The 52,789-nt window shown below is 50.4% G+C and carries 35 protein-coding genes and 1 rRNA gene; 22 read left to right on the forward strand and 14 right to left on the reverse strand.

Going from position 1 to position 52,789, the window contains the following annotated elements:
• Positions 1–450 precede the first annotated feature (450 nt).
• The gene (locus tag ACO6UY_RS16090) at positions 451–1,620 is read left to right on the forward strand and encodes a pentapeptide repeat-containing protein (protein WP_422447705.1); all 1,170 of its coding nucleotides are present in this window, start codon (positions 451–453) and stop codon (positions 1,618–1,620) included.
• Positions 1,621–1,679: 59 nt separating this feature from the next.
• Here the strand turns inward: ACO6UY_RS16090 and ACO6UY_RS16095 are convergent, their stop codons facing one another.
• The 6 genes from ACO6UY_RS16095 to ACO6UY_RS16120 all read right to left on the reverse strand — a co-directional run bounded on the left by ACO6UY_RS16095 (position 1,680) and on the right by ACO6UY_RS16120 (position 11,648).
• Entirely contained in the window at positions 1,680–3,371 is a 1,692-nt protein-coding gene (locus ACO6UY_RS16095; protein ID WP_422447707.1) for an HlyD family type I secretion periplasmic adaptor subunit, read from the reverse strand.
• Between the two features lie 6 nt (positions 3,372–3,377).
• Positions 3,378–5,546, reverse strand: a complete 2,169-nt coding sequence (locus tag ACO6UY_RS16100; RefSeq protein WP_422447709.1) for a type I secretion system permease/ATPase — start codon at positions 5,544–5,546, stop codon at positions 3,378–3,380.
• Positions 5,547–5,811: 265 nt separating this feature from the next.
• On the reverse strand, positions 5,812–6,546 hold the full coding sequence (gene phoU, locus ACO6UY_RS16105; RefSeq protein ID WP_422447711.1) for a phosphate signaling complex protein PhoU: 735 nt from the start codon (positions 6,544–6,546) through the stop codon (positions 5,812–5,814).
• Between the two features lie 49 nt (positions 6,547–6,595).
• Complete coding sequence (pstB, locus tag ACO6UY_RS16110; protein WP_422447713.1) at positions 6,596–7,615, reverse strand: phosphate ABC transporter ATP-binding protein PstB; 1,020 nt, start codon at positions 7,613–7,615, stop codon at positions 6,596–6,598.
• Between the two features lie 5 nt (positions 7,616–7,620).
• Positions 7,621–9,309, reverse strand: a complete 1,689-nt coding sequence (gene pstA / locus ACO6UY_RS16115) for a phosphate ABC transporter permease PstA (protein ID WP_422462277.1) — start codon at positions 9,307–9,309, stop codon at positions 7,621–7,623.
• A 26-nt stretch (positions 9,310–9,335) separates the two neighbouring features.
• The gene (locus ACO6UY_RS16120) at positions 9,336–11,648 is read right to left on the reverse strand and encodes an ABC transporter permease subunit (RefSeq protein WP_422490582.1); all 2,313 of its coding nucleotides are present in this window, start codon (positions 11,646–11,648) and stop codon (positions 9,336–9,338) included.
• Between the two features lie 555 nt (positions 11,649–12,203).
• Between ACO6UY_RS16120 and ACO6UY_RS16125 the strand changes: the two genes are divergently transcribed.
• Positions 12,204–13,523 carry a Na+/H+ antiporter family protein gene (locus ACO6UY_RS16125; RefSeq protein ID WP_422490584.1) on the forward strand — a complete coding sequence of 440 codons (1,320 nt, stop codon included), beginning with the start codon at positions 12,204–12,206 and terminating at the stop codon, positions 13,521–13,523.
• Positions 13,524–13,602: 79 nt separating this feature from the next.
• Here the strand turns inward: ACO6UY_RS16125 and ACO6UY_RS16130 are convergent, their stop codons facing one another.
• The 3 genes from ACO6UY_RS16130 to ACO6UY_RS16140 all read right to left on the reverse strand — a co-directional run bounded on the left by ACO6UY_RS16130 (position 13,603) and on the right by ACO6UY_RS16140 (position 15,556).
• Entirely contained in the window at positions 13,603–14,622 is a 1,020-nt protein-coding gene (locus ACO6UY_RS16130; protein WP_422447948.1) for a PstS family phosphate ABC transporter substrate-binding protein, read from the reverse strand.
• Positions 14,623–14,879: 257 nt separating this feature from the next.
• Complete coding sequence (locus ACO6UY_RS16135) at positions 14,880–15,311, reverse strand: PIN domain-containing protein (protein ID WP_422490586.1); 432 nt, start codon at positions 15,309–15,311, stop codon at positions 14,880–14,882.
• Positions 15,308–15,556, reverse strand: a complete 249-nt coding sequence (locus ACO6UY_RS16140) for an AbrB/MazE/SpoVT family DNA-binding domain-containing protein (RefSeq protein WP_269671759.1) — start codon at positions 15,554–15,556, stop codon at positions 15,308–15,310. The genes ACO6UY_RS16135 and ACO6UY_RS16140 overlap by 4 nt, the downstream gene beginning before the upstream one ends.
• Before the next feature lie 369 nt (positions 15,557–15,925).
• Here ACO6UY_RS16140 and ACO6UY_RS16145 point away from each other — a divergent pair, with 369 nt between their 5' ends.
• The 4 genes from ACO6UY_RS16145 (at position 15,926) to ACO6UY_RS16160 (ending at position 24,991) form a co-directional block, all read left to right on the forward strand.
• Positions 15,926–18,094, forward strand: coding sequence for an F-box/WD repeat-containing protein (locus ACO6UY_RS16145; protein ID WP_422490588.1), 2,169 nt, complete (start codon positions 15,926–15,928; stop codon positions 18,092–18,094).
• Positions 18,095–18,235: 141 nt separating this feature from the next.
• Positions 18,236–20,338 (forward strand): F-box protein, encoded by a 2,103-nt coding sequence (locus ACO6UY_RS16150; RefSeq protein ID WP_422490590.1) that lies wholly within the window; start codon positions 18,236–18,238, stop codon positions 20,336–20,338.
• A 296-nt stretch (positions 20,339–20,634) separates the two neighbouring features.
• On the forward strand, positions 20,635–22,746 hold the full coding sequence (locus ACO6UY_RS16155) for a WD40 repeat domain-containing protein (RefSeq protein WP_422447728.1): 2,112 nt from the start codon (positions 20,635–20,637) through the stop codon (positions 22,744–22,746).
• 118 nt (positions 22,747–22,864) lie between these two features.
• Entirely contained in the window at positions 22,865–24,991 is a 2,127-nt protein-coding gene (locus ACO6UY_RS16160; protein WP_422490592.1) for a hypothetical protein, read from the forward strand.
• Between the two features lie 118 nt (positions 24,992–25,109).
• On the opposite strand, the gene ACO6UY_RS16165 is transcribed toward ACO6UY_RS16160, so the two are convergent.
• Both ACO6UY_RS16165 and ACO6UY_RS16170 read right to left on the reverse strand, forming a co-directional pair.
• Positions 25,110–25,478, reverse strand: a complete 369-nt coding sequence (locus ACO6UY_RS16165; RefSeq protein WP_422490593.1) for a helix-turn-helix domain-containing protein — start codon at positions 25,476–25,478, stop codon at positions 25,110–25,112.
• A 430-nt stretch (positions 25,479–25,908) separates the two neighbouring features.
• Positions 25,909–26,310, reverse strand: coding sequence for a hypothetical protein (locus tag ACO6UY_RS16170; RefSeq protein ID WP_422447733.1), 402 nt, complete (start codon positions 26,308–26,310; stop codon positions 25,909–25,911).
• 344 nt (positions 26,311–26,654) lie between these two features.
• Here ACO6UY_RS16170 and ACO6UY_RS16175 point away from each other — a divergent pair, with 344 nt between their 5' ends.
• The 5 genes from ACO6UY_RS16175 (at position 26,655) to ACO6UY_RS16195 (ending at position 31,560) form a co-directional block, all read left to right on the forward strand.
• Entirely contained in the window at positions 26,655–27,194 is a 540-nt protein-coding gene (locus tag ACO6UY_RS16175; protein ID WP_422490594.1) for a TRAP transporter small permease subunit, read from the forward strand.
• Positions 27,191–28,567, forward strand: coding sequence for a TRAP transporter large permease (locus tag ACO6UY_RS16180; RefSeq protein WP_422490596.1), 1,377 nt, complete (start codon positions 27,191–27,193; stop codon positions 28,565–28,567). The genes ACO6UY_RS16175 and ACO6UY_RS16180 overlap by 4 nt, the downstream gene beginning before the upstream one ends.
• 308 nt (positions 28,568–28,875) lie before the next feature.
• Positions 28,876–29,244, forward strand: coding sequence for a glutaredoxin family protein (locus tag ACO6UY_RS16185; protein WP_422490598.1), 369 nt, complete (start codon positions 28,876–28,878; stop codon positions 29,242–29,244).
• A 7-nt stretch (positions 29,245–29,251) separates the two neighbouring features.
• A complete protein-coding gene (locus ACO6UY_RS16190; RefSeq protein ID WP_422490618.1) occupies positions 29,252–31,048 on the forward strand; it encodes a DEAD/DEAH box helicase family protein in 1,797 nt (598 codons plus the stop codon).
• Positions 31,048–31,560 (forward strand): hypothetical protein, encoded by a 513-nt coding sequence (locus tag ACO6UY_RS16195; RefSeq protein WP_422490600.1) that lies wholly within the window; start codon positions 31,048–31,050, stop codon positions 31,558–31,560. Before ACO6UY_RS16190 ends, ACO6UY_RS16195 begins: the two co-directional genes overlap by 1 nt.
• 353 nt (positions 31,561–31,913) lie before the next feature.
• Here ACO6UY_RS16195 and ACO6UY_RS16200 read toward each other — a convergent pair whose 3' ends face one another.
• Complete coding sequence (locus tag ACO6UY_RS16200) at positions 31,914–32,657, reverse strand: type 1 glutamine amidotransferase (RefSeq protein ID WP_422490601.1); 744 nt, start codon at positions 32,655–32,657, stop codon at positions 31,914–31,916.
• A gap of 390 nt (positions 32,658–33,047) precedes the next feature.
• Between ACO6UY_RS16200 and ACO6UY_RS16205 the strand changes: the two genes are divergently transcribed.
• The 3 genes from ACO6UY_RS16205 to ACO6UY_RS16215 are packed head-to-tail and all read left to right on the forward strand — an operon-like array spanning position 33,048 to position 34,882.
• Positions 33,048–33,296, forward strand: a complete 249-nt coding sequence (locus tag ACO6UY_RS16205) for a hypothetical protein (RefSeq protein WP_422490603.1) — start codon at positions 33,048–33,050, stop codon at positions 33,294–33,296.
• Positions 33,238–33,723, forward strand: coding sequence for a glutathione peroxidase (locus ACO6UY_RS16210; protein WP_422490604.1), 486 nt, complete (start codon positions 33,238–33,240; stop codon positions 33,721–33,723). Before ACO6UY_RS16205 ends, ACO6UY_RS16210 begins: the two co-directional genes overlap by 59 nt.
• 46 nt (positions 33,724–33,769) lie before the next feature.
• Complete coding sequence (locus ACO6UY_RS16215) at positions 33,770–34,882, forward strand: PilT/PilU family type 4a pilus ATPase (protein WP_422490606.1); 1,113 nt, start codon at positions 33,770–33,772, stop codon at positions 34,880–34,882.
• Between the two features lie 52 nt (positions 34,883–34,934).
• Here ACO6UY_RS16215 and ACO6UY_RS16220 read toward each other — a convergent pair whose 3' ends face one another.
• Complete coding sequence (locus tag ACO6UY_RS16220) at positions 34,935–35,423, reverse strand: GNAT family N-acetyltransferase (protein WP_422447747.1); 489 nt, start codon at positions 35,421–35,423, stop codon at positions 34,935–34,937.
• Between the two features lie 78 nt (positions 35,424–35,501).
• On the opposite strand from ACO6UY_RS16220, the gene ACO6UY_RS16225 reads away from it, so the two are divergent.
• From ACO6UY_RS16225 to ACO6UY_RS16260, 8 genes are all read left to right on the forward strand, one after another.
• Positions 35,502–36,047 (forward strand): hypothetical protein, encoded by a 546-nt coding sequence (locus ACO6UY_RS16225; RefSeq protein WP_422490607.1) that lies wholly within the window; start codon positions 35,502–35,504, stop codon positions 36,045–36,047.
• Positions 36,048–36,661: 614 nt separating this feature from the next.
• Entirely contained in the window at positions 36,662–37,150 is a 489-nt protein-coding gene (locus ACO6UY_RS16230; RefSeq protein ID WP_422447751.1) for a hypothetical protein, read from the forward strand.
• 242 nt (positions 37,151–37,392) lie between these two features.
• Entirely contained in the window at positions 37,393–38,025 is a 633-nt protein-coding gene (locus tag ACO6UY_RS16235) for a hypothetical protein (protein WP_422490609.1), read from the forward strand.
• On the forward strand, positions 38,000–40,108 hold the full coding sequence (locus ACO6UY_RS16240) for a hypothetical protein (RefSeq protein ID WP_422490611.1): 2,109 nt from the start codon (positions 38,000–38,002) through the stop codon (positions 40,106–40,108). Before ACO6UY_RS16235 ends, ACO6UY_RS16240 begins: the two co-directional genes overlap by 26 nt.
• Positions 40,109–40,221: 113 nt before the next feature.
• Positions 40,222–46,221 (forward strand): hypothetical protein, encoded by a 6,000-nt coding sequence (locus ACO6UY_RS16245; RefSeq protein WP_422490613.1) that lies wholly within the window; start codon positions 40,222–40,224, stop codon positions 46,219–46,221.
• A complete protein-coding gene (locus tag ACO6UY_RS16250; protein WP_422490614.1) occupies positions 46,218–48,788 on the forward strand; it encodes a hypothetical protein in 2,571 nt (856 codons plus the stop codon). The genes ACO6UY_RS16245 and ACO6UY_RS16250 overlap by 4 nt, the downstream gene beginning before the upstream one ends.
• 77 nt (positions 48,789–48,865) lie before the next feature.
• Positions 48,866–50,866, forward strand: a complete 2,001-nt coding sequence (locus tag ACO6UY_RS16255) for a choice-of-anchor L domain-containing protein (protein ID WP_422490620.1) — start codon at positions 48,866–48,868, stop codon at positions 50,864–50,866.
• Entirely contained in the window at positions 50,863–52,359 is a 1,497-nt protein-coding gene (locus tag ACO6UY_RS16260) for an SdrD B-like domain-containing protein (RefSeq protein ID WP_422490616.1), read from the forward strand. Before ACO6UY_RS16255 ends, ACO6UY_RS16260 begins: the two co-directional genes overlap by 4 nt.
• Positions 52,360–52,701: 342 nt before the next feature.
• Here ACO6UY_RS16260 and rrf read toward each other — a convergent pair.
• Positions 52,702–52,789, reverse strand: a 5S ribosomal RNA gene (gene rrf, locus ACO6UY_RS16265); the annotation flags it as partial.

Raw genomic sequence — 52,789 nt, forward strand, 5'->3', positions numbered from 1 at the left:
CACGATCAGCCAGAATCCATGTTCACGCCTGGCCAGAATTCGTGTTCACGCTTTGCCAGAATGAGCGTTCACGATTAGCCAGAATATGCAACCTTCAGGTAAAGCAAGAATCCAAGCCGAAGAAACGGTATTTCTGAGAAGCAGTGGATAGCTGCCAATTTGCGTGGGTACACAAACTATCCTCTGCTTCAAGGAATGCCAAGAAATTCTTTGAAAGAGCATGACTCCTGACGCTTTTAGCGTGGACAGGTGTCGAAAAAAACTGCCTACAACCATTAATAACCATCAATGGTTGAACGAAAGTGCATTTATAACCACTTGATAAATATATAACTTATTGAAAATAAAGGAGGTAATTTATACCTCCTGTTAATATGAAATATCCGGGCTAAACCTTTAACCTATCCGGGCGACTCAGAATGAAACGAGTTTGTCCGGAGATTTCCACCTGTGCCACAGAAACAACGCCCATCATCGAAGTCTTCAGAACAGAAGTCTTCACCAAAAAAGAAAGTTTCAACAACGTCGGGTAACCACAACATTCTGGATACCGATGGGCTCAAAACCTCTGGCTTAAGAGCCAATAACAGCATTCTGGTCAACAAAGAGGTTGGCAAGTATCAGGTCCAACAGACATCAGGGCTGGCTTCTCAATTTGAGCAGGAAAAAGAGAAAGCTGCGCGGCAACGGGCATTGCTGGAAAGTCTCCACCCCGGATGGACCGCCCCGGATCAATCCGACTTTACCGGGCTATCTCTGAACCATCGGGATCTGGAGCGCATGCGTTTTAAAAACAGCCTGATGCAGCGCTGTAAATTCCGGTCCGGCAAACTGCGAGGCGTTTATTGGAAAAACTGTGACCTGCGTGGTGCCGATTTTCGCCATACCGATCTGCGGGACTGCATTCTGGATGGCTGTAATTTGAATGGAGCCGACCTTCGTCACGCCAACCTGGCCAATGCCAGGGTTATTGATTCCGACCTCTCAGCAGCGAATTTTGATCATGCCGTGCTGGATAAGGCGGTGATTGAAAACTGTGATATGACCGCACAAACCTTCCACAACAGCTCCTGCCGGAAAATACGTTTATACAACAGTCATATCATCCACGGATTCTTTGATAATACCGATTTTTCACAGGCAGAGATTCAGGATATGGAGTTTCGTCACTGTACCCTGACCAAAACGTCATTCAACAATGCGGCGATCCAAAACGCATCATTCAAAGGGTGTGAAAGTTTTGATGAAGGCCCCTCTTTTTCCGGGGCAACAATGAGTGAAGTGACCATGGCTGACTGTGAACTGCAGTCTGTCAGTCTGGCCAATACCGAAATATCTCAGTGTGTCTGGGAACGTGTCAGCTTAACCAGCGCCCAATTGGATAATGCCGTATTCAACAAGGTCAGCTTCAATGAAGGCGTGTTCACCGACTGCTTCAGTGTGGAAAAAGCGCCATCCTTTACCCACTGCCATCTGAATCATTTATTGATCGAGCATACCGACCTGACCGATGCACACTTCAGCCAGAGTTGTTTTGTCGGAACCATTATCAAAGACTCAGATATTGATCAGTGGCAACTGCACAATACCCGAATCGCACCGGATACAATGATTGAGTAAGGCTGGAAATACTGCTGCTTCAGTGGCTATGATCACACCGGAAACCAGCCTCATCCTGTTTATCTTTCTGTCAACGCATTCTGTTTGGCCCTGAGAATAGGCTTAAGCAGGTAGGCCATCAATGTCTTATCTCCGGTGATAATGTCCACATTGGTTCTCATACCGGGAATAATCATAAGCGGTTTATCTTCTGAGCCGACGAAGTTATTTTTGGTCCGGATTCGGACAATATAAAAGCTCTCGCCTTTCTCATCCTTGATGGTATCAGCACTGATGTGCTCAACCTCGCCTTCAAGCCCACCATAAATCGCAAAGTCATAGGCCGTCAGCTTAACCACTGCTTTCATCCCCAGGCGCAGAAAACCGATGTCTTTGGGCTGAATTTGTGCCTCAATCATCAGGTTATCTTCCAGTGGCACAATCTCCAGCAGACTCATGCCGGGCTGAACGACCCCACCCAGCGTAGTGACATGGATTTTCTTAACAATGCCATCCATGGGTGATTTGATCAGAGTCCGGTCTACCTGGTCTTCAAGGGCATGATTAGACTCACCTAACTGATCCAGATGAACTTCCGTTTCCTTGAGTTCCTGAACAATATCAGCACGGTAGTCCTGAAAAACCTCTTCTTTACGGGACAGCGCCTCCTGATAGGCCGCCTGTAACTTTGGAATACTCAGCTCAGTTCTTCGCATTTGTGACTCAAGGTCATTCACCCGCTGTCTTAACTGAATCAGCTCAACCCTGGAGACAACACCCTGCTCTGCCAGAGGAACGGTCAATTCAAGTTCATCCTGTCCCAGTTCAAAGCTGGTGGTCAAAAATATCAGCTGATCCTCTGTGGTGGCTAACTCATGCTCAGCCTGGACCGCCTGCTCCCGGGCAACATTGAGCTCTGCAATGAAGCGGTCGGCACGCTGATAAAAAATTTCCCGCTCTCGCTCCATATAAGCCGGATAGTCGTCCAACTCAGCCGGGAAGTTCAATGTTTCACCCGACAACTCGGCTCTCAGTCTGGCCGCTTTGGCAAGCTCGCTGTAATACTCAATGGCACTTTCCCGAAAGGTGGAAGAGAAACGGGTGTCATCCAGCTGCATCAACGGTTGCCCTGAGTGCACCTGTTGCCCTTCTGCAACAAAAATCTGCTCCAGAATCCCACCTTCCAGATTTTGCACCACCTGCAACCGCGAGGATGGAATGACGATCCCCAGGCCCCTGGTAATTTCATCCAGCCGGGCAACACTGGCCCAGACGATGGAGGAGAACAGCGCCAGCAGCATAGTGTATATCAGTAAACGGCCACCTTTTGGCGTTCTTATCAGCATGGCGACATTGGTATCAGAGATATATTCCATATCATCTGGTAGCACTGTGTCTTCTATCTTTTCTAAAGAGTTCTCTGAAGAAGTCTCTAAGGAGTTCTCCGAAGAATCCTCTCCTTTGCCCTCCTCAGAAGTACTCTGCTCCTGGCCATCAGCAACATTAATTGCCTGGCCTGATACTTCCTGTTCTGACTCAGCCGACTCTGAAGCGTTCTCTGAAGAAGTCTCTAAAGAGTTCTCCGAAGAACCCTCTCCTTTGCCATCCTCAGAAGCACTCTGCTCTTGGCCATCAGCAACACTAAATGCCAGGCTTGGCATCAACTGTTCTGACTCAGCCGACTTGGTAATGTGGCCTTCTGACGGTTCAGTCTGATTCACAGGTGCCTCTGTCGAGCCCTTTATTACGTCCTTATCATCGCTGCTACTCATTCCAGCCTATCCTATTTTGAGTTTGCCCTGCCTTAACGCCGCATGTACCTGATCCTTGGGTCCATCCGCAACAATACGTCCACTGTCCATTACGATCAGTCGGTCCACCAGATCCAGCATTGAGGCCTTATGGGTAACCAATATCAACGTCTTGCCGCTGCACCGGGTCTTTAGCTGTTCCTTCATTCGCAGCTCTGTGGTGTTGTCCATAGAACTGGATGGCTCATCCATCACCAGAATCGGTGGATTCATCAGCAGGGCACGGGCCAGGGCAATACTTTGTCGCTGCCCTCCGGACAGGTTTTGCCCGCGCTCACCCACGATCATATCCAGCCCGTTAGGGTGCTTATTGGCAAACTCCGTTACTCCGGCAATCTCAGCAGCCTCAAGCAACTGGCTGTCGTCAACATGGTTTGCCCCCAGGGTGATATTGTCTTTAATGGAGCCGTAAAACAGTGTGATATCCTGGCTAACGCAGCCAATACTGGAGCGCAGGTCAGTGGGATTGATCTGTCGTAAATCAACACCGTCAACCCGAACTGCGCCTTCTCCCGGTTCATAAAGTCCCAGTATCAGCTTTTCGATGGTTGTCTTGCCGGAACCAATTCGCCCGATAATCCCAACCTTTTCACCGGCTTTAATGCTCAGGCTGACATCTCTTAAGGCCTGAATTTCCTGCTCGGGATAGGAAAAGTTAACCCCATCAAAGTCAATACTGCCTTTCAGGTCCGGACGATTAACGTAATCCCTGTCTTCATGACGTTCGGTTGGCATGTCCATGATCTGATTCAGGCCATCCAGAGCCGATTTGGCCTGGTTATAGCGGGTTGCCAGCCCGGCAATCTGAGCCATGGGTGCCAGACAACGGCCAGACAGCATGACCGAGGCAATCAGTCCCCCCATGCTCAACTCACCTTCAGAGATCAGATAAACCCCAAGAATAACCATGCCTATATTGGCCATTTGTTGAACATAGGCACTGAAACTGGTGGCAGAAGAAGTGAGCAGTTTGGTTTTAATGCTCCAGGTGGCAATATGGCTAACGGCTTTTTCCCAACGGTACTGAATATCACTCTCGGCCTGGGCAATTTTCAGGGCTTCCATGCCTGAGAGGCTTTCAATCAATGTGGCATTTTTCTGCTGACTGGAACGGAGTGTTTTTTCAACGGAATTTTTGAGAGGCTCCTGAATAAAGAAACTGTAGAGGCCAATGATGAGCATGGCGACCAGAGGTACAACTGCCGTAGGCCCACCGAGCATAAATATCACGAAAAGAATGATACAGGTGAACGGCAGGTCAACCAGCGCAGTGACCGTTGAAGAGGTAATAAATTCCCGAATACTTTCGAAGTCCTGAAGGTTTTTCGCGAAGGAACCCACTGAAGCGGGCCTGGCCTTCATGCTCAACCCCAGAACCTGCTCCATGATGGCAGAAGAGAGCAGAATATCGGACTTTTTACCGGCCAGATCAATAAAATAGCTGCGCACCATTTTCAGAATAAAATCAAAACTGAAAACAATTAACGCACCAACGGCCAGAACCCAGAGTGTATCAAATGCCTGGTTGGGAACCACCCGGTCATACACATTCATCACAAACAGCGGGCTGGCAACCACAAAAATATTGATCAACAGTGATGCCAGTAAAACATCACGGTAAATTCTCCATGAACCGAGAATAGTTCCCCAGAACCAATGTCTGGATTTAACCGTTAATTTCTGCGGGGTCCGACGATCATAACGATGCTTTTCACGGACATAGATAACATAGCCACTGTAAAATTCATTTAATTCTTCAATACTGATTGTTGTCGTGCCCTCACCGGTTTCCGGCATAATAATCCGGGCAGTGCCTTTTGCATGATCAATATCCGACAAAATGCAGGCTTTGCGTTTATTCAGTAACAACACGGCAGGAACAACCAGTGAAGATATTTCGGCAATCTCCCGCTTATGAACTTTACAGGCCAGACCCGCTCTTTCAGACGATCGAATAAATACTTCTGCAGTAAATTTGCCTTTCTCAAGGGGCATTCCAGCTTTTAAAGATTCCCGTGAATACGGATTACCATAATGGCGGGTTAACAAGGCGAGGCATTCAAGAAGGTCATCGCTGCTGACGGGGTGTTCATCAGGGATATCCCAGCCGTCATGAAGGGTACTGGAGTAATTCATAGCTACCTGCTGATTGTTTCATCCGTGTTTTTTTACAAAAGATTGATTCAGAAACAAACAGCATGATTGCCTGAAAGGTATTAATAACTAAAGATTAGCGCAAAATACCAAACAGCTAATTGAAAAATAAAAAATTGAAAAATAAAAAATTGAAAAATAAAAAATTGAAAAACACATTTTTAAATGGTGTTCATATCAGAAATAAAAAACCGGGGAATTTAATTCCCCTAAAACCATTTCAATTAAATTAAAAGACAGTACTGCTTCAATCATCCAGCTGCTGATCAAACACCTCTTCCTGCATCCGTTTAAGACCAATGTGTCTGACATCCTTACCCTTGACCAGGTAAATAACGTGCTCGGCAATATTTCTGGCATGATCCCCAATCCGCTCCAGAGAGCGTAATACCCACATAATATTCAACACCCGGGTAATGGAGCGGGGATCTTCCATCATATAAGTCACCAGTTCACGGGTGGCACTTTTGTATTCCCGATCCACCGCTTTATCCTCTTTAGCCACCGCAAGGGCCTGCTCTGCATCAAACCGGGCAAAGGCATTCAGGGCATCCTGAGTCATCTGGCGGACATGACTGCCAATATGACGGGTTTCAATATAGCCTTTGGGTGCTTCCCCCTGTTCTGACAATTTTATGGCAAATCGGGCAATTTTGGCCGCTTCATCACCAATGCGCTCCAGGTCCGTGGCCACTTTGGTGCATGCCAGAACCAGGCGTAAGTCGCTGGCTGCAGGCTGGCGGCGGGCCAGAATCCTGGAACACTCCTGATCAATGGACGTTTCCATAAAGTTGATGTCGGTGTCTTTTTCACAAACAACGATGGCCAGGTCACTGTCGGCATTGATCAGTGACTCAATGGCATCACTGACCTGCTTCTCAACCGTGCCGCCCATGGACAACAGGTTATTGCGCAGCTCTTCCAGTTCATGGTTGAACTGCTGGGAAATGTGGTGGGTCAGCAAATCGCTTTGGTTAGGCATGGATAATCCTTGGAGGCTGCCAGAAACTGTTGAGATTCAGGAAAGCTCTTCAGCCATAACGGCCAGTAATGTAGTCTTCAGTCTGTTTCTTGCGGGGGTTGGTGAACAGCCTGTCGGTGTCGCCATACTCAATCATCCGCCCCATATACATAAATGCGGTGTAATCCGACACCCGGGCCGCCTGCTGCATGTTATGGGTGACAATCACAATGGTAAATCTGGACTTCAACTCATTGATCAACTCTTCAATCTTCAAAGTGGAGATAGGGTCGAGTGCAGATGCAGGCTCATCCAGAAGCAATACTTCGGGTTCCACCGCAATGGTCCGGGCAATAACCAGACGCTGCTGCTGCCCACCGGATAGGCCCAGTGCGCTTTCATGGAGGCGATCCTTCACTTCATTCCAGAGCGCAGCCCCTTTCAGCGCCCACTCCACAACGTCATCCAGTACCCGCTTTTTATTGATGCCCTGAATTCTCAGGCCATAGGCAACATTTTCATAAATACTTTTTGGGAATGGGTTGGGCTTTTGGAACACCATCCCTACCCGACGACGAAGATCAGCCACATTGACGGATTTCTCGTAGATATTTTGCTGCCCACCGGAAGCATTGGTGAGCCGTATCTGCCCATCCACACGACAGCCATCCACCAGATCATTCATCCGGTTCATACTGCGCAGCAGCGTGGACTTACCACAGCCCGAAGGTCCGATAAACGCCGTTACACGCTTTTGCGGTATCTTCATGGAGACATCAAACAACGCCTGTTTCTCGCCATAGAACAAGTTCAGGCCAGACACCTCCATACTGGTCGGTTCAAGCTCAAGGTTCAGTACAGAACGACCACGCCCAAGAGACTCAGGATTAACAGCTCCGGGAAGTGCGGAAGGTGGTTCAGCACGACCATCAGCGGTAACACTGGCGTACTTCTCAGGGCTGTTTTCAGGATACGTTATGGCGGTTTTCACAGTAAGAGCCTCACTCAAAGTCTTGTTCAGGCTTTCATCCTTTTTTTCATCCCCTTCCGGCTTTCTATCGATGACGTTATAAAGCTCTTCCGCAGACATCGTGTTCAGTCCTCAAGGCTCTTGTATTTTTCACGTAACCGGTTGCGAATCGCAACGGCGGACAGATTCAGCACGGCAATAACCATCACCAGCAGCAACGCAGTGGCATACACCAGCGGCCTGGCGGCTTCCACGTTCGGGCTCTGGAAACCCACATCAAAAATATGAAAGCCCAGATGCATGAACTTCTGATCAAGATGCAGATAGGGGTAGTTGCCATCCAGCGGCAAGCTGGGAGCCAGCTTAACAACCCCCACCAGCATCAGTGGTGCTACTTCCCCTGCCGCACGGGCAACCGCCAGAATCAAACCGGTCATCATGGCCGGGCTGGCCATGGGCAGCACAACCCGCCACAACGTTTCTGCCTTGGTGGCACCGAGGGCCAGACTCCCTTCCCGAACGGAGCGGGGAATACGGGACAGCCCCTCTTCCGTGGCGACAATCACCACCGGCAGGGTCAACAGAGCCAGAGTGATGGATGCCCACAGCAGCCCCGGAGTACCAAAGGTGGGGGATGGCAGGGCCTCAGCAAAAAACAGATTATCGATTTTTGCCCCGGCAAAGTAGATGAAAAAACCAAGACCAAACACCCCGTAAACGATGGAGGGAACCCCCGCCAGGTTATTAACTGCCACCCGGATGGCCCGGGTCATCCAGCCCTGACTGGCGTACTCTCGCAGATAGACGGCAGCGATAACACCGAAAGGGGTCACCATAATGGACATCAGAATCACCATCATCACTGTGCCAAAGATGGCGGGGAAGACACCGCCTTCGGTATTGGCCTCCCTGGGATCATCAAGAATGAACTCACTGACCTTGTCAAAATAAAAACCTATTTTATCGGTCAGTGACAGGGCATTGGGCTGATAGGCACGCACCACCTTACTGATTGGCTGTTCCAGGGTTTGACCAGCAACGGTTCTGGCCACAAAGCTGTCACGGTTGAACGCCCGGTAAAGATCGCCCAGCTGGTTTTCCAGTTGCTGATATTCCTGATTCAGCTGTTTTCGCTCAGCCTGAATCTCTGCCTGACGGACAGGGTCCCTATCACCGCTCAGCTCCAGACGACGCTCGGCCAGACGCAGCTGTTCTATTGCGGCGTTTATTGAGCCAATGTCGTGCTTTTCAATCTGGTAGATTGCCTGATAAATCTCGAGAGCCCGATCCAAACGCTTATTGAAAACGGTCCAGGCCGATTCACCACTGGCAACGGTGACACCATCTTCCTGAACAGACTCCAGGAAGCCGTAGAAATTGCCCCATTCACGACGCTCAAGCACCATGATGTCTTCAGGGTACTGGCGATTACTCAGCCACTCATCGACGATCCAGACAAAGTCAGCACCACTCAGGTCCCGATTGCCCTGCTTCAACAGAACACGGGTATATAGCTCCTGGCCGTTGACCACCTCAAGGCCGGACGACTCCAAACGGGCTGCGGGGACTTCTTCACTGTCGGTAATCTCTCCGGCAACCATTCGGACAGCCTGCCCCGGAGGCTGGTAATCGGCCACCATAATCTGGCCCGGCCAGAAGTGCCCCAGCCCGCGCACAGCGATCAACCCCAGCAGCCCGATCACCAGAACCAGACTGATGGCAACCGCACCGGCATTTAGCCAGACCCAGGGAGCACCGCTGTTAATCCATGCACCAACAGAGCGTTTTCCGGGGCTTTGAAGGGAATTATTCATAGTCATTTCTTATCCTCTTTCCCTTCTTAGAGCGAGCTGTATTTCTTACGAAGTCGATGACGCACCATCTCCGCCGCCGTGTTCACCACAAAGGTAAACAGGAACAGCACCAGTGCGGCCAGAAAGAGAATTCGGTAATGGCTACTGCCCACTTCAGACTCTGGCATTTCAACCGCAATATTGGCCGCCAGCGTCCGCATGCCCTCAAAGATATTGGCATCCATAATGGGCGTATTCCCGGTGGCCATCAGCACGATCATGGTTTCACCTACTGCCCTTCCCATACCGATCATCAGCGCAGAGAAAATACCCGGACTGGCGGTCAGCAGAACCACCCGGGTCAGGGTCTGCCAGGGTGTGGCTCCCAACGCCAGGGAACCATAGGTCAGGTGCCGGGGTACGCTGAATATCGCATCCTCCGCGATGGAAAATATGGTTGGAATAACGGCAAAACCCATGGCCAGTCCTACCACCAGGGCATTACGCTGGTCGTAGGGAATGCCCAGCTCGGTGGTCAGCCAGGTACGCATATCACCGTCAAACAGCCAGAGTTCCAGACTGGAACTGAGCGACATGGCCAGGGCACCACTGAGTAATACCACGGGCACCAGCAATCCGGCCTGCATACCGTCAGGAATCCGGTGACGTATCGTTGCAGGCAAGCCATCCCAGGCAAAAGCAAACATCAGGATGCCCGCTGGCACAAAGAGCAACAGGGCAAAAATACCCACCAGCTGATTTTCAATCAGCGGGGCCAGCCAGAGCCCGGCAAGAAAACCAAGAATGACCGTAGGCAGGGCCTCCATCAGCTCGATCACCGGCTTTACCTTTCTGCGCATGCCCGGAGCCATAAAGTAGGCGGTGTAAATAGCCGCACAAATGGCCAGTGGCGCTGCCAGCAACATGGCATAAAACGCCGCCTTGAGCGTCCCGAACGACAGTGGCATCAGGCTCAGCTTGGGCTCGAAATCATTGTTTGATGCCGAGGACTGCCAGATGTAATCCGGCTGATTGTAAGACTCATACCAGACTTTACCCCACAGGGCAGACCAGGATATTTCCGGGTGCTCATTGTCGATTTTCAGGAATTGCGTCTCACCCTGGCTGGCCAGAATCAGATAATTGCCTCTTGGCGCTACGGCCATTTGATCTATTCGACCCGCAGCCAATGGCTCCACCAGCAGAGAACGGTTTGCCGTGGTGTAATACAAACCGACCTGACCCTTCACATCCAACGCCAGAAAGCCTTTGCGCCGATGCTCCGGAACAATCTTGTCGATGGGGTCACTGCCGAGGCTGAAAGAACGAATATTGTGCAAATTCAGACGGCCATCTTCACGAACCATAAACCACTGGGCGATATTGCCTTCTGAGTCACCCACCAGCAGGGACACCCCGCCCAACAGAAACGTCATCGCGGTAACGTCCACTCCCTTAGCGGTCAGATTGAGCGTCTCATGGATATAGGGACGGTCAATATCGCTGATATTGATCACCGTCAGTTGATTGCTGCCGCTGAGGACATAAAGCCAGGTTTGTTCCGGATCAATCAGCAACTGGCGGATATCCAGGCCACCCTGCGCAGAAAGTCCGCTGATCACCGGCAGGGCGACGGACTGCTGCTCAACAGTGACGGACTCGGTTAAAAAATCCGCTTCCTTATGGACAACCTCCATCACCAGCTGGTTATTGCTGCTGGCGGCCATCAACAGCTTTTCCTCACCGTCACTGATGGCCAGTTGTGCAACCGGAGCCGAAAAGTCCTTGATGGCAAAAGGCTGCCGCTCATAGGGGTAGCTGACTTCTGGTGTGATCTTCCGGCGGTCGTCTGGCCAGGTAATCCTGTAGCCCTGATCGAACAGTATGACCTCACCGTTTGTGAGACCGGCCGCCATCAGATTGGAACCGGCAGCATCCCTGACCACCCTGACCACCTCACTGCCCGCAGGTATTGGCAGCAACTCATTCTGTAGCCATTCACCGGTTTGGGTGGAGAAAAAACGCAGATTACCGGAAGCCTCTGCTTGCATGGCCACTTCGGCCTGCTCTTCAACGGCGAGAAATATCGGTGCTTTTTTCGTAGCAACTGGCTCATCAACAAAAGTCAGGGCCGATGGGTATGAAGCAACCCGGGTAATCTCAGCGCGGTTAAATAGCGGCAGGACCTCGTAGAGGAGGTAAAAGAAAATCAGGAGAATCGCCACAATCACGCCAAGACCTCCGGAGGCAACCCCCCAGCGGGCGAGACGGTCTTTCAAGAAGCGCAGGGAACGATATTTTTTTAGTGCCGGTGTATTGAAATCAATACCCGGGCTGTTATCCATCGAATTTTGATACATGGCGCAAGTCTGATTAAATCATGCCCGTAACTTACAGAATCAATATGACAGTAATGTGACACCGGGAAAAAATCATTGCCCGGGCCAACAGATCATTGTAATTTAGTTGCTGCCAATAACGGCTGTAAGCCTGAATTACCGAGCTTACAGACCTGTTGAAAGTGCATCATGATCAGAGAAAATAACGATGTTACCCAGAAATCTGCTAACAATACCCGGTACTGACACCCAATCAGAACAGTGTAGCTCTGCCCTTCCCATGATCCCTTCCCTGCATGCCCACCGACACCATCATCACCATTGAACGGCTGATTCGCCCCTGATCGAATACATTTACTTTTATCGCCTGAGCTTCTAGCCTCAATGTGTAATATATTAATTTACAACTAGAAAATAGAGCTCAAGGCACAACCAATCAAGGAATGCGACAGCTCCTGACGAGCTCTACACTGATCTGCTATAGACTGATCTGTTATAGATCGTGCTTTGGATAATGCTGTGGATTGAAGTATCGCAAACCGCTTATAACTCAAAAGAACACAAAACTGGATTACTATGAACGCTGTCATTTTGGCTGTTGCCATCATGCTGACCTTGAGTGTCTTGCGTGTAAACGTTGTACTTGCCCTTTTTTTCGGGGCTATTGGTGGAGGTCTTGCTGGTGGACTGGGGTTTGATGCCACACTGTCCGCTTTTGCCGAAGGGTTGGGGGGTGGTGCCAGCATCGCCATCAGCTACGGTATGCTGGGTGCCTTTGCCATGGCTATATCCGCATCCGGGATTCCCCAGTGGCTGGCCGATCGAATTATTCAGAGGGTAGCCAAGACCCACAAAACAGCTGGCCTGAGGATCTCGATCCTCGGAAGCATTCTGCTGATGGCCTTTGCCTCCCAGAATGTGGTCCCTGTGCATATCGCCTTTATTCCTATTCTGATCCCACCGCTACTGGGTGTTTTCAGCTCCTTACAGCTGGACCGCAGGGCGGTAGCAAGCACCCTGTCGTTTGGTCTGATCGCCACCTATATGCTGGTTCCCATTGGTTTCGGCAATATCTACCTGACCCAGATCCTGGCGGGCAACCTCAACGATAATGGCTTGAACATTGACCCTGACCTGATGCCATCAGCCATGGCTCTACCGGTACTCGGCATGTTTATTGGTCTGCTTGTGGCTGTGTTCTGGACTTACCGTAAACCCCGCCACTACCACATTGCAGAGAGCGCCCTGAAAACCGCTAAGGAAGAGCTGCCATCCATGGAGCCAAAGGCCGTGCTGATTACCCTGGTATCCATTGCGGCGGCACTCGGCGTGCAACTGTTCACCGACTCCATGGCCATGGGTGCAGCCACAGGCTTTATGATGATGATCCTCGGCGGCATTGTGCACTGGCGGGAAGCGGATGATGTCTTTGCCCGGGGTGTAAGAATGATGGCCCTGTGTGGATTTATCATGATCTCTGCCTCTGGCTTTGCCGAAGTACTCAGGACAACCGGGGATATTCCTGCCCTGGTGGCCATGGTTGAAGAGCTGGTTTATGGCAGCAAGGCACTGGCCGCATTGCTGATGCTGCTTGTTGGATTGATGATCACCATGGGCATTGGTTCTTCCTTCTCAACCATTCCCATTATTGCCACACTTTATGTCCCACTGGCACTGGCCCTTGGCTTTTCACCTCTGGCAACCGCTGCGCTTGTTGGTGCATCCGGCGCGCTGGGTGATGCAGGCTCTCCAGCCTCCGACTCCACTATTGGTCCAACCGCCGGGCTGGATGTGGATGGCCAGCACGACCATATCCGTGACACCGTTATTCCAACGTTTATGCACTACAACATTCCCATGATCCTGTTTGCCTGGATCGCGGCAATGATTCTGTAATTAATGCGTATCCTTTGAAGGGTTAACTAAAAAATAAAGCCACTGAAGACAGTGGCTTTATCTCCACTCAGCAATCACATTACTTGCTGGCAATCGTCGTATTATCCAGTCCGAGCTTAGCCAGGTATTTATCAACCACCTTGCCTGGCAGTGGGATATAGCCATCCTTCACAACCACTTCCTGCCCCTGTTTCGAGAGCAGCAACTTAACAAATTCGCGCTCAAGGGGAGACAGTGGCTTGTTAGGCTGCTTGTTCACATACACGTACAGAAAACGTGACAGAGGATAGCTGCCATCAACCGCATTCAGCGGCGTCGCCTCAACAAAGGACTGGCCTTCTTTCTTCGCCAGTGCAACGGTTCTCACACTGGAGGTTTTGTAACCAATACCGGAATAGCCAATACCGTTCAGCGATGCAGAAACCGACTGAACCACCGAGGCGGAACCTGGCTGCTCATTCACACTGTTTTTAAAATCCCCCTTACACAGCGCCTTCTTCTTGAAGTAGCCATAAGTGCCGGATACCGAGTTACGTCCATACAGCTGCACAGAGCGGTTCTGCCAGGATCCACTCAGGCCAATATCACCCCAGGTCTTCACTTCACTGTCTGCGCCACACTTGCGGGTTGACGAGAAAATCGCATCCACTTCGGCCATGGTCAGGCCTTTGATGGGATTATCTTTGTTAACAAAGACTGCCAGCGCATCAATCGCCACAGGAATCGCCGTTGGCTTGTAACCATGCCTTTTCTCAAATGCTTCCAGCTCCTTGTCCTTCATTTTCCGACTCATGGGGCCGAAGTTTGAGGTACTTTCGGTCAGAGCGGGAGGTGCAGTAGAAGAACCCGCCGCCTGAATCTGAACATTCACATTGGGATAAATGCGCTTGAAATCTTCGGCCCAGAGCGTCATCAGATTTGCCAGCGTGTCTGAACCCACGGAGGACAGGTTACCGGACACGCCACTGGACTTACTGTACTTTGGCAGGGATGGATCCAGCTGGCTGGCCATGGCAGCACCACTGGCCAACGCCAGCGCTGCGGTAGCAGACACAGCCAGGACTCGCTTAAATGCCGTTACGTGTGTTGTTATTTTCATCATTTGCTCTCCAGGATTTACGCGCCCTGTTCGAATAACAGCGCCTTCTCATCTTTAAGGGCTATCAAAGGTTGATCTGAGGCGTGAGCCTCCTTGCTTGACTTCCGGGAATCAAATATAGAGCTTGAATATGACAATTCTGTGAAGGCGGAGATCAACAGACAAAGGACACCCACTTTTTAAAAAGTGAAGAGAGCAAACCGTGGCCGGGTCTTTTATTTTTAAAGGGTGGCTTTACGGGGAGCAGGAGGCGTTCCTCAGTCACTCCCAACTTGCTCCTTTACCAGCGTGGTGACGATGGATAAAGCCCCCAGCTTTTTGCGGCTTTCAAAGCTGTAGAGCGTTTGGGTGCCTTTGCCGGTGGCACGTCGGGCAATCAGACAATCAGAGAAATCCACTTTGGGAGTTTCGCTGTAATCCATCAGCGCGCTCTGCAGGGCACTCCAGTCTTCAAAAATGAACCGGGTGTTACTGGCGAGCTGTTTGAGAACGGAGTGTATTTCTGCTTTGGTTAATTCAAAGACGGTTTCCAGCACCCACTCGGTTTCGGCCAGGACAATGTCTGAGAGGTAAACGGAGTCAGCAGAATTAATGGTTTCAGCCGCCACTCTCGCTTGCCAGGGCGGGTTACGGGCATCGACCGGCGCTATCAGATAACGCAAAAGCACATTTGTATCAACAGCAATCATGATTCACCCGCGAATTTTCTGGCGGTTTTATTTTTGATGGCCTTCCTGGTGTCCTCTCGCGTCAGGTGTTGATGGGTATCACCAGGTAATTTGATGGTGCCAGAAAGGTCATCGGAGGTCATCTTTACCAAATGTGCCACACCATCGCGCTCGAAAACCTGTATATAGTCGCCTGGTTTTAGCCCGAGCTTTTGGCAGATACTTTGAGGAATAGTCACTTGCCTTTTGGTCGTTAGTTTATGCACGTCACACCTCTCTCTGTATTACTATATTGAAATAGTAATACTATCGTAGGCAAAGGTTGTACACAGGGCAAGAAAGGTTGTGGCTAGGAGCCTGTCCGAGAATAGCGCCCGTAGCGAGGATTGCGAGAAATTGAGGATAAAAATTTCTGATTCTGAGGAGAATAGCGGGGCTATTTGACGAAGAAGCAGGAATTTTTAGACCAATTTATCGCAACCGCAGTAGGGCAGTCTATTCTCGGACAGGCTCCTAGACTGCCAAAGCGGTTTTCGGTCAGCCTCCCAGACGAACATTCCGATTGCTGTGAACTTTTGCCCGGCAACCCCATCCAAGATATCTGAATGGCAACCATCTGAAGATCACAATTCACAATGGAACCTCCCGTTACTGTAAACACCAGCGGCAATTATGGCGATGACCCGGACTGCGCCGGAGTAACACCTGAGGTATCCCGTTATGTGTGGAACAGCAACGGTATGTCGGTTGTGCCCTGCCAAGACCAATGTTCATTACTGTATTTGCCTGAGCCTCCCATGCTCAGGCTGTTGGGCTATTTATCTTTCCGGGAGATACTCGCCACCGCAAAAACGTGTACTTATTTAAACCAGATAATCACCGATGAACATCTGCTGGCCAGATCGTGGTTTGCAAAATTGGCAACGCACCAACAGAACCAGTTCAAAGAGATTGCCCGTGACATCAGTGATCGTGACCTGCAGCACTGGCTGGGGCAATTTACCACGGATACAACGGTAGTCGGTAAACTTTGCGGCCAATACCTTGCAGAACAAACAACAGACGACGGTCGTAAAACCGGTGAAACACAAAAAAGGAAATACTTCCCCCAGGTACTGTTTTACACGGTGAGTAAACTGATGGCTGACTGTCGACAATTCAAACCGGTTCTGGCAAAGAAAATTAATGATGCTCCTGACGCTACTATCAGCCTGAACACCCATGGCGACCATTTAATGATCTTGGGAAACCATCATAGAGGGACAATCTTTGGCTACACAGCGAACCGCCCATGGCATAAACAAGCCAGTTTTAGCTTCGATGACGAGCTCTGCACAGGTCTTCCTCTCGCCAACTTTGAGACCCACGGCCATCATGTGCTGGCCTGTAGAGGACGTACCGCAAAAATCTTCGCATATAACGCCGACAAGAGCTGTACGGAGCAGCTCGACATTTTCCATGGAGGCAGGATCAGCTCAGCTGATTTAAGTTACGATGGTCATCATGCAGTCATTATCTGTGATGATGGCAGCGCCAGAATCCACAGCTGGAACGACACTGGTCACTGGACGCTGGCAGCGGATATTACCGATTTCAGGCGGCACTTGAAGGCTCGCTTCAGCCCGGATGGCAGCCGGGTACTGACCCACTCAAACTCGTGCACAAAAATCCACAGACGGAACGAGGAGGGTGGCTGGACATTAGAGGTCACCAGTGACTTCTATGCCCGATCAGTCACCTTCAGTCCCGATGGCAGCCATGTGTTGATGTACAGTTGTTATCGGGGGATCAACGCAAAGATCGCAAAAATCCTCAGCCTGAACAAAGATGGCGGCTGGCTGGAGAGTGCACCCCTCACTCACAAGGAAGGCTCGGTCATACGGGTTATCGCCAGCCCCGATGGTCGCCATGTCATTACCATCAACCAGAAAGACCGTGAAACTAACAGCATAACCATGAAAATCCTCAGTCGTGACAGCAACAGCGACTGGACAGAGACAACTGACAATATCCCAATTATTCTCCCCAATGATACCCGACTATGGCCCAAATTCAGCCCCGATGGCTGTCATGTAATGATTAGCAAGAGTGATTCTAACCTTGAAATCCTCAGCTGTGACAAACGCGGCAACTGGATGCAGAGCCCTATTCCCTTATTTAGAAAAGGCAAAAGAGCCGTCTTCAGTCCCAATAGCAACCATGCGGCGATCATCGGCGCTGGTTATAGCATCGCCAGTATATACAGTTATAACGCCGCCAGAGGCTGGATAAAAAGCGGCATCATTCCCCATAACCGTGAGGGGCCATACATTGACGCCAGCTTCAGTGCTGATAGCAGCCATATTGTCACTTTCTGTTGGCACGCAGCTTACTGTTGGCCCCCAGGCAACGCCAGTAACGAATTTCAGGCAAAAATCTACGGTCACGATGGGAACGGCAAGTGGCTGCCAAAGGCCGTTATCAGCCATAACGGCCCGATCTATACCGCACGCTTCAACGCCGATGGTACCCATCTGGTAACCGCAAGCGAGGATGGTACTGCAGTAATCCTTGGTCGCTGTGCCGACGGCAGCTGGGTGACTAAGGTCATTCTGGAACATAACTACCGGGTCAATTCTGCCTTCTTCAGTGTCGATAGCAGACAGGTGGTGACCGTAAGTGCCTCGCAAAACGTAAAAATCTGGCGTCTTGTCGCTGCTGGCATGGTTCTGGACAATCCGCCCGGAACTCCACAGGCTGCAACTGGCCAGGGTGTTGTTCTGCATGCTGGCAACCAAAAGCCGGAAGCAAACAGTCAGAATTGAGAAACATGCCAGGTCGTTCTATCGACCCATTCACAGAACCCACGGGAAGATTAATCAGGTTTATTCGAATGCCTTGAACTTTTACCCGGCAACCCCATCCAAGACATCTGATTGGCAGTCACCTGACAATGACAATTAACAATGAAACCTCCCGTTACCGTGAACACCAGCGGCAGTTATGGCAGCAGCCAGGACTGCGTGGGAGTAACACCTGAGGCCCCCCATTGTGTGGGGAGTGCGGGGAGCAGCAACGGTATGTCGGTTGTGCCCAAAGACCAATGTTCATTACTGAACTTGCCACAGCTTCCCATACTCAAGCTGCTGGGCTACTTATCTTTCCGGGAGATACTCGCCACCGCAAAAACGTGTACGTATTTAAAACAGGTAATCACCAATGCAAATCTGCTGGCCAGAAGGTGGTTTGCAACATTGGCAGCACACCAGCAAAACCAGTTCAAAGAGATTGCCCGGGACATCAGTGATCCTGACCTGCAGTACTGGCTGGGACAATTTACCATGGATACAACGATAGCCGATAAGCTTTGTAGCCAATGCCCTGGAAAGCAAACAACAGACGACGATCTTAAAACCTGTGAAGCACAAAAAAGGAAATACTTCCCCCAGGTCCTGTTTTACACGGTGGGTCAACTGATGGCTAACTGTCGACAATTCAAACCGATTCTGACAAAGAGCATTCTTAATAACCCTGATGTCAATACCGTCAGCTTTAGCACCCATGGCGACCATTTAGTGATCTTCAGAAACAATCATACCTGGACAATATTTGGCTTCACAGCGTACTGCCAATGGAATGAACAAGCGGGTTTCAGCTATCATTCCTGGGTCAACCCTCCTTCCCCCACCGTCGAGACCAGCTTCATGACCAGCGGCCATCATGTCTTGGCCTGGGATGGATACCATGTCGCAAAAATCTTCGGCTATAACGCCGATAACAGCTGCACAGAACAACTCTCCATTGTCCATAAAGACAGGATCATATCAGCTGACTTAAGTGACGATGGTCATCAGGTAGTTATTGCCTGTTATGATGGCAGTGCCAAAATCCACAGCTGGAACGTCGCTGGTCGCTGGACGTTAGCTGCGGACATCGCTGATGGCGGGCGGGGCTTGAAGGCTTGCTTCAGTCCCGATGGCAGTCGGGTACTGACCCACTCAGACTCATGCACAAAAATCCACAGGCGGAACGGGGAAGGTGGCTGGACATTGGAGGCCACTAGTAACTTCGATGCCAAATCTGTCACCTTCAGCCCAGATGGTAACCAGGTTCTGATGTTCGGTGTCAGGGGGATGGCAAAAATCCTCAGCCTGAACAAAAATGGCTGCAGGCTCGATAGCTCTACCCTCGGTAACAACAAAAACTGGATCATACGGGCTACAATCAGCCCCGATGGTTGCCATGTCATTACCGTTAACCACCAAAACGCTAAAACTGACAGCATAACCCTAAAAATCTTCAGTCGTGACAGCAACCGCAACTGGACAGAGAAAACCGGCAATATCCCCATTATTAACCCCCTTGACCCTGACCTGCCCCCCAAGTTCAGCCCCGATGGCTGCCATGTGATGGCAGCCAAAGATCTTTCTAACCTTGAAATCCTCAGCTGTGACAAACACGGCAACTGGATGCAGAACTCTATTCCCTTGAGGGGAAAAATTAAAAGAGCCTTCTTCAGTCCCGACAGCAGCCATGCGGTGGTAATCGTCCCAGGTCATCGCTCCGCCAGCATATACGGCTTTAACGCAGCCAGAGGCTGGATTGAAAAAAACATCATTCTCCATGACCACAACAGGCCACAAATTGACGCCAGCTTCAGTGCTGATGGGCGTCATATTGTCACTTTCTGTTGTGGCTGTTCTTGCCGAGCCCATGGCAGTGCCAAATATCACGCAAAAATCTATGGTCGTACTGGGAACGGTAATTGGCGAGAAAGAGCCATTATCACCCATACTGGCCCGATCCGTTCAGCACGCTTCAACGCCGATGGTAGCCATATAGTAACCGCAAGCGCGGATGGTACTGCAGTAATCCTGGGCCGGTATGCCGACGGCAGCTGGGTGAATAAGTCCATTCTGAAGCATAGCTTTGCGGTCCGATCTGCCATCTTCAGTGTTGATAGCAGGCATGTGGTCACCGTAAGTGGCAAACACATTGTGAATATCTGGCGTCTTGTCAATGCGGGCAGGTCTTTGAACGAAACTATGCAAACCGAATTCAGTCCATAGCGATATTTCGGGCCGGAATCTGCGCCCGGTTCCATCAAGAAAGATCATGAGCGGTTGTGAGAGATAGTGAAATTGCCCAACCCTCATGGGAAACCCTATCAGGGCTTCGCTGGTACCATAGATGGAGTTGTGAAAAACGGGAAAGTACCTTCAGACATACTGCGCTTCCTGTGTCGTTTTTGCAGACAAAGCTTCCAGCTTGAGCTCTAGACGATCATTCCGATTGCTGTGAACTTTTGCCCGACAATGCTATCCAAGATGCCTGACTTGCAACCACCTGAAGATCACAATTCACAATGGAACCTCCCGTTACCGTGAACACCAGCGGCAATTATGGCGATAACCCGGACTGCGCCGGAGTAACACCTGAGATATCCCGTTATGTGTGGAACAGCAACGGTATGTCGGTTGTGCCCTGCCAGGACCAATGTTCATTACTGCATTTGCCTGAGCCTCCCTTGCTCAGGTTGTTGGGCTATTTATCTTTCCGGGAGATACTCGCCACCGCAAAAACGTGTACGTATTTAAACCAGGTAATCACCGATGAACATCTGCTGGCCAGATCGTGGTTTGCAAAATTGGCAACACACCAGCAGAACCAGTTCAAGGAGATTGCCCGTGCCATCAGTGATCGTGACCTGCAGCACTGGCTGAGGCAATTTACCACCGATACAGCGGTAGTCGGTAAACTTTACAGCCAATGCCCTGAAGAGCAGACAACAAACGATGGTCTTAAAACATGTAAAGCACAAAGAAGGAAATACTTCCCCCAGGTCCTGTTTTACACGGTGAGCAAACTGATGGCTGACTGTCGACAATTCGAACCGGTTCTGGCAACGAAAATTCTTGGTGTTGATGGTAATACCCTCAGCTTGAACACCCATGGCGACCAGTTAGTGATCTTGAAAAACTTCCGTACCGGGCTAATTTTTGGCTACACAGCGAACAGCTCATGGCATAAACAAGCCAGATTTAGCTTCGATTACGAGCGCAAAACACATCGTCCTCTCTACAACTTTGAGAGCAACAGCCGTCATGTGCTCGCCTGTAGAAAACATACCGCAAAAATCTTCGCATATAACGCCGACAAGAGCTGTACTGAGCAACTCAACATTTGCCATGGAGGCAGGATCTGCTCAGCTGATTTAAGTTACGATGGTCATCATGCCGTCATTATCTGTGATGATGGCAGCGCCAGAATTCACAGCTGGAACGACACTGGTCACTGGACGCTGGCAGCGGATATTACCGATTTCAGGCGGCCCTTGAAGGCTCGCTTCAGCCCGGATGGCAGCCGGGTACTGACCCACTCAAACTCGTGCACAAAAATCCACAGGCGGAACGAGGAGGGTGGCTGGACATTAGAGGCCACCAGTGACTTCTATGCCGAATCAGTCACCTTCAGTCCCGATGGCAGCCATGTGCTGATGTACAGTGATTATGAGGGGATCAACGCAAAGATCGCAAAAATCCTCAGCCTGAACAAAGATGGCGGCTGGCTGGAGAGTGCACCCCTCACTGACAACGGAGGCTCGGTCATACGGGTTATCGCCAGCCCCGATGGTCGCCATGTCATTACCTTCAACCGGAAAGACGGTGAAACTGACAGCATAACCATGAAAATCCTCAGTCGTGACAGCAACAGCGACTGGACAGAGAAAACCGGCAATATCCCGATTATTATCCACAATGGTGCCCGGTATTGGCCCAAATTCAGCCCCGATAGCCGTCATGTGATGGTTAGCAAAAATACATCTAACCTTGAAATCCTCAGTTGTGACAAACGCGGCAACTGGATACCAACCTCTATTTCCTGTCTGGAAGAGAGAAAAAGAGGCTTCTTCAGTCCCGATAGCAGACATGCGGCGATCATTAGCACTGATTATCTCACTACCAGAATATACAGTTATGATGAAGCCAGAGGCTGGACAGAAAGCGGCACCATTCCCCATGACTTTCAAGGGCCAGACAATAACGCCAGCTTCAGCCCTGATAGCAGACATATTGCCACTTTCTGTTGGCACCCGGTTTGCCTTTGGAACGACAACATTCCTGGCAAATTCAAGGTAAAAATCTACAGTTACGATGGGCACGGCAAGTGGCTGCCAAAAGCTCTTATAAGACATGCCGGCCCGATCTATTCCGCACGTTTCAACGCCGATAGCACCCATCTGGTAACCGCAAGCCAGGATGGTACTGCAGTAGTCTCTGGCCGCTGTGCCAACGGCAGCTGGGTGAATAAGGTCATTCTGAGACATGGCTACCCGATCAATTCTGCCTTCTTCAGTGTCGATAGCAGACAGGTGGCGATCGTAACTGGCTCGAACAATGTGAAAATCTGGTGCCTTTTTGCTGCTGGCATGGTTCTGGACAATCCAGCCGAAACTCCATCCCGCCTTCTTCAGTGACGATAGCAAACAGATCTTGTCTAAACGATCATTCCAAATACCTTGAATTTTTGAACTTTTGACCAACTTTTCCATCCAAGGTAACGGACCGGCAATCACCAGACGAGGGCAACTCACCATGGCACTTTCCATTACCGAGAACAACAACGGCCGTTATGGCAGCAGTCCGGAATGTGCCGGAGTAACACCTGAGGCGTCCCGCTGTGTGTGGAGCAGCAGCGGTATCTCGATTGTTCCCGACGAAGACCAGAGTGCATTGCTGAAATTGCCACAGATTCCCATGTGCACGCTGCTGCGCTGCTTGCCTTCCCGGGATATAATCGCCATCGCAAAAACGTGTAAGTTTTTTCATCAGGTAATCACCAGGGAACATGTGCTGGCCATAAGGTGGTTTGCAACATTGGCAGAACACCAGCAAAACCAGTTCAAAGAGATCGCCCGGGGCATCAGTGATCATGACCTGCTGAACTGGCTGGAACAATTTACCACGAATACAACAGTCGCCGATGAACTCCTCAGCCAATTCCTTCCAGAGCAAATAAAAGACGATGGTCTTAAAACCAGTGAACCACAAAAAAAGAAATACTTCCCCCATGCCCTGTTTTACAAGGTGGGTCAACTCATGGCTGGCTGTCAACAATTCGAACCGGTGCTGGAAAAGCGCATTTTTGAAAAACCGGAAGTCAATGACGTCAGCTTTAGCACCCATGGCAACCATTTAGTGATCTTCAGAAGCAGCAATACCGCAACAATCCTTGGCTGCACAGGTAACGGCCAATGGCATGAACAAGCTGGCTTCAGCTATCACTCCTGGCGCAACCCCGAAGAACCGGCTTCAACCACCCTCATGACCAGCTTCATCGCCCGTGGCCGTCATGTATTGACCTGGGATGACGGCCATACTGCGAAAATCTTTGCCTACAACCCCGATCACAGCTGCACAGAGCAACTCACTACAGTCTATGAAGACAGGATCATATCAGCTGACCTGAGTTACGATGGTCATCAGGCAGTCATTACCTGTGATGATGGCAGTATCAAAATCCACAGCTGGGACGGCGCGGGTCACTGGACGTTAACAGCGGACATGGCCGATGGCATGTGCTGGAAGGTCTGCTTCAACTCCGATGGCAGCCAGGTACTGGCCCGTCCATTGTCCCCCTGGACCCCCGGCCCGAGCGCCAAAATCCTCAGTCAGAATGATGAGGGTGGCTGGACATCAGAAACCATTGGCGACCCCAGTGCCAAACGCGTCAGGTTTAACCCCAATGGCAACCCGTTACTGATGTTTGGGTCCAGGGAGATGGCAAAAATCCTTCGCCTGAACAAAAAAGATGGCAACACGATGGAGAGCATCAGACTCAATAACAATGACTACAGTATCATGCATGCTACAGCCAGCCCCGATGGTCGCCATGTCTTTACCGTCAACCAAAAACCCGGAACCAGGAGCAAAACCCTAACCATCTTCAGTCATGACGGCATCGACAACTGGACTGGGAAAACTGACCATATTCCCATTTTTGAAGACAATCATCCTGACCTATCCCCCCAATTCAGCCCCGATAGCTGCCATGTGATGGCTACCGAAGATCTTCGTAGCCTGGACATCCTCAGCTATGACGAACACGGCAACTGGATAAAGAAATCTATTCTCTTGCAGCAAAAAATGAAAAAAGCTTTTTTCAGTCCCGACAGCAGCCATGTGGTAGTCACCATGCCGGATTATGGTGCCTGCTGCTGCATATACGGTTATGACGGAGCCGCGAGCTGGATAAAAAAAGCCACCATTAGCCCTAAACATGTCCATGACTCGGAATTGCCAAAAATTGAGGCCAGTTTCAGTGCTGATAGCTGTCATATTGTCTCTTTCTGTTGCTACGAAGAGAACTTGAATACCGAATATGAGGCAGAAATCTACGGTCGCGATGAGCATGGCAATTGGCGACCAAGAGCCACTGTCACCCATAACGGCCCGATCAACTCCGCACGCTTCAACGCCAATGCCAGCCTTTTAGTGACCGCAAGCGCGGATGGCACTGCAATCATCCTGGGCCGGAATCCCGAAGGCGACTGGGAGAAGAAGACTGTTCTGAAGCATGCCGACCCGGTTCAGTGCGCCGACTTCAGTGCTGATAGCAGGCAGGTGGTGACCTTAAGTGGCAAGTACACCGTGGAAATCTGGCGTCTTGTCGCTGCTGGCATGTCTCTGGACGACACTATGCACGTTGAATTCAGTCCATAGCGATATTTCGGGCCACTGCGCCCGGTTCCATCAAGGTGGCTCGGAAAAAGCTCATAACCTCTTGCGTAAGGGGCGGCGCGTCTAGCGCCGTCCGCTGGGTGCTGTTGTTATGTTTGCTTTACTCCAGGTTTTCTGCCCATGACGTATCGGTTATTCTCGGATCGTCGATTCGCTGGCCGAAGCAGTTGTAATGATCCTCTTTTATCTGCTTGAACACGAACGGCTCGAACAACATTCGATACAGCTTGGAGATGTTGCCCCCTTTCTGGTTAGTACGGTAACAACTTTCTATAAAGCCTTCTTCTTCCAGCTTTTTTAATCCGGCGCTGATGGTGGGTTGACTGGTGCCGACCATATCTGCCAACAGTTTCTGGCTTGGCCAGCATTCGCCTTCAGTATTGGCAAACGTTACCAGTACGACCAGCAAGTATCTTTGCGTCGGTGTCAGCGCCTCCATCCCTTTATTTTTAAGTTTGACCCGAATCATTTTTAACAAACCAATCCCGTAAGCAAAGGAAACCATGCTATACTGCTCCGCGAGCAACAGCTCATATTTTGAGAGGAAAACCCGGTAGGAGGACCAACTCCTGTGACCGGGTTTTTTCTTATGCGCAGCAAATATAGTTGAGCCTCAATAAAAGACAAAAAATATTGATTTTTTTATAAATTTTTTATCTTATACGCAAATCTGCGTAAAGCATCACCCAATCGGGCAGTGAGTGCCAGCCTATCAACCCGTCGATAGCCCCACCGAAATTGAGCGAATTTCAATATCAACCAGTTGATACAAACAAGATTAAAGAACAGTATCAAAGAACCAGTTGCACAATGCGGCCTGCGCGGGTGAACATAACACTCTGCTTATGCAAACTCATTTCGCATAAGCAACATAACCATCGCCCAGAAACCACGCCCTATCACCGGCCTTCGAGCCTTTTTTTTATAGCGATCATTGTGTTTGTTCTTGTATCTCTGTGTTGTCGCTGACGGACTTTTTTAATCATGTTTTCATGCCATTTGGGAAAATCAAGTATATCCACACCTTCCTCCTTACCTTTTATAACTCTGTCTCTCCATGCCTTCTTTGTTACAGGGAAAAGTTTCTCATATCTATCCTTTCTTACCATGTATTCCGTTTCTGTAAAATCATAGCCATATCCATTTGTGCGGCCATATTTGATTGCTTCTTCTATCCAGTCTTCAAGTTCATTAATATATTCAAACTCGGTTTTCATTTCTTCTTCTGTGACTGGTTCCTCGTCCCATTCAGCCCCAAGATAAAACTCTATACGTTCTCCCAAAAATCCAAATTCCGACATAATTTCTTGACCTGTCATCCAATAAACAACCAAGTATAGACTGCCCCCAAAGGACGCCCCCTCCCCCCTCTGCCAACACAATACCGGTAATCATCACCGGACACCTTTCGCGGCATGGAAAACATCAACCTTCACAAAGCTCATGAGCGGTCGTGAGATAGTGAAATTGCTCAACCCTCATGGGAAAGCCTATAATGGCCTCGCTTAACGTGTTCTGTTTACTGCACTTTTTTAATCAAGCATCAAAAATGCCCCTTTCAGGGTCTGGTAATGGAACACTGAAAAATAATGATAATAACAAGCAGCCAAGCATTGAATGCGTTGGCTGTCGGGGGAAAGACAGTATGAATCCCACCTGGAAACTTGCCAGGTCGGTGGTGGCCGCCATCGACCAATTCACAGAACACACCGGAAGATTGATCAGCTGGCTGACATTACTGCTGGTATTCGTCGTCTGTACCGTGGTGGTTTTGCGCTACTTGCTCAATATCGGCTCCATCGCCATGCAGGAATCGGCCATGTATCTGCACGCCATGGTCTTCCTGGGTGCCAGCGCCTACACACTCAGGCACAATGGCCATGTCCGGGTGGATGTCTTCTATCGAACCATGAGCCCACGGAAGCAGGCACTGGTCAACAGTCTGGGCACCGTGTTCCTGTTGCTGCCGGTCTGTCTGTTTATTGGTGCGATGAGCTGGGATTACATCGCACGTTCCTGGCACATTCTGGAACAGTCCCAGGATCCCGGAGGGCTGCCTTTTATCTATCTGCTGAAAAGCCTGCTCCTGGTAATGGTGGTTACCCTTCTGCTTCAGGGCGTTGCCGAACTGATGCGTTCTCTGATGATCCTTACCGGTGAAAGCCACCAGGAGGGCAGATCATGATGGACGCCATTCCTTTTCTGATGTTTGCCACCGTCTGCCTGGTGCTGCTGGCTGGTTATCCCGTAGCGTTTTCCCTGGCAGGTACCGCCTTGCTGTTTGCCGGAGCCGGATCACTGTTTGGCGTATTTGATTTCTCGCTGATGAACGCCCTGCCCAGCCGACTGTTTGGTGTTATCACCAACCAGACCCTGATTGCTGTGCCACTGTTTGTCTTTATGGGCGTGATGCTGGAAAAATCCAAAGTGGCAGAAAGCCTGCTGGAAAGCATGGCAAGGCTGTTTGGCAAAACCCGGGGCGGCCTTGGTCTCTCGGTGATTGTGGTTGGCATGCTGCTGGCCGCCAGTACCGGCATTGTCGGTGCCACGGTGGTCACTATGGGTTTGTTATCCCTGCCCACCATGCTGCGTCGGGGCTATTCCCCGGCACTGGCAACCGGTACGATCTGTGCCACGGGAAGCCTTGGGCAGATTATTCCCCCCTCCATTGCCCTGGTGCTGCTGGGCGATGTGTTATCCAGTGCCTACCAGCAGTCACAGATAAAGATGGGTGTCTTCTCACCGGATACGGTATCTGTTGGCGATCTGTTTGTTGGTGCCATCATTCCCGGCTTGCTGCTGGTTTTCTGTTATGTCGTCTATCTGGTGGTGGTTGCCCGCGTTAAACCGGATGCGGCACCGGCACTGACCGACGACGATCTGGTGTCCATGGGCAGCAACCGTTCCCTGTTATCCTGCCTGTTGCCACCGCTGGTGTTAATTGTCGCAGTTCTGGGCTCGATCCTGGCCGGTGCCGCAACACCAACCGAAGCGGCCAGTGTCGGTGCGGTTGGTGCGATCCTGCTGGCGATTCTGCGCCGACAACTCAGTATCAAAACGCTGAGAGAAGTGGTTCGCTCAACGACACAGGTCACCTGCATGGTGTTCATGATTTTGATTGGAGCTTCCATTTTTTCCCTGGTATTTCGTGGCTTCAATGGTGAAGAGTTGATTCACAGCTATTTTGAAGCCATGCCCGGCGGGGTGTTTACCGCCGTACTGATTGTCATGCTGGTGATGTTTCTGCTGGGCTTTATTCTCGATTTTATCGAGATTACCTTTGTCGTCGTGCCCATGGTTGCCCCTGTGCTCTTGGCGATGGGGCTGGATCCGGTTTGGTTGGGGATTATGATTGCAGTCAATCTGCAAACCTCATTCCTGACGCCACCTTTTGGTTTTGCCCTTTTCTATTTACGGGGGGTTGCACCGCCAGAAGTGGCGACAGCCGATATCTACAAAGGGGTGATTCCCTTCATCATCATTCAACTGATGGTATTGTGTGCGTTAGCGATATGGCCAGAACTGGCAACCTGGTTGCCAGATAAGGTTTATAACTAGTACATGGTTTCAATGAGTTTGACGTGTACAGTCTCCGTTCACCCTGAGCGGAGTCGAAGGGTGCTTGGCACGATCTATCAGAGTCCGGAGTTTCCGCCTTTAGGCCCTATGGGTCCTTCGACAGGCTTCAGGACGAACGGAGTGCGGAGGCACGACAACCACTCATTGAAACCATGCAAAATATAATTGTCATTTCTTATCCATGGCACATCATACATCGGGCACTTGATTTCGTATAAATCCATGGCCATCAGTCAAAGGCTTTGGCTTAACTGATACAATGGGACTTTTCACTGGTACTCAAACCTATGTTATTAAAAATTATTCGTAATGTATTAGGCTACGGTATTGCGGCAGCGGATAAGCTGACCCGCCCTAAAGCGATGGCACGTTCACCAGAGCAGCAGGCCCGGGTGGATGCACAAACGGCCGATATGACGCTCTACCAGTTCACGGCCTGCCCTTTCTGTATCAAAACCCGCAGGGCCATTCACATACTGGGCCTGAATATCCAGACCCTGGATGCCATGAACGATACTCAGGCCCGTAATGCGCTGCAACAGATGGGCGGCAAGGTTCAGGTACCCTGCTTACGTATTCAGGAAGCGGGCAAAGACGATATCTGGATGTATGAGTCCGGCGATATTATCCAATATCTGCAAAAGAGCTTTGGCTAATCCCGAAATGGTCTACCAGCTCCGCCCCTATCAAAAAGATGCCGTTCACAGTGTGATACGGCATTTTCGCAAATCCAATGACCCGGCCCTGCTGGTGCTGCCCACTGGCGCTGGCAAGAGTCTGGTTATCTCCGAGCTGGCCCACATTGCCCGTGGCCGCGTTCTGGTTCTGGCCCATGTGAAAGAATTGGTGGAACAGAACCACGGCAAATACCAAAGCTATGGATTGCAAGCCTCCATCTTCAGTGCCGGACTTGGGCAGAAAGAAGCCTCTGAACAGGTGATATTTGGCAGTGTGCAAAGTGTGGTCAGAAATCTTGAACAGTTTCAGAACGCACCGGGTCAGAAAGCATTTACCCTGCTGGTTATTGATGAGTGCCACCGGGTATCCATGGAGAAAACCTCCAGTTACCACAAGGTCATTGACCACTTTAAACGTCTGAATCCAAACCTTAAGGTTCTCGGTCTGACAGCAACCCCCTATCGCCTGGGAATGGGCTGGCTGTACCAGTATTATCAAAGCGCTGACAATAAGGGGTCGGTCAGAACTGAAGAGCCTCGCTTTTTCAAAGAGTGTCTGTTTGAGCTGCCACTGTCTTACATGGTTGACAATGGTTATCTCACGACACCCGAAGTGGTTGATGCCCCCATTGTGTTCTACGACTTCAGCCAACTCTCCCGGGATAGCTTTGGACGCTATGGCGAGCAGGAGCTGAATCAGCTATTGAAAGGGAAAACCCGGGCCACCCGGGAAATCATCAATCAGGTAAAAAAAGAAGCCACTACCCGTAAAGGTGTCATGGTGTTTGCCTCTACGGTAGACCATGCCCGTGAGATTATGGGTTACCTGCCAGACGATGAGAGCGCCCTGATTATTGGCGATACACCCGCAAAAGAGCGGGACCGCCTGATTGCCGCGTTCAAACAGCAGCAGCTTAAATTCCTGGTGAATGTGTCAGTGCTCACCACCGGTTTTGATGCCCCCCATGTAGACCTGATCGCCATACTGCGGCCAACAGAGTCCGTCAGCCTTTATCAGCAGATCGCTGGCCGGGGGCTGCGCCTGGCACCGGACAAAAAAGAGTGCCTGATTATTGATTATGCGGGCAACCGCTTCAGTTTATACAGCCCGGAAGTGGGCGAACCCAAACCGGATTCCAAAGCGGTGCCCGTCACGGTTCCCTGTCCTGCCTGTGGCCATGAGAACCATTTCTGGGGAGTGGTTGATGGGGATGGTGATCTGGTGGAACACTACGGTCGACGCTGTCAGGGCTTTGCAACGTTTTTGGCGGACAACGGCAGCGAGGTGAAAGAGCAATGTGAGTTCCGCTATCGCTTTAAGGAGTGTGACCAGTGCGGAGCTGAAAACGATATAGCCGCCAGAAAGTGTCACAGTTGCCAGCACGGACTGGTTGACCCGGATAAAAAACTTCGAGAGGCTCTCAACCTGCAAAACTGCCTGGTGATTCGGTGTTCTGGTATGGAAATGAATGCGGATAAAGACGCTCAGTGCAAACAGCGCATCCGGATCACCTACCACGATGAAGACGGTGCCGAAGTCAATGAGTTCTTCAGGCTGGATACCCCCTCACAGCAAGGTGCGTTCTATCATCATTTTGGCAAGCATGCCCTGATTAATCGTGCTGAGCCATTCCGGGCGTCAACGGTGGATAATGTTATCCACAGCCGCAAGAAATTTCGTAAACCTGACTTTGTGATAGCGCAGAAGGAAAAGCATTACTGGAAAATCATTGATAAGCTGTTCGACTACGATGGCAAATACCGCAAGGCCGAAGCGCTCTGATGCACGTCACTTATCACATAACCGGGCAAACCCAGAACCGCATCAATCAGTTGATGATAAAATACAGTCCGAAGCATACGCTGGTCATCTGGGTTGCCTCACTGGCCTGTTTGCTGATGCCGCTGCTGGTCTTTCGGAACAGCCTGAGCAACATTCTACTTTCCGGACTCTTTGGCTCTGCCTTAATTACTTTCCTGATACTGAATCTTGGCCTCAGGTATGCCGTGCATAAACGCTTTGGTCTTCATTACCAGCCGGACCTTGACCTGGAAACCCGCACTCTGTGCCTTGAGGAACATGGCATCAGCATCCGTTCATCATTACTGAAACCGGCTTTTCGCCCCTACAAGCAGGTAAAGATGATCACGGTAGAAGACAATATTATTGTCATCGCAGGAAAAAGCGGCTGGCTTGAGATGATTCCCCGGGATCAGGTTACAGAAGGCAACTGTGGGTTATTGCTGAATATGCTCTGCCAGAGAGCCGGGAAAAAAATAAAAAGTTCCAGCTGAGGCAATAAAGATAATCTAAAATTTTATCAGGTAAACAGCACCACGGTTTGAATAGCGATGTGCAAGCTCCCCGTTATTACTCTGTTATTGGTTACCTTATTATCTGCCTGCATCACAGAAAATCCTGTGCATGGCAATAAATATGCTGGCAAAAAGAGCGCCAGCGGCTGGCTGGAAATACCACCAAACCCTGAGATGCTGAACATGGCAAAATTTGCGGCCAGGGACTTACAAAACGACTCGGTACTGAAAGTAACAGAAGCAAAACGCCAGAATATCCTTGGCACCTGTTATCTGCTTGCTTTTCAAATGAGCAGTGGTACACAGTGGCAAGCGGAACTTTACCAAGACCCTTACGGTAAACTGACTCTGCTTGAATTGTTAAGCCCATTTCCCGCAAGAAAATGAACGATAGCCTCGCCTGCCTGAGTTCGATCGTCAGGCAATCCAACCGCTCCCAACGCCTTATCAATTAATCGATCACCCACCATGGGGCGCAGCCTATCGCACACATCCATAAAAAATCCGTCGACAAATTCAGGATGCGCCTGCCAGGTCAGGATGGAAGACCCCCGTCGAGTAATGGCGTTCTCACAGAAATCCGAGGTTGCCAGCACGGCAAAGCCCGGAGCCACTTGATCCACCTGATCCTGATGCACAGCCAGAACGCGAATCATGCTACCGGACTTAAAACACCCGAAATCACACAGCGCTTTCACCGGATAAGCACCTAAACCCCATCCTCCGGGAAACTTACGAACACTGCCTCCCAGGGACTGATGAATAATCTGATGACCAAAACAGATGCCCACCAGCAATGCATCACTCCTGGCAAGCTCGATAATCAACAGCCTGAGTTTCAGGATCCACGGCTCTGAATCATAAGCAGAAGACTTGCTGCCACTGATAATCCATGCGTCACATTGGTCAACGGAGGATGGAAAACTGCCTTGATAACAGCGCCAGACAGAATACTGCCACTGACCGGGCATCACCCGGTCAACCATCATTTTGTAATCATTATCAAAGGTGCCAAAACGCTTAATAGAGTCCGGATGATGTTCATCGCACAATAAAATACCCAGTCGCCTGTTCAATGCCAGCTTCCCCGAAACCTGTCTTCTGCATTATTACAGTCTATATCGACAAGAAGCCCATCGCGGACACAAAGCAAACATACCTCCCAGAGCCTGCTATACACAACCATGGTTGCCTCTACAACATCACAAAGCTCATATCCGTTGCCCTCACGCCGAGGCCATAACAAGCTTGAACAAATAATTAAATTTTTTTTCATCCAGAAGTTGCGTTATCCACAAACCCAACATTATAATGAGAATCGTTATCATTAAGATTAAAGATATTACATATCGGCTCAACCTGACTCTCCCCAAGCCTTTGTTGAGCCACCCAAGCACTTAACCTGTTGACTTATGGAGGGACTGCCATCGAACGAAATTTCAGACCTGACTAACTGGCAAATGCCAGTGATTCGCAAATCCTCATCTTTAGGGCTTGAATTTCAGGCCTTTTTTTTGTTGTTTCCTGATCCGATCCTGTCCATTATTGATAAACTGAAAAATTGCATGTTACGTGTGCAGCAAGATATTGGCTATCAAGCACCTTTCGGATGGCAACCCTGCTGCATTGGTCTAATCAGAAAAAGAGCCGCTACCGATGGAACTACAGAAGTACAAAATGCCCTTGCTTGGCGGGGAAATGAAAGAACTCGCTGACTATGAGAACAAGGTCATTTTAATCGTCAATACTGCCAGTAAATGTGGCTTCACTCCCCAGTACCAAACCCTTGAAGAGCTATACAACAAATACAAGGACCAGGGGCTGGTCATCCTGGGCTTCCCCTGCAATCAATTTGGTCGTCAGGAACCCGGAGACAGCGAAGAGATTGGTGCTTTCTGTCAGAAGAACTACGGGGTTACCTTCCCGATGTTTGAGAAAATTGAGGTGAATGGTGATCATGCCGCGCCACTCTATAAAGATTTAAAATCCGAAGCGCCCGGATTGCTGGGGACTCAGAAGATAAAATGGAACTTTACCAAGTTCCTGGTCGGCCGTAAGGGCGAGATCATTGACCGCTATGCCCCCACCACCAAGCCGGAAGATATCGAAGAAGACATCTGCAAAGCATTAAGAGAGAGCTGAGCGAGCCGACAAATTAAGAGTCTCAACAACCTGACACTCTTATACCGTGGATATTAACAAAGCACTCTCCCTGCTGGCTGATCGCAACGGTTCAGAACTGTTTCTGACGGTCGGCTACCCCCCCTGTTTGAAAATCAATGACCAATTGGTACCGATAGCCAACACCTCGCTGACCAGCAAGCAGGCCCACCATAGTTTTGCCAACATGATGGGCGAAGAGCGCTTTAAAGAATTCTGTGAGACCCGTGAAAGCAATTACGCGATACAGAACCCGGAGTCCGGTCGTTTTCGTATCAGTGCGTTCTTCCAAAGAGGGGAACCCGGAATGGTGATCCGGCGCATTCACCACCATATTCCGTCCCCCCGGGAGCTTGACCTGCCGGAGATTTTCTGCGACCTGATTCTTCAGGAAAGAGGTTTGATCCTGATTACCGGGCCAGCAGGTGCCGGTAAAACAACCGCGATGGCATCCCTGGTGAACCATCGCAACACTACGGGTAAAGGGCATATCATCACCATTGAAGACCCTGTTGAATTTATCCACAGCCATAGGCAATGCATCGTCACCCAGCGAGAAGTTGGACTGGACACCCAATCTTATGAAGAAGGTCTGTCGAACGCCCTGCGTCAGGCACCCGACCTGGTGGTTATTGGTGAGATCCGCACCCCCGAGGTGATGAGGCATACCATTGAGTTTGTGCAAACGGGTCACCTCTGTATTGCAACCCTGCATGCCAACACGGCCTATCAGGCGCTGGAACGCATCATTCACTTCTTCCCCCGGGAGCAACATGAAGAGGTTCTTCTGGATTTATCACTGAGCTTGCAGGGAATCCTCGGGCAACAGCTGCTCAGCTCTGAAGATGGTACGGCCGCCTATCCTTCCCATGAAATCCTGTTAAATACACCGGCGCTGGCCGATCTCATCAAAAAAGGCAAAGTGGATGAAATCCATGACCTGATGGAGCGCTCCAAAGACTCGGGTATGCAAACCATTGACCAATCCATTTTCAAGCTGTTTGAGGCTGGAAAAATCACCGCCCAGCAAGCTATCCAGCATGCTGACTCCTCCAATAACATGCGCCTGCTCATAAAGATGCATGGTCATCAGGGAGGGGACGATAATTCTCTGTCACACTTGACCATTTCCACGGATTGAAGCAGCCTGAGAATAACACGGTGCAACAGGTATTTATCTGCTGCACAACCACCTATCCATGCTCTTCTATTAATGAACGCTGCCAGATGGATGTATCAATAACCTGATCAAACTTAACACCACAGCGCTCCATCACTCCCACCTTTCTATACCCCAGTTTCTGATGCAATGCCTCGCTGCGCTGATTGGGCAGGGCAATCACACCAATCATTTCCCGAATCCCCAACGCTTTTGCCGCACTGAATAACGCCTGATACAACAAGGTACCGATGCCACGTCCACCAGCACCATCGCGCAAATATATGGAACCTTCCGCCGTATACCGATAGGCGGCCCGAGCATGATAATGGGCAGCATAGGCATAGCCGAGCACCTCACCCTCTTGTTCATAGACCAGAAAACAGTGTGCTTTCTCCAGCCTTTTCCCGATCTCTTCAGGGGTCACAGGATTAACTTCAAAAGTAACCGTACTGTGCAAAACATAGGTGTTGTAGATATCCGCTATCTGGGCACAATCATCTGGTTTGGCGGTTCTTATCATCAATGTACTGCCTGTCCATCACAAAATTATGTGAATGCAGCATATTTGAAATAACCATGGAAATCACTGCAAACCGACATGATTGTGTCAGCACCACTGACCGGCCTGTTATCACCTTTGCAGGGAACTAAAGGTACGATCTTCCTATCAAATTCTTTGAACAAACTATTGAGGATCATACCCATGACAGGAAAAACACACTTAAGCATATTCTTTGCAACACTGCTCTGTATTAGCTTTTTCAGCTTTGCGGAACCTGCTCAACCATGGAAAACGGGGAACATAAAGTTGTATGGCTTGCTAATACCAGTAATCCAGGCAGAAGAAGGAGACATCAATGGCTTTATTGCCTGTTATTCACATGACATGGAAATGCCATCTTACCCCGTAGAAGAAGACATTTACGTAAAAGGCTTTGTCTCTATGGAAGGGGGGCAGTACAAAGGACGCATTTTTCATCCCGAAGGGTATTTAGATATGGATATCAGCCCTGTATATACAACACCCAGCACTATATGCCAGGAGTACATACCCTCCTGCCAAGATGAGAACACTGAATGCTGGGCAGGCGGTGATACCGGCGGCTACTTTGGTCACCTTCTTCGGGCAATTAATGCCGAGTGATACTCTTTCGGAGTCGTTCCCGGTGTTCCGGGGCTGTCACGAAAGTTGCACAAGCACTGAAACCACAAAGACCACCAAGTATATTTATATAGGCTTAGTGCTCTTTGCGGTTCCTGAAAACGCTTTTTGATCTGTCTTTTACGACAACTTCTTCCCTGTAGGAATACATACCAAACCTCTCCGCAAATTCAACACCGCCATTAAACTCTCATGTCACCTTATCCATTAACATCACTTTTCAGGTGTCTGCTATTGCCCGGAAAGATATACATGGACCAATTCATGAAATTCGTTGATTTCAGAACTGTGTCAAAATGTGATTCAAAAACACAATAAGAAAAGAGGTTACTTCATTGATATAAGTCAATTACCACACATGTGACTCTGTATGTATTTTACGCAAGCCGCCATCGGCATACCGAGCATTTACACTTCAAACAAGCAGTGCAAAGCCTCAACAAGAGTGAATTCCACAAGCACCTTGTTGCATCAACTAATATCTTGCGGCTCTTTTTTGAAAAATTTCTTTAACTTGAGACGTTTTGAGCCCGCTGCCCATAACGACAGTTAAGCGGTTTAAAGCAGTATCAATGAATACCGTGAGGGTATTTTTTGTGAACCGAATGATAAGTGTATTCATGGCCGTTGTGCTTGCGGCCTCGTTTATGATGTCTACTGCACAGGCTGCAGAAAAAGTCCGCTCCCAGATGCTGGCCTATGTGGTCACCAGTGAGAATGGTAAAGAGACCCTGAAGAAAGCCGCCACTGCCGAGCCGGGCAACGTACTGGAGTATCAGCTGGCCTATACCAACACCTCAGCCGAGGCCATGTCGGGCCTGAATGTGGCGGTGCCGGTACCGGCCAACACCCGTTATCTGGACAAAACCGCCATTACCGTAGTGCCCAGCCGCTTTGAAGTAAGCATTGATGGCGGAAAAACCTGGGAAGGTGAACCGGTTAAACGACTGCGTAAAGATAATAATGGCCAGCTGAAAGAGGTGGTGATTCCGGCCACGGAATACACCAACCTGCGCTGGCTGGTTCAGCGTCCATTGAAAGGGGGCGAGGTTCAGCAGTTTACATATCGGATTCAAGTGATCTGATTCTACGCAACCAGCCCACTGCCATCAGAAGAAGAACAGCGCAGCCTCTCCACGGGGTGCACCCACCGGGGAATTCTTGAAACGCTTGTTTGACACCTTGGCCTGGTGCCGGGAGATGACGGCTTTGTCCACAGAAAAAGGCAAGTCATCAACAAACGTACAGAGAGTGGTAAAGCAAAAATAATTTCAATTCAACAATGATGCACAGAGCAATGCTTGGTCGAGGGGTCAAAATAAAGACAATGTACAGCAGTAATCGACAGCCCATTATGGCGTTCTGGACCCTTGCCCTGTTAGCCATTTCGATGCTTTGGGGGGCATCGGCTTATGCTTTTACTCCCGCAGGGACGGTGATTAAGAACCTGGCGACGGTGACCTATCAAGATAGTCTGGGTAACAGTTATACGGCGCAATCCAACGAATCTTCTGTTACCGTGGCGGAAGTTTTTTCAGCCAGGCTGGAAAAAGACGGGCAAACTAAAGATGGTGCTCCCGGGCAAATCGTTTACTTCCCGCACCAGCTGATCAACGATGGTAATACTCAAGACCGTTTCCAGCTGGAGGCAACAAACAGCCATGACCTAAGTGAAGTAAAAGTCTATCTGGATACCAACGGCAACGGTCAGCCCGATGACAATGAACCCGAGATCAAACTGGATGAATATCTTAAAGTCGCTGCTGGTACCACAGCCAATCTGGTGGTGTCTGCTCGGGTGCCTGGCACTGCTCAGACCAATGATAAATATACATTGCTTATGAACGTTGCAGCACCAAACAACTCTTCTTTTGGTGGTGCAAATCAGGCAACAAACACTAATACCATCACCGTAACCACAGGCCCGGTAATTGTTGCAAGCAAGCAAGCAGGTGGTTAAACATATTCCTGCTGAGTTTGGCTCGGACGGAAACCCAAAAGCAAATACAGGTTCTGTCACCTACCGCATTAAGATTACCAATAATGGTTCTCTGTTGGATGAAGGTGGCATTTATGACTTCCTGCCCCACCTGCTTGATTTGAGCAGTATTGAAAACCCAGAGGGCCAGGATGCGCGTCTGAGTGGTTTTGTCACAAACATAGACAAGCCTGCCAACATTGAAATTCCCTATTTTCCTCACCATGCAAAAGCCTTATACATGGATCTGAAAAACCTGGATACCGGGGCTACAGTTGCCTTTGAGTTTACTGCTACTTACCCAGACAAGGATGTAGACGGTAATAGCTTAACGTTTTATGCCAACGCTTTACTGCAGAACAAAGCGTTTGTCACTTTCGGTGACAAAGTGTCAGAAACCAATCTTGTCTCCACAACACTGCCCCAGTTCTACGGCGTCGAGGCTGGTGAAAATAAGACTTTGCCTGAAGAACCGGCCGGTGGCATTGCCGAGTTTACCAACACTATCGTAAACCTGGGTAATGGTGCAGATACATTCAACCTGACTTTCAGTAACCACTCGTTCCCAGAGGGCACAGTACTCAGCCTCTGGGACTCAACCGGTAAAACCCCTCTGAACGACACCAATGGTGATGGCACTGTAGAGACGGGCACACTGGGTAAGGACGGCAAAATCACGATTATGGTCAAGGCCCAGCTGCCTGTGGGTGGCAAAGACACACCATCAACTGTCACACTCACTGTGACCTCTGCCGGTGATGCTACTTTTTCTGACTCTGTGATCAATACGCTGGAAAAAATCACAAAAGAAAGGATCGATCTGGCTAACTATAAAGTCGAACAGGACGGGAGCGATGTAGAGATTAATTTCCCTGCTGGATCTGAAATTACGATTGAGAAACTATTTGGTATAGACGACGCACACCCTACGACTGCTGGTGCTATATCCACAATCTCCCTGAAGCCAGGCAAAGTCGCCAAATTTGGTCTCTATATTGCCAATGAGTCGGCAACGGCCAGCAGCTTCAGTCTCTCCTCAGAGATTGACAAGAATCCTGGCTGGAAAGTGACCTATATCCATAAAGGTATTTTTGAGAACAATAACACCGATGATGGCAAGGAACTGATTCGCGCCACTGATCGGCCAATCACCTCAACACCCAGCCTGCCCGGCAATTCATTCATGAAGGTCATTGCCCAGGTTGAGATTCCGGCGGATGTGAGTAACGCGAAAGCAGGTGATTACAACATCACTTTCACCATAAACTCCAACATTCACAGTCTGAGCAACAGCACCACCAACAAGATCACCATCAAAAAAGATCTGTTGCTGGAATTCGGCCCTGGCGGTGCCAATCAGGTCGAAGCGGGCGGTATTACGTTCTATGACCATGTGCTGAAAAACCTGAGTAACACCAATCTGGAGGTCAGATTCCCTGCTGTCACTCCACCCTCTGGCTGGATCTACCTGATCTACACGCGGGATGCTACCAACGAACTCAGCGCTGCACCTGTGTCAGGACCCATGACATTGACACCTGGTGAAACAAAAAACATTGCCGTAAAAGTGTTTGCTCCTGCCAACGCCCCGGCTGGTTATGTCTTCAACCTGACCTTGGGTGCTGAGGGCAAATCAGGGGAAACTGTTATGGAAAAGGTATTCCTGACCAACTCCACCACCGTTATCAAGGGCCAGGTTGTACTGACCAAAAAGGTAGCCAAAAAGGGTTCCTCAGACTTTCAGACCCAACTGAAAGATGTTAAACCTGGCGAAACCGTTATCTGGCAAGTAAACGCTGTCGTCCAAGGTTCTGCAGATGCTCACAATGTGGTGATCACTGATGCTGCCCCTCCATTTACCCAACTGACTTCAGCTACCAGCAAATCAGCTAAAGCAGGTAACCCAACAATTACTGAGGGCGAAGGGGTTGCAGTTGTTAACGAAAACAACAGCATCACCTTCTACGTGGGTAAAGGAGCAACAGCGACTTCCGGCGGTACTCTGAGTCCTGGTCAACACGTTACCATGACCTTTGAAGTGACTCTGGATCAATCAAATCCATAACCGCTCTAACTCTCTTCTGCGCTCCCCACGCAGAAGGGCTCTCCCTGCGCTTTGCCAACAGAGCCCAGCGAAAGCCAAAGAAAAACAACAACCCGGATATTACGCAGTTATTCATGTTGAAGCGCCTTCTGACCATCGCCCTGCTCACCCTGCTCTGCCTGCTGGCAGGCTTTGGGGCGTGGGCGATTACCCCGGCGGACACTATGATTCTTACCCAGGCCAATGCCAGCTATTTTGATACCCAGCACGGCACACCGGCCATCGCTATTTCCAATCAGTCCTGGGTCATGGTCGGGGCAGTGCATGCCTTTGAACTGAAACACGACCAGAACCTGTCTGGTATTGCCGGGCAGCAAGTCTATTTTGTGCACAGGCTAACCAATCTGGGTAATACCGCCGACCGTTATCAGTTGTCGTTTATTTCAGCCAGGGCGAGCGGCCTGACCAATCTGCAGGTATTTGAATATCGGGGTGCCTTACCGGCACCGGGCACGCCTTCACTGACGCAGACCCGTACCCTGCAACCCGGAGAGAACATGCAGCTGATCATCCTGGCTACCATTCCAGCTGGTGCTGCCAACGAGGAAAGCCATTCCATCATTCTGGAAGTCAGCTCAGAGCAGGACAACACAGTCAAGCAACAAGCCACGGATCAGGTAACCATCAGTGATGTGGCGGTTCGGCTGAATAAAACCGTTAGCAAAGACAAGGCGAAAGCGGAAGATACTCTGTACTATGAGATCCGGTACCAGATTCTGGGCAATAAACCATTGCCCCACGGCACCACCACCATCGATGGCAAACCGTTCCACGGTATACTGCTGGAAGATATTCTGCCGCCACAAACCACCCTGGATTACACCATACCGGAATTTGCTCCCTACCAGGCCATGGTGGTGCTGCGGTTGGAAGACGGCAACTGGCAGAGATTCGAAAACTGGAATCGCCGACTGAAACCCACCCGTATTGGCCTTATGGTGCCCGCTGCCCAGCTGCAGCCCGGCCAGACGGGGCGGTTAAGTTTTGCACTACGCATCAACCCGAATGTCAGCAGCGGTACGCTGATTGAAAACCGGGCACGCCTATACAACAAACTGGATTACGAAACTGTTGAGGCTCGTAAGGCACTGGTTGTCAGTAACCCGGCGTACACCCTGGTTACAGAGGCCGAAGACACCATTAACCCGGAACCCATCCTCCGTTTTATTGAGCCTTCCGGTGCCAACAGCGCTCCGGACTTTTATGGTGAATTTACTCCCTCTTCTGTTTACTACCTGAACATCGACAGCCCTGCGACAAACGGTGACGTTTATCTGGAGCTGGAAGGGGGAAATTTTGCCCAATCCAGAGAATCCATAGATACCATCGAGTCGGTCACAGTTCGCTCCGACCGTGGCGATTCGGTTCGGGTAAAGCTGCAGGAAACGGCCATCGACAGCGGTGTGTTTCGCAGTGTATCACCACTGCGGTTAGCCACCGACCAGCAGGGCAATAATGGACTGTGCCTTTCTGCCAAAGCCAATAGCAAAATCGCCCTGGCGGCCCAACCGGATTACAGCCAGCCGGGCAGCAACTGTTATCTGGCCTCGCAGATCAATGACCAGCTGGTGGCTTCGATACAAGATCCGGTGACTCAGCAAAACTACACAGCCAGAGCAGTAGTCAGTCCGACGGGGACGGTGTTCAGTACCGACAGTCTGACACCTGTGCCGGATTCACGTATCGTATTTTTTGATCTTTCCGGTAATCAGGTGCTGGATGAAAAAACCCGCACACAGTCAAATACCGGGATAACAGATGCTAATGGTCGTTTTATCTATCCTCGGTTACCCGAGGGGCGCTATTTTATTCTGGTCATTCCTCCGGCTAATTATTCCTTTCCGTCCAGGATGATGCCCGCAATGCTTCCCGGGAAAAAGATTCATGACGCATCTTATGGCCGCAGTGGCATGCCAAAGGGTAATAATGCACCACTGCCTTTTGCTTTAGCACAGCGCATCAATACACAGGGCTCTTTTGAAGTGAGCAGTGCCGGTGTTGAAATGTTTGATGTGCCAGTGGACGCCATGGTGGCCACCGACAGCCTGACGCTGGAAAAAAGTGCCAGTCGGGATGAAATCGCCCCCGGAGAGCGACTGCGCTATGAGCTGAAGTTGCGCAACCCCGGTGACATTAATCTGTATAACCTGTCCGTTGTGGATACCCTGCCCCACGGTTTTAAGTACGTGGCTGGCACCACGAAGATTAATGGTAATACTGCATCAGACCCGGAGGGAGCACCCGGGCCAGAATTAGTCTTTCGCCATCAGGCCAACCCGGCAATCGCCAGCGGTGATGAATTGCTTATTACTTACGTTCTCCAGGCCGGTGCCGGGGCAATCGACAGTGATGGTATCAACCGAGCCACGGCCACCGCCAGAAAAGGTGTGACCGGACAGCGGATCACCTCTAATGAAGGCAAAGCTGAGGTGACGGTTCGCATGACCGGCGTGCTCTCCGATAAAGCCATTCTGTTCGGTAAAGTGTTTCTTGATAGCCAATGTGCAGGAGAATCTGGCTACGGGGTGCAAGACAGTAACGATTGGCCTGTGGGTGGTGTACGCCTTTATATAGAAGACGGCACCTGGGTCATTACCGATGAATACGGCCAGTACAGCCTGATGGGCCTGAAGCCCGGCAACCATGTACTTAAGGTAGACCCGGTCACCCTGCCTGACGGGCTGCCCCTGAAACCGCTGGATAACCGCCACGGTACCGACGGCAACAGTCGTTTTGTCGATCCGACACCCGGCGAAATGCACCGGGCTGACTTTGCCGCACAATGCCCTGCCACCGACGCTATTGTTGAACAGATCAAAGCCCGCAACGAAAGCATCAGCGGCGACTGGCTGCTGGACGATGCGGCAAAATATAACCGCAGCAAACCGTCAGAAACCGCCGACGCCAGTGGCGACCTGTCCAATGGTGTGATTCGCGCCCCCGAAGCCAACCAGCAGGCTGAACAAAAGCAGACAACCGAAGCACTGCCTGCGGACAGCAAAAAAAAGGAAACAGCAAGCGCAAAAATTCCTCTACCCAAAGAAGCCATAAAAACCGTCACCCGCCAGCAGGCCGAAAAAGGTACCTTCCTCTGGCCGCTGCAACAAACGGCCGATGGTCGCTTTATGGCGGTAGTGCGTGCCGGAGTACAACCAACGTTGTATATCAACGGTGCAGCCGTAGCGAATGACCAACTGGGTGAGCAGCTGCTCAATAACCGTGAGCAGGCCCAGCTGCTGGCCTGGTACGGTGTCTCCCTGCAAGAAGGTGAGAACCGGGTGGAGATAAAAGCCACCGATATGTTCGGCAATGAACGACTGTTGGCGGGTAACACCTTTAGCTACGCCGGTTCGGCTGATTCTATACAACTGGTGCCTTCTGCCAATGTATTGCCAGCGGACGATGGTCAAACCCTGCTGCCAGTAACGGTCAAATTGCTGGATAACCACAGCCTGCCTGCCCGGGGTATCTACTTTATCACTCTGGAAAGCACCGCTGGTCGCTGGCATGAAACCGATATTCAGGATCAGGAACCCGGGCATCAGATTCGTATTGATCACGGTGCAGCCACGGTAAACCTGCGCTCCGGAAACGAGACTGGCCCGGTTACCCTCAGGGCAACCACAGGGCAGCTGTCCGGTGAGGCGACCATCACCCAGGTAGCCCCTTCCCGGCCGTTAATGGCGGTGGGCCTGGTAGATATCAACAGCGGCACCATGCCTGACCTGCTCTCGGCCACGGAAGATGAAAAGGTGACCCGCACCCGTGCAGCGATGTTTGTCAAAGGGGATATCGTCAAAGACACCCAACTGACCCTCTCCTACGACAGTGATAAAAACGACGATGCCGAACTGTTCCGTGATGTGGATCCGGATGATTACTACCCCATCACCGGCGATGCCAGCGAGAAAGGATACGAAGCCCAGAGCCGCAGCAAGCTCTATGCAAAAATTGAGCGCGGCCTGAATAGCATTATGTGGGGGGATTACCAGACCAACAGCCAAAGTGCGGAATACGATCTGGCCAAAACCCAGCGCAATCTCACTGGCATCAACGCCATCTATGACAATGGCAGCACCCGTATTCAGACCTTTGCCGCCCGGCCGGAAAACAGCTTGCGCAGCGAGATCATCGAACCCAACGGTACGGCGATGAACTACCGGCTGGCAGGTGCACCCATTGTCCGCCACAGCGAAACCATCACTCTGGAAGTGTGGAGCAGGGATAATCCGGGCCTGATGCTCAGCTCCACCACCCTGGGCAGGGGCAGCGACTACACCCTGGACGAATTCAGTGGCTATCTGAAATTCACTGCTCCGGTCAACCGTCGGGATGACGAGGGCAACCCACAGAAAATCCGGGTGAGCTACGAGGTGGAGGACGATGGCGAAGCCTATACCGTGGCCGGTGGTCGTGTGCAGCAGAAACTGGGGGATCAGGTCACCGCAGGCATCAGTTACACCCTGGATCAGCACAGTACCGAAGGCAGTGAGATTGCCGGTGTCTGGGTTGAATACCAGCCAACGGAGAAAACCACAGTCGCCATTTCCAGTGCCAGGATGACCGGTAAAACGGTGGACGATAACAACCCCTCGCTGATTAATGAGCAGACCGGCAACGCCACCCGTATCAAGATTAAACTACAATGGTCAGGTAAAGGAGAAACCGAGATCACCTGGGCGAAAGCGGATCAACACTTTACCAACAGCAGCGGCGGAGTATCTGTCGGCCGGGAAGAGAGCAGTGTTAAGCACAAACAGTCACTGACTGACAGCCTCGACCTGAGAGCCGAAGCGGAAGTCAGCCGCTCGGAAGACAATAGCAACGGTTCCGGCGACAACGCCGGTGTTTATCTGGATAAACGAGTAGGCAACGGCTGGCAGTTAACCGCCGGTAGCCGGTACATTCGTCAGCGCAGTGATGAGGACCATAATGAATACCTGACCGTTCAGGCGGGTGTTGAAAAACGTTTCACCCTGCTGGATAAGGACGCCTCCCTCTCTGCAGAATATGAACAGGCATTTACCGACAGTCGTTGGCGGGCTGCGGTGGAAAGTGACTGGCAGGTTGCTGAAAAAGTCTCCGTGTATGGTCGGTTTGAACGGGATCACCACCTGGGTCCGGTGTCTGGTGACAGCGATCGCAATGAGTTCTCCTTCGGGGTCAAAAGTGACTGGTTGCCCAATACCGACACCTATTCCGAATACCGTATGCAGGGGGCTACCGATGGTAACCAGCTGGAGTGGGTCAACGGTGCGGATACCCGGTTGGAAGTGACCGAAGGCTTGTCACTCTCCCCCAGTGTCGAGTGGATTAACACCCTCAGTGGCGACAGCAGCAATGACGGCCTGGCCATCTCTGTGGGTATTGACGACAAGCGCCATGGTAATCAGCGGGCTACGGGGCGAATAGAGTATCGCTACGGACAGCTGCAGGATTATTACGGACTGGATGGTGCCATTGCGCGACGGTTAAATCGTGACTGGGCTGGCCTGATCCGTGAACAGTTCCGGCTGGAAAACCCGAAAGATGGCGAGGGTGATCAGCGACTGGAACATGCTTTTACGCTAGGACTTGCCCGTCGGCCAAAACTGAACAATGTCCAGCACGGTCTCTATCTGTATCAATGGAAAGAAGAACGGGATGAAAATGATGACCGGGAGGAAGATCGCCGGGTGCATCTGCTCTCTACCCATCAGAACCGTAAAATCCGCCCGGGCCTGACCCTCTCCGGCCGCCTGGGTAGCAAATGGGTCACCGATGAATTTGACGGAGACCCCTTTGACAGTCAGACGACGGTGTTCGACGGTCGCCTCACCTGGGATTTGAACCGGCGCTGGGATATGGACCTGCGCAGCGGCCTGCTCAGTGTGAATGGTGACGACAGTGTACGCTGGTCAGCTGGTGTCGGCCTGAATTATCTGGTCGCCAGTAACCTGCGGGTGGGCGTTCATTACAATATCGAAGGTTTCCGGGACGACGATCTGGACAGCGAAAAATACAATGCTGAGGGAGTGCATCTCAGCCTGCAGTTCAAGTTCGATGAATCGCTTTTTGACTGGTTTAGATCATGAGCCGTTTAGTAACCCCTTGTTTCTACGCCCGGCTCTGCTGGCAGAGTATTGCCCTGTGTCTGCTCAGTCTGCTGATCGCTGGCCCTGTTCTGGCTGCCACCCCACCGGGAACCCTGATCCGCAGCCAGGCACAGGCGTATTTTCTTGATGAGTATCAGCAAAGTTATATGGTCAACTCCAATGAGGTGACCACCCTGATTCGGGAAGTCACTGGCGTCCGTTTGGAAAATAGCCAGCGTCTTTTGGGAAAACCGGGTGATGAGCTGGTGTTTCCCCATCGGCTAATCAATAGTGGCAATATAACCGCCAGCTACCAGCTGACGGTTACCCACAATGCACTGCTTTATTTTGATAAAAACAACGACGGTCAGACGACAGAGGAAGACAGGGTAACAGGCCCGGTCCTGCTGCCCCCCGGTGACAGCAAAGGCCTGTTGGTCAAGGCCTGGGTGCCGGATAGTGCTGAAACAACGATTACTCTTTCTGCCCGGGTTATTAAGCCCGAGTGCAGTGGGGTCAATGAGCATGAGAGCCAGGGTCGTTTTCAGGCCGTAAATTATGACACCATGTCTCACAGTCTCGGGGTTGTTTATGAGGTGACTCAGAGGGCAGACAAAGCGGAAGCCACCATTAATGACACGGTGACCACTACGTTGTCATTTGCCCGTCGGGATAGTCATAGCGATAACAGCGTTGTGGAAATGCTGTATCGCCTGCCAGCTGAACTGGACTACGTAGGCGGTTCCACATGGCTGTATAGCGATGACGGGACTGAAAAGGTACACATTTCCGATGAGGGTATTCGCACTCCGGAAGGTCTACGTTTTCGCCTTGAGCAGTCTGTTAATCAGGCTGGTGTTCCGGTGAATCGCCATGACGGGAAGCTGGTATTTGAAACCCGGGTGAAAAGCGGCACCAATCAAACGCTTTACAATGTGGCTGAATATACCTTCTGTGAGAAGGGTGGAGATAAGCCCTGCCCGGATAATGTCAAACAGAATACCAACTCTGTCCCTCTGACCATCAAGGGGTTTGGTGTTGCCCTGAATGGCAGCCCCTACAGTTCTGAACCATACATCGGAGAACCGCAAATAGTGGTATCCGCTACTGCAGGAGGCATCGCGGAATTTACCAACTACCTGTGGAACCGTGGAACAACAAATAGTCAGTACAAAGTTACCCTGGAAAGCAGTAACTTTCCTGAAGGTGCTCAATATTGTTTAACGACAGCGGATAGCGGATGCTCTCCTTTTATTGATCAGCCGGAGCTGCTGGTAAACGACATTGAGTCAGGCAGTTACCGTGAGATCAGGTTGCTGGTGAAATTACCAGAGAACAGCCCTGGTCAGCAGGCTGATTTCTCTCTGCAATTAAAAGCCACTGATATCCTTGCCAGCTATAAGGTGGAGGATACCACTGAGAATATATTGCAACAGATTGAAGGCTCCGCTGACTATTCGGTGGACCTGACCTGTGAAAATTGCCAGAACGGTAATGGCGCTGGTCAGGGGCCGGAAGACAGTGCGGTGGTTACGCTGACCGGCAATGCGGGTGAGACTCTGCGGTTTGAACATATTGTCGTCAACAATACAGGCAACCGGGCCGACAGTTATTTGCTGGATCTGCTGCCCAAAGAAGGGGTTACTTTGCCGAATGGTATTCGCTGGTCCTTCGTTAATGAGTTTAATCAGACGGTCACTGGTACCGGCGTATTGGTTGCCGGTCAGCAGCAAAAGCTGAGCCTGTTGGTGGAACTCCCCGATAATCTGCTACCGGGCACCTGGTCCTTTTATGTAAAGGCCGCTTCACCGGTTAACCGGGGTGTTGCTGATCAGCTGCACCTGGCCATGATCGTTGAGGAGCAACAGCAAATCACCCTGACACATAACGGCAGAAGTCAGGTATCCCCTGGCAGCTTTGTCACGTTTATTCATCAGTTAAGTAACCCCGGCAACCAGACGGTCTCCGGGATTACCCTGCATCTGGAAGATTCCCGGGGTGGAGAGGGTTGGCAGTCACTGGTTTACCACGATACAAACAGCGATGGCCGGATAGATGGGGATGATCCGTTGATTCAGGGTGAATTCTCACTGCCCGCCAAAGAAACACGCCAGCTGATCGTCAAGGTATTTGCCCCGGCCAGTGCCAGTCCGGGTAGTGAAAATATCACCACGTTAACCGCACGGTTTGGCGGGCAACAGTCTATGGCGGTCACGAACTCATCAATGGCCAACAATGCGATTGTGGTAATCACCAAAATACAGGCGGAATGGGACTGTAGCAGCTCGCTGCCAACGCATTTTTCCAACGAGACTTTCCCGGTCAAACCGGGTGAGTGTGTCGTTTATAAGCTGACCGCTACCAACCAGGGCAGTGAGCCGGTTCATAATGTGGTGATTTATGACAAGGCAACGGATTTTACCCGGCTGCATAATCTGCATGGTCTTCCTGAAATGAGTGACGGAGGAGAGCATGGCGTGTCCGGTCAAACGATCAACGCTACCTGGAGCCAGGGGCTAATGCCAGGGCAGTCGGTATGCCTGAAGTTTGGGATTCAGATTCAATGAGTGGTTTTTCATGCTGCTATTTAAAAGTTAATAGCCGTTTATTTAAGACGTTGGCCTGGTGTTTTTTTGTTGTTTTGATGTGTTTTTTTTCCTGTAGCCTTCAAGCCAGGATCCAGATAGAAAGCCATAATAGCTGGTTGGCAATTATAAATGCTGTTAAAGCTAACCTGCAGGGTCCCGGTGTTGAGATCAGTAACATCAAAATTGTTAAGGCTGCTTATGACGATGATGACAGCTATTCCCAGGTTGGTACTTTCAGCAATGGCACTGAAAATTACACCCCCAATATTGGTATTTCTAAAGGACTGGTAATTTCCACAGGAAAGGCGGGTACACTTGGCTATTATAATAAGGATAAGCTTGGTACAGCATTCATAAAATTTGGTCGCGATCCAGACTTGGCCAAGCTCTTCGATGGAGAAGTTTGGCAGCACGATCCTGTCATCATCACATTTGAAATCAAGCCAAAGTCAAACAATATTTCAATCGATTTTGTTTTCGGCTCTGATGAATATGGGGGCTGGCTCGAAAACTTGGGAAATATTGATGCTTACGGTTTTTTTATCAGTGGGCCGGATATTCAGGGTGGCTTTGCAAACCGGGCAGTGAATTTAGCTACTCTGGATAATGGTGACCCCGTCTCCACAAAATACGTGAATCAAGACAAAAACTCCGAATACTACATCGATAACGGGGATCATCGAGGTAAGCACGTTGCTATGAGGGGGGTTACCAAAGTAATTAACCGTTCAATTCCGGTAATACCAGGTGAGTGGTACCAGGTTAAAATAGCCCTCGGTGAGAGGGGGATCGGGGTATATGACTCCAGCGTTTTTATCGGCCAATTTAAAAGCGAGCGGTTGTTTAGTGGTCGTCTATTCCACCACCGGCTTGGCAGTGTTAATGAAGACCGTTTGGCCGAAGGTGATGAAAAGGCGTTTGACTATTTTAGCAATGCCCGCGTGGTTTTGTTTGATGCCCATAAGAATAAGATGGAAACAAAAACCGGGCCGAGGGGAGAGTACCGGTTTATCGTTAAAGACCAGGGCCGTTACCAGATAGCCGTTGATGCTGCCACCCTGAAAGCTGCTAACGATGTTAATGTTTATTATCCTGAACAAACCTGGAGCAGTCGTGGTGGCCGGTGTATCGGCAAAGACTACAGCGATGTGACGTTAACAACTGCCGGTTATTGCTATGGTGGGAAAACCGGTGGTCTTAGCGACGAACTCAAGAATCAGAATACACCTGAAAGTGCAGAACACTTGATTGAAGTACCCGATGGATTACACGACTCTACCCGTCTGAATTTTGGTTTCAGCTTTGATGTTGTTACGCAGCCAGGGGATACCGGGCAGGGCAGTTTACGTCAATTTATTGCCAACGCCAATGCCGGAGCCGGTACGGGAGAGATGCTATTTGTGCCGACAGTACATTCGAACAATGGTACAACCTGGAAAACTGATCTTCAGACGTCATTGCCTGCGATTAAGCGAAGCCAACTTATTATTAATGGTAGAGCGTTCAGCCTGACAAACCCGGAAGAGCGAGTTAATCCCGATCCTCAGAAAATCAAGGATGGGCTTAAAGCAGGAGCCGAACAGAAGCCATTACCATTTTGGCAGGCACCGGATTTACACCTGGAAACCAAAGTATCGCAGGAAGCCATCTTGCAATTGCAGGGAAGTGGTCAGAAGATTCAGCACATCGCCTTGACCAATGGTTCCGGCAGCACCGGCAATATGAACGGCATTATCGCATCCAGTGCCTGTAATAAAGGGTGCAGTGTGGTTGATACCGTGATTGGCAAAAACCCGGTTGGAGCCCCTTCACCCAAAGCTTTTTATCGTGGCATTACGGCCCGGGAAGGTAGCGATTTAACTGCCACTCACAACTGGATTAGCGGTACCCTTGATTCGGGAATACACACAGCAGGCTCAGGCACCTTTTTCAGTGGCAACCGGATTGAATCCGATCGGGGCCCCGGAGTTGTTGTAAGCAATGGAAGCAATCGGGCGAGGGGAAACCGTATATCCCGGAATCAGTTTGTGACAAACCAGTCGATCCCTATCTGGTGACTCATGGTCATGGCCTACCTGATGGTCCTAACCATGCCACCGGTAATTATGATAATCACAAACCCAATCGAGGCATTGATGCTCCCTATATCAACCATGTACGACAGGAAAACGGTGTTTTGATTGTGGAGGGGTTTGCCATGCCGAAGGTCAAACTCGAGTTTTACAGCGTCATAAACGGCGAGTATCGCTATTTGTTTGAGAGGATCGAAGGTAGCAACGACGATAAGGATAACGGCAGAGCCACTTATATAGACCCGGTTCAGGGCAGCAAGCTGATCACCCAGGAGCAGTTCCGATTCACAATTCCCAATATGCCACTCACCGGAGCATTAGCGGCTATTGCTATTGATGATCATGGCAATACCTCGGAGTTCAGTGTGGGTACTACAGGCTCTGTTCCGGGCTCTATCAAAACCAATATCTGGCAAGACCAGAGCCGCGATGGCGAGAGACAGGCTAATGAAACCGGCTTTCAAGGTATTCATGTCAAGTTAACTAAATTGGATAAAGTGTCTGGCATGCCTGTGTTGCAACGAGAGGATAAAACAGACGCAAATGGACTGTTAACCTTTGCTGATGTTCTTCCGGGAAATTACCAGGTTGAAGTTTTACCAGACCAGCCCGGGCTGAAAGACTGGCAACCCGGAGCGAAGGGCAACCCGGTTGAACTGACCGTTGCAGCCGGTCAGGAATCACCAGCGATGTTTGGTTATGTACCGGGCACTCCGGAGTTGACGCTGACGCCGGATTATCAACGGGCGGTGGCACCTGGTCTGGCGACCCGGTTCACCCATACATTACTCAGCTCTATGGTGGGTAATGCCAGGCTCAGTTATCAGTGGCTCGATAGCAGTGGTCGGCCGCTGGCATTGAACTGGTCAATACAGCTGTTTGAAGCCGACTGTGATCAGGCAGTAAAAGACAATATCCAACTATCTCAGCCCATTAGACTGGAGGCCGGTCAGAATACCTGTTTTGATGCTACGGTTTTTGTTCCTGCAGAAATGCCGCCCGGTTTCAGGGCAACGCTGGAGATCACGGCACAGTCCACCAAAGCGCCTGCCGGGATAATGGCAGAGCATGGCCAGGAAGAGAAAATTACCCGAAGGATACGCGACACCATTACCGTCACCACTGGCAGCAGTGGACGACTGGTACTGAATAAACAAGTGCAAAATATGAGCGAAAGCACAGGCTCATCCACTGCCAATCAAGCCAGCCCCGGTGACATGCTGAGATACACCCTGTTTTTCAGTAATCCGGTGGCTGGGCCCATTCAATCGTTGACACTGCGGGACAGCACGCCGCCCTTCACATCGCTGGCCAGTGAAGTTCAGTGCCCTGAAGCGTTACGCGAAATATGTAAAGTCAGAACCATCGATGGTAAGGAAACTTATCAAGGATATCGTGGCGATATTATCTGGTCATTCAGCGAGAGGTTAGCACCTGGTGCCAGTGGCAGTGTCAGCTATGACGTGATAATTGAATGACCGCTGAGAGTTTCTGTTCCGGGAAGTGGTTAGGAGGAGGAATTTACATCAAAGGCTTTATTGCTATGCAGGGACAATACCATGGCAACATTTTTCATCCCGGGTTATTCCGATATGGACATCACTCAGCTATATTCCGTGCCAAGTATGATGTGCCAGGACGACATAACAGCCTGCCAAACTGAAATCCAATGCTGGGTAAATGGTAATACCGCTGGCTTTTTCAGTAGCCTCCGTCAGGCAATTAATCCACTTTAATATCCTTTCGCTACAATGCAAAAACCCCGACAGATTGCTCTATCGGGGTTTACAACCTTGAGCGTACTCAAGGTAAATAATGGTGCCTGGCGATGACCTACTCTCACATGGGGAGACCCCACACTACCATCGGCGATCGGTCATTTCACTGCTGAGTTCGGGATGGGATCAG

Source organism: Endozoicomonas sp. ALE010, assembly GCF_049310165.1.
Lineage (GTDB): Bacteria > Pseudomonadota > Gammaproteobacteria > Pseudomonadales > Endozoicomonadaceae > Endozoicomonas.

Excerpts from the sequence above, each read along its gene's own strand:
- ACO6UY_RS16095 (WP_422447707.1), bottom strand. The coding sequence starts at position 3,371 with ATGAGTAGCAGCGATGATAAGGACGTAATAAAGGGCTCGACAGAGGCA.
- ACO6UY_RS16100 (WP_422447709.1), bottom strand. The coding sequence starts at position 5,546 with ATGAATTACTCCAGTACCCTTCATGACGGCTGGGATATCCCTGATGAA.
- phoU (WP_422447711.1), bottom strand. The coding sequence starts at position 6,546 with ATGCCTAACCAAAGCGATTTGCTGACCCACCACATTTCCCAGCAGTTC.
- pstB (WP_422447713.1), bottom strand. The coding sequence starts at position 7,615 with ATGTCTGCGGAAGAGCTTTATAACGTCATCGATAGAAAGCCGGAAGGG.
- pstA (WP_422462277.1), bottom strand. The coding sequence starts at position 9,309 with ATGAATAATTCCCTTCAAAGCCCCGGAAAACGCTCTGTTGGTGCATGG.
- ACO6UY_RS16120 (WP_422490582.1), bottom strand. The coding sequence starts at position 11,648 with ATGTATCAAAATTCGATGGATAACAGCCCGGGTATTGATTTCAATACA.
- ACO6UY_RS16125 (WP_422490584.1), top strand. The coding sequence starts at position 12,204 with ATGAACGCTGTCATTTTGGCTGTTGCCATCATGCTGACCTTGAGTGTC.
- ACO6UY_RS16130 (WP_422447948.1), bottom strand. The coding sequence starts at position 14,622 with ATGAAAATAACAACACACGTAACGGCATTTAAGCGAGTCCTGGCTGTG.
- ACO6UY_RS16135 (WP_422490586.1), bottom strand. The coding sequence starts at position 15,311 with ATGATTGCTGTTGATACAAATGTGCTTTTGCGTTATCTGATAGCGCCG.
- ACO6UY_RS16145 (WP_422490588.1), top strand. The coding sequence starts at position 15,926 with ATGGAACCTCCCGTTACTGTAAACACCAGCGGCAATTATGGCGATGAC.
- ACO6UY_RS16150 (WP_422490590.1), top strand. The coding sequence starts at position 18,236 with ATGAAACCTCCCGTTACCGTGAACACCAGCGGCAGTTATGGCAGCAGC.
- ACO6UY_RS16155 (WP_422447728.1), top strand. The coding sequence starts at position 20,635 with ATGGAACCTCCCGTTACCGTGAACACCAGCGGCAATTATGGCGATAAC.
- ACO6UY_RS16160 (WP_422490592.1), top strand. The coding sequence starts at position 22,865 with ATGGCACTTTCCATTACCGAGAACAACAACGGCCGTTATGGCAGCAGT.
- ACO6UY_RS16165 (WP_422490593.1), bottom strand. The coding sequence starts at position 25,478 with ATGATTCGGGTCAAACTTAAAAATAAAGGGATGGAGGCGCTGACACCG.
- ACO6UY_RS16170 (WP_422447733.1), bottom strand. The coding sequence starts at position 26,310 with ATGTCGGAATTTGGATTTTTGGGAGAACGTATAGAGTTTTATCTTGGG.
- ACO6UY_RS16175 (WP_422490594.1), top strand. The coding sequence starts at position 26,655 with ATGAATCCCACCTGGAAACTTGCCAGGTCGGTGGTGGCCGCCATCGAC.
- ACO6UY_RS16180 (WP_422490596.1), top strand. The coding sequence starts at position 27,191 with ATGATGGACGCCATTCCTTTTCTGATGTTTGCCACCGTCTGCCTGGTG.
- ACO6UY_RS16185 (WP_422490598.1), top strand. The coding sequence starts at position 28,876 with ATGTTATTAAAAATTATTCGTAATGTATTAGGCTACGGTATTGCGGCA.
- ACO6UY_RS16190 (WP_422490618.1), top strand. The coding sequence starts at position 29,252 with ATGGTCTACCAGCTCCGCCCCTATCAAAAAGATGCCGTTCACAGTGTG.
- ACO6UY_RS16195 (WP_422490600.1), top strand. The coding sequence starts at position 31,048 with ATGCACGTCACTTATCACATAACCGGGCAAACCCAGAACCGCATCAAT.
- ACO6UY_RS16210 (WP_422490604.1), top strand. The coding sequence starts at position 33,238 with ATGGAACTACAGAAGTACAAAATGCCCTTGCTTGGCGGGGAAATGAAA.
- ACO6UY_RS16220 (WP_422447747.1), bottom strand. The coding sequence starts at position 35,423 with ATGATAAGAACCGCCAAACCAGATGATTGTGCCCAGATAGCGGATATC.
- ACO6UY_RS16225 (WP_422490607.1), top strand. The coding sequence starts at position 35,502 with ATGATTGTGTCAGCACCACTGACCGGCCTGTTATCACCTTTGCAGGGA.
- ACO6UY_RS16235 (WP_422490609.1), top strand. The coding sequence starts at position 37,393 with ATGTACAGCAGTAATCGACAGCCCATTATGGCGTTCTGGACCCTTGCC.
- ACO6UY_RS16245 (WP_422490613.1), top strand. The coding sequence starts at position 40,222 with ATGTTGAAGCGCCTTCTGACCATCGCCCTGCTCACCCTGCTCTGCCTG.
- ACO6UY_RS16250 (WP_422490614.1), top strand. The coding sequence starts at position 46,218 with ATGAGCCGTTTAGTAACCCCTTGTTTCTACGCCCGGCTCTGCTGGCAG.
- ACO6UY_RS16255 (WP_422490620.1), top strand. The coding sequence starts at position 48,866 with ATGTGTTTTTTTTCCTGTAGCCTTCAAGCCAGGATCCAGATAGAAAGC.